Raw genomic sequence first — 56396 nt, 5'->3', positions numbered from 1 at the left:
CTGGCGCGGTCCGTGCGCGAGCGAGCGGCGGCGCTGGGCTCACAGGGCGATGCTTCCGCCATCGCGGCAACGCTGGCCCGCTGGTTCGGCGACCCGCTGCCGGAAAGCCTGGCGGGTGCGGCGGCAACAGCTCGCGCGGCTCTTGAAGGCGTCGACCCAGAAGGCTACGCGCGCACTTATCGCCTTTTTGCCCATGCCGATGCCGAGCATGCCGCTACTCTGGCCGGGCTGGCCGTACCGGCCCTGTTCATGACCGGGTCTGACGACAGCAATTCGACTCCGGCCATGTCGGCGGCGATGGCAAGGCTCGCGCCGCACGGCCAATGCTTGGTGCTCAGCGAAGAAAGGCACATGATGGCGATAGCTTCCCCCGGAAAAGTGACTCAACACATCAGCACCTTTCTCGACGTCGAAGCTGCGGCACCGCTGGCCGATGCCACCTTCGACAGCGGCGAATTCCGGCGCGCGCTCGGCTCCTTCCTGACCGGCGTCACCATCGTCACCACGGTCAGTGCGGAAGGCGAGCCGCGCGGCTTCACCGCCAACTCCTTCACCTCGGTCTCGCTCGAACCGCCGCTGGTGCTTATCTGCATCGCTAAGAAGGCGCTGGGACACAGCGCCTTCTCGACATCGAAAGGCTTCGCGATCAACATCCTGTCGGAAAGTCAGAAAGCGCACTCCGGCATCTTTGCCTCCAAGGCCGCGGACAAGTTCGCGAGCGTGGCCTGGCAACCCGGCCAGACCGGCAATCCGCTGATCGAGGGTTCCGTCGCGGTCTTCGATTGCGCCATGCAGCAACTGGTCGACGCCGGCGATCACTCGATCCTGATCGGCCGCGTTCGCGACTTCAGTCACAACGGCGCACAGCCGCTCGGCTATTGCCGGGGCACCTATGTGACACCAGGCCTCAGCCAGGAAGCGCTGGCCGCGGCGCCGCCCGATACGGAAGTCGGCGCCATTCTCGAGAATGACGGCCGTGTGCTGTTCTTCGAAACATCCGACGGCTTCCACGAATTGCCGGCCGGGCGCGGACTGGGCACGCCGAGCGATGCGCGTAGTCTGAAGGGGCGTCTTGCCTCCAAGGCCATCGACGCGCAGCTCGGCTTCCTGTTCGCCGTCTGGGACGATGTATCAGCTCCATCGCGCACACATGTCTATTATCGCGGAACGGTCGACGGCCCCTGTTCCGACGATCGTCGGATCAGGCTTGTCGAGATGGAGCAGATAACCGATCTCAGGATCGCCGATCCGGCGGTGCGCTCAATGCTTGGCCGCTATGTTCGCGAACGCACGGAGGATGCATTCGGCGTCTATGTCGGCAACGAGGTCGAAGGCGAAGTTCGGCCGCTCGCCAAGCCCTCGCCAGTTCTTCTGTCCGGTCGCGGGTGACGCTGATGAAATTCTCGCTTTTCGTCCATATGGAGCGCTCGGATCTGGCAAAGCCGCATTCCGAGCTCGTCGGCGACCTGGAAGAGCTGGTGCTGCAGGCCGAAGAGGCAGGTTTTGAGACGGCCTGGATCGGCGAGCATCACGGGATGGAATTCACCATCTCGCCCAACCCGTTCATCAACATCGCCTGGCTCGGCGCCAGGACGAAGCGGATCCGGCTGGGCACCGGAACCGTCATCGCGCCGTTCTGGCATCCAATCAAGCTCGCCGGCGAAGCGGCCATGACCGACGTCATCACCGGCGGGCGGCTCGACATCGGCATTGCGCGCGGCGCCTACGCTTACGAATACCAACGCTTGTTCCCGGGGCTCGACGCCTGGGGCGCCGGCCAGCGCATGCGCGAGATCATCCCTGCCATCAAGGGCCTGTGGGAAGGCGATTTCGAAATGTCCGGCGAGTTCTGGTCGTTTCCCTCCACCACATCGTCGCCCAAGCCGGTCCAAAAGCCGCACCCGCCGATCTGGGTGGCCGCGCGCGATCCGAACTCGCACGACTTCGCGGTCTCCAACGGTTGCAACGTCCAGGTAACGCCGCTCGCCTCGGGCGACGGTGAAGTAACCAGCCTGATGGAGCGTTTCAACGCGGCGTGCGCCGCGCATCCCGACATGGCCCGCCCCGACATCATGCTGCTGATGCACACATTCGTTGCCGAGGATGCCGCCGATGCCGGGCAGCTGACGAAGGATCTGTCGCTGTTCTACTGCCAGTTCGGCGCGTGGTTCCAGAACAAGAAGCCGGTGCGCCAGGGCATATTGGAAGCGCTGAGCGAGGACGAAATCGCGGCCATGCCGCAATATGCGCCCGACAAGATCAGGCAGAACCTGGTCATCGGCGAAGCCGACGAGGTGATAGCCAGACTGAAGGCCTACGAGGCGCTCGGCTACGATCAGTATTCGATCTGGATCGACAGCGGCCTTTCCCATACGCGCAAGAAGAAATCGCTGCAGCTCTTCATCGACAGGGTGATGCCGGCATTTTCCGGACCGAAAGCGGGATTGCGATGAGCACCGCTCAATTCAGGAACTACATTGACGGCAGCTTCGAGGAGGCGGCCGCGACCTTCGACAGCATCGACCCGTCGACCGGCACGGCATGGGCAAGAATGCCCGCCGCATCGTCTGATGATGTCGACCGCGCCGTCGATGCCGCTCATCGAGCGCTGCGCTCCGGCGCGTGGGCAGCGATGACGGCGACCACGCGTGGCAAGCTCCTGGTGCGGCTCGGCGATCTCGTCGCCGCTAATGCCGATCGGCTGGCGGAACTCGAGACGCGCGACACCGGCAAGATCATCCGCGAGACCCGCGCCCAGATCGCCTATGTCGGCGACTACTACCGCTATTATGGCGGGCTGGCCGACAAGCACGAAGGCTCGTTCGTCCCGATCGACAAAGCGGATATGGAGGTGACGATCCGGCCCGAGCCGATCGGCGTCGTCGCGGCCGTCGTGCCCTGGAATTCGCAACTCTTCCTGTCCGCCGTCAAGCTCGGACCGGCGCTGGCCGCCGGCTGCACCGTCGTCCTCAAGGCGTCCGAGGACGGCCCCGCCCCGCTGCTGGCCTTTGCCGAACTCGTCCATGAGGCCGGCTTTCCCGCGGGCAGCGTCAACATCCTGACCGGCTTCGGCCATGATTGCGGTCACCGCCTGACCAGCCATCCGCTCGTCGCCCGCGTCGCCTTCACCGGTGGTCCGGCAACGGCCCGGCAGATCGTGAGGAACACGGCGGAAAATCTCGCCTTCACGACGCTTGAGCTTGGCGGCAAAAGCCCGGTCGTGGTGTTCGCCGATGCCGATCTGGACAGCGCCGCCAACGCTGTTGTCGCCGGCATTTTCGCCGCCACCGGCCAGAGCTGCGTCGCCGGCTCGCGCTTGCTGGTCGAGCGTTCGGTGAAGGATGAATTCCTCGCCCGGCTCAGGCACAAGGCAGAAGCGATCCGGATCGGCGATCCGCAGGACCCCGAGACCGAAATGGGGCCGCTGGCCACCTCGCGGCAGCGCGACTGGATCGAGAAGATTGTTGCGGCAAGCCTTGCCGGAGGTGGGCGACTGGTCACCGGCGGCGAACGGCCCGCCGGCCACGACGGTGGCCTCTATTACGCACCGACGATCATCGATGCTAATGATAATACCGGCCTGCCCTGCGTGCGCGAGGAGCTGTTCGGCCCCGTGCTCAGCGTACTCGCCTTCGATACGGAAGTCGAAGCTCTGGCGCTTGCCAACGACACGCCGTTCGGCCTGGCGTCCGGCGTCTTCACCACCAATCTCGCGAAAGCCCACCGCATGGCGCGCGGCATCCATGCCGGCGTGGTCTGGGTCAACACCTACCGCGCCGTCTCGCCGCTGGTCCCGTTCGGCGGCTATGGCCAGTCAGGGCTCGGCCGCGAGGGTGGCATGGACGCGATCCGCGACTACACGCGTTCGAAGTCGGTGTGGATACGCACCTCGGACGACCCGATTCCCGATCCTTTCGTCATGCGGTAGCCGCCGCTGGCCGGGGAAACGCGATCAAGGCGAAAACGCCGGTCGCAAACAGAAAAGAACCAAAACAAACAGAGGAGAACGACATGAAACTGATCATCACCGGCATTCTGGCCGGATTTCTGGCAACGACAGTTCTGGCAACGACGGCCGCACAGGCCGAGGACATGGTGTTCACGTCCTGGGGCGGGACGACCCAGGAAGCGCAGACCAAAACCTGGGCCGAACCGTTCGCGGCCGCATCCGGCATCAAGGTCATGCAGGACGGCCCGACCGACTACGGCAAGCTGAAGGCCATGGTCGACGCCGGCAGCGTCAACTGGGATGTCGTCGACGTCGAAATGGATTTCGCCATCAAGGCGGCCAAGGACGGCCTGCTCGAGCCGATCGATTTCACCGCCGTGCCGAAGGCCGACCTCGATCCGCGCTTCACCACCGAACACGCCGTCGGCAGCTTCTACTATTCCTTCGTGCTCGCCTGGAACAAGGGCGCCGTTTCGGGCGACCCGGCCGGCTGGGCCGACATGTTCGACACCAAGAAATTCCCGGGCAAGCGCACCTTTTACAAATGGTCGGCGCCCGGCGTCATCGAGATCGCGCTGCTCGCTGACGGCGTTCCCGCCGACAAGCTCTATCCGCTCGATCTCGACCGCGCCTTCAAGAAGCTCGACACCATCAAGTCGGACATCGTCTGGTGGGGCGGCGGCGCGGAGTCGCAACAGTTGATCGCCTCCGGCGAAGCGACGTTCGGCCAGCTGTGGAACGGCCGCGTCTTTGCACTGGAGAAGGATGGCGCCAATGTCGGCGTCTCCTGGAACCAGAATCTGACCGCGGCCGATGTCCTGGTGGTGCCGAAGGGCGCCAAGAACAAGGACGCCGCGATGAAGTTTCTAGCTGCGGCAAGCAGTCCCACTGGCCAGGCGAAGTTTGCCGAAGCCAGTGGCTATGCGCCTGTAAACACCAAGGCCAAGGCCGAGATGCCGGCCGATGTGGTGAAGGCGCTGCCGGATGCTCATGTCGACGGGCAGATCAACCTCGACATGGACTATTGGGCGCAGAATCGCGACACCATCGCCGCACGCTGGTATGCCTGGCAAGCGAAGTAAGCCCGCTCCTTGAACAGCAAGGAACGAGACGGTCTGCGCCGTCTCGTTCCGTAGCCCGGGTCCGCTGCAATGTCGGTCGAAACACGCCAGAGCTTACCAACGTTTCGGATGCCGGCAGGCCTCAATGGGCTGCTGCCGGCGCTGGTCCTGATCGTGCTGTTCTTCGTCGTGCCGGTTCTGGCCCTGCTTTTGCGCAGCGTCACGGAACCCGAGCCCGGCTTGCAGAACTACGCGGCCCTGCTTGGCGACAGCACCTATGCGCGGGTATTCTTCAACACCTTCCTGGTCGCTTCGGTGGTCACTATCGTCACCGTCCTCGTCGCCTTTCCGGTCGCCTGGATGCTGGCGATCATGCCCTCGGCGCTGGCCTCGATCGTCTTCGGCGTCATCATCCTGTCGATGTGGACCAATCTGCTCACCCGCACCTATGCCTGGATGGTGCTGCTGCAGCGCACCGGCGTCATCAACCGGACGCTGATCGCCACCGGGATCATCGACCAGCCGCTGCCGCTCATCAACAATCTCACCGGCGTCACCATCGGCATGGTCTACATCATGCTGCCGTTCATGATCCTGCCGTTGGTCGGCACCTTGCGGGCGATCGACCCGATGACGCTGCGTGCCGCAGCATTGTGCGGCGCCAGCCCCTTCCAGGCCTTCCGCCGCATCCTTTTGCCGCTGTCGCTGCCCGGCATCGCCGCCGGCGGGCTGATGGTGTTCGTCATGTCGCTTGGCTATTTCGTCACGCCGGCGCTGCTCGGCGGCACGTCGAACATGATGCTGGCCGAAATGATTGCGCAGATGATCCAGTCGCTGCTCAATTGGGGGCTCGGCAGCGCCGCCGCCTTCATCCTGCTTGTCGTCACCATGGCGCTCTACGCGCTGCAGCTGCGCCTCGTCGGCGCCCGGCGCGTGACGGGAGGCGTCTGAGATGCTGCTCGACTATGACCGCATGGGTTGGCTGAAAATTGCGCTGCTCGGCTTCACGGTACTGGTCGCCGGCTTCCTGCTCCTGCCGGTGGTCTTTATCGTTCTGCTGTCGTTCGGATCGTCGCGCTGGCTGGCGTTTCCGCCACCCGGCTGGACGCTGAAATGGTACCAGGAACTGTTTGCCGATCCGGCCTGGCTGGAGGCGGCGCTGACCAGCGCCCGCATCGCCACCATGACGGCGATCCTCGCCGTGGCAATCGGCCTGCTCGCCTCCTTTGCGCTGGTTCGCGGCCAGTTTCGGGGCCGTGAAATCCTGCGCGGCCTGCTGCTGACGCCGATGGTCCTGCCGGTCGTGGTCTTCGCCATCGCCATCTACGCCTTCTTTTTGCGCCTTGGCCTTGGCGGCACCACGATCGGCTTCGTCATCGCCCACACGGTGCTGGCGCTGCCCTTCGCCATCATCCCGATCGCCACAGCGCTGGAAGGCTTCGACAAGTCGATCGAGGACGCAGCGATCGTCTGCGGCGCCAGCCCGCTCGAGGCAAAGCTCCGGATCACCTTGCCGTCAATCCGGATCGGGATCTTTTCCGCCGCCATCTTTGCCTTCCTCGCCTCCTGGGATGAAGTCGTCGTCGCCATCTTCATGGCCAGCCCGACCTTGCAGACCTTGCCGGTCAAGATCTGGGGCAGTCTGCGGTCGGATTTGAGCCCAGTCGTCGCCGCCGCCTCCAGCCTGCTCGTCGGTCTGACACTTGCCTTGATGGTGGTGACGGCACTGCTGCGCCGAAAGTTCCAGACATGACCCAGCCCTTCCTTTCCATCCGCAAATTGCGCAAGGCGTTCGGCGCGTTCACCGCGGTGCATGACGTCACCCTCGAGATACCCAGGGGCGAATTCCTGACCTTTCTCGGACCGTCGGGCTCGGGAAAATCGACCACGCTCTATGCCATTGCTGGCTTCCAGGACCCGAGCTCCGGCGACGTACAGCTGGAAGGCAAGTCGCTGCTCGCAGTGCCGTCGCACAAGCGCAACATCGGCATGGTGTTCCAGCGCTACACGCTGTTTCCGCATCTGACAGTGGCCGAAAACATCGCCTTCCCGCTGCGGGTTCGCCGCCGGCCTGATGCCGAGGTGAAGAAGAAGGTCGCCGACATGCTGGCGCTGGTGCGGCTGGAGAGCTTCGCCGCGCGATTGCCCGGCGCGCTGTCAGGCGGCCAGCAGCAGCGCGTCGCGCTGGCGCGGGCGCTGGCCTACGATCCGCCGATCCTGTTGATGGATGAGCCGCTTTCGGCGCTCGACAAGAAGCTGCGCGAGGAGATACAGGCCGAGATCCGCCGCATCCACCGCGAGACCGGCGTCACCATCCTCTACGTCACCCATGACCAGGAAGAGGCGCTGCATCTGTCGGACCGTATCGCCCTGTTCAAAGACGGTCGCATCGAGCAGACCGGCACCGGCGAGGACCTCTATCTCAGGCCCGCGACCGACTTCGTCGCCGGCTTCATAGGCAATTCGAACTTTTTGGCCGCCGAACATCTCGAAACCATCGATGGAGCGGCAACGATCCGGCTCGCAGACGGTTCGGTCGTCTCCGGCGTCAGCGTCAACCGCGCTTTCGACAAGGGTCAAAAAACCCGACTGATGATCCGGCCGGAGGCGTTCGGCATGAGGCGAAAGCCGATGAGTGCGGAACTCAATGTCGAGATCGTCGATGTCGCATTCTATGGCGAGCGCCGGCGCATCGTCGCGCGCACCGCCAACGGACAGGAAGTCGACATCAGGCCGACGTCGACCGCCATGCAATCGCACGACGCAACGCAACGTCATCGGCACGTGTTTTTCGATCCGGCCGCCGCGTTCCTGTTTCCGGCCTGAGTTTTCCAAAAGTGGGTCAAGGTAACAATCTGTTCCAGATCGCAGATACGCGACTTTACACGTAGAAGACAGGATGCCAGCTGCCGTCTCGATGGCAGTGTGCGTGTGGCACCTGCGAACCGCGAATGATACACCTCTGACCGTGCGCATCACCGACCTTGCGCGGTTGAATCCTTCTGCTGCTCGGATAGCAATTGAGTTGCGGACTCAGCCTACGCACCCGCTCACTGAACCACGGCGCGCTTGCGCCATCATTGCGGCCCGCTGCTGCGAACGCTGGCATTTGAGTTCGAGGAGGTCTTCCATCCCCCATTTTGATCCCTCGGCGACTTCGATCGAGATAAGTCGGGTGTTGATGCCAACCATCAAGGCGCGTGGCATCGAGTCATGATCGCTCGCCATGTCACGCCGCTCGCATCATTGGCACGACCTGGAGCTTCGCAACAGCGGCGGCCGCCAAGCATCGGCGATTTTCGGATCCCCTAGCCCCGGCAGCGTTCCAGACGGCATATTGCGCGACTTTGAAACGCCTCTGCTCTCGATTCGCTCGCACGGACAGGAGGGCTGCGTCTGATCATTTGCCCGCGAGTTCAATCACTGTCGTTGCGACGCCAAACGATCTAAGCCACCCGCTAACTACTGGATCCGGAGTGCCTGGGCGGTCCCCCTTCAGTCTTTCATGGCTCTTGAGACTGGTATCTATCACGAAGCTCCCACCACTCTCATGTTGTGGAATTTTCGATTTTCGAAGAGACCCGAAGGGGTGCGAGTCCAAAATGCAAAGGCAAGGCAAGTAAAAAAGATAAATAATTCAAACGCTTGTCGTTCTGGGTGGGCCCGGAGGACGTACGAAAACTGTTGATTTCATTGAGTTTTTCGTGGGCCAGAATCAGAAGTCTTCCCGTATCGTTCCGTATGGTTTCGCGACGCTTTCATCGTCCAAACTTGACTAGATATGCGCCACATTGATGCGCGCCTGCCTTGGGTAACTCCGAAGGCTGTGACAATCCGCTTTGGTCTCATGCGTTCGGTCCAGCATAGCTGCAGAAACCGTACTTCTCTTAGCGCCACAAGAGTGCCTGCAAGGGCGTGGACAGCTGCGCCTGGCTGCGTACTGGACTACTACCCGAGAGTCTGACTGGCGAGGGCGTAGGTCATCGGTGTGGCTGCGCCGCCGACGAAAAAATCGGCGAAGCGTTTGCCCATCGACATGGTCAGCACCGTGTCGAAAACCGGCATTCCGCTGTGCGACAGAAAGGCGGCGAACTCGCCATTGTCCATGTGGGTGTCGATCCGCAGGAAAGACCCCGAATGGTCGGCCACGTGTGGCTGGACAACCGCTACCGCCTCGGCGTCGCTTTCCGCCACGACCGGCCCCACGACGTGGCCCCGCCCGAACGGTCGACAGAGCGCGAACGCGTTCAGCTTGTCATCTTTGAAAAGACCATAACCGGCCGAGTGCGTGAAAAGCCTTTCGATGAGTGCCGCCCGCCTCACGCCAAATCCTGCCGCGTCGAGTGCGATAGCTGCTGGAATATCCCCTGCGCCCAAGGTCCTGACATCGCGTATGTCTCCCGGGCTACCCGTCGTCTCCAGGCGGGCGATGCCCTGGCATTGATAGACAGTCTTCTCCGGCTGGAAGTCGAGCGAGAGATAGAGCCGCCTTGCCGCCCTGGTCGCATTGAGGCGCAAGTCGCGGCCGGCTACCCTGTCGAAGACCCGCTTCATCAGCCATTGCCCCGCACCCAGCGTCTGGAGCCGCGGCGAGGTGATGACCATGCCCACGGTTGCGAAATCCGTGCCATGCGCGAACCACATGGCCGAGCCAAGAACCCGGCCGATCTCGTCGAGCGCCACGAACCCCTCTCCCGATTGGCGCAGGAATTGCCAATCCTCGGCGCGATGCGGCCATCCCACGGAGAGTGAGAGTGCGTGCAACCGGTCAAGATCGACGCCTTCGATGTCGTCGATGCGCATCGAGAAAGTATCGATTTTCAAGCTCTCGGAAGGCTTCAAGTCCATGCCCCTGAAAGATTTCCGCACTAAAGCGCCACGCACGGATGGCCACCCTCTGCCCGACAACGCTAATCGAGCAGACCAGTACGAATTGCTCGAATGCCGCCCAGCAACGCAAGATTCAACTGAAACACTTCCGCCTTCGGCACGCAATCGCGAAAGAACGCGCACACTCTCTCTGGAAATCTAGCAGCATATGGTCGACGGCACCGATCCGGCGAACCCGAAATGTTTTGAGGGCTGGAATGGACGTCTTCGACATCCTCGATCGTCTCGTCGCCTTTCCATCGGTCGCCGGCAGACCGAACGGCGATATCGCCGGCTGGATCGAGACCTATCTCGCGGAACACGGAACCCGGGTCACCGTGCTTCCAGGTCCGGAAGGCGATCGTTCCAATCTTTTCGCAACGATCGGCCCTGCCGATGTCCCGGGCTACATACTGTCCGGCCATATGGACGTCGTCCCCGCCAGTGAGCCGCAATGGAGTTCGAGCCCTTTCGCGCTACGCCGGGAGGGCGAACGGCTCTACGGACGCGGCACCACGGACATGAAGGGCTTTCTTGCCGCGGCACTCGCCGCCGTGCCCGCGCTGGTGGGGCTGCGCCTTGCCAGGCCAATTCACCTCGCCTTTTCTTACGACGAGGAGGTGGGATGCCGCGGCGTGCCGCATTTGATCGCCCGCCTTCCTGAGCTTTGCGCAAAGCCGCTCGGCGTCATTGTCGGCGAGCCGAGCGGTATGCGCGCCGTGCGCGGCCACAAGGGCAAGGCGGCCGCCCGCGTGATTGTCAACGGGCGCTCCGGCCATTCCTCCCGACCCGACCTCGGGCTCAACGCCATCCATGCCATGGCCGATGCGCTGAACGCAGCCGTGAACGAGGCCGAACGGCTGACGCACGGTCCGTTCGACCCTGCCTTCGAGCCGCCCTACTCCTCGCTGCAAGCGGGCGTGATGGCTGGCGGACATCAGGTCAACATCGTCCCCGACACCTGCACGCTGGACCTGGAGGCACGCGCCATACCTGGCGTCGACCCGGCAAGCCTGCTGGCGCCTGTAAGGGCGCGCGCAGAGGCCCTTGCGGCCGATGGCTTTCGCATCGAGTGGACACCGATGAGCGCCTATCCGGCGCTGTCGCTGCCGCAGGATGCGCCACTTGCGGGACTGCTGCACGCCTTGACCGGCGAGGTGCCGCTTGCCGCCGTCAGCTACGGTACGGAGGCCGGACTTTACCAGGCCGCTGGGTTCGATGCGATCATCTGCGGCCCCGGCGACATCGACCGCGCCCACAAACCGGATGAGTACATTTTCACCAGCGAACTCGCCGTCTGCCAGCGATTGATCGAGGTGCTGGGCGCCCGTTGCGCGACTTGAAGGGGAAAGCGGAATGACATTCCTGTTCAATTCCGATGCGCGCCGCGGGACGATCTTCGCCGATGCCTTCGCGAGAGAACTGCCGGACGTCCCCTTCACGATGAATGCCGCAACGGTCGATCCCGACGCCGTGCGTTACCTGATCAGCTGGACGGTGCCGGATAACCTCGCCCGTTATAGGAATCTGGAAATCCTGTTTTCGATTGGCGCCGGCGTCGACCAGCTTCGCCTCGATGCGGTGCCTGCGAACGTTAAGATCGTGCGCATGATCGAGGAAGGCATCGTGCGCATGATGCAGGAATATGTGACGCTTGCCGTGCTTGCCCTCCACCGCAACCTGCCGGCCTATCTGGCGCAGCAGCGCGCCGGCGAATGGGCGGATATCGCGCAGCTCCCGGCCGTGTCGCGCCGGGTCGGCGTGCTCGGCCTCGGGCAGCTCGGCCAAGCCGTCCTCGACCGCCTGAAGCCCTTCGGCTTCCCGCTCGCCGGATGGAGCCGCGAGCCGCGGCAGATCGAGGGTGTGGCCTGTCATCATGGAAAGCTTGGACTGAAGGAGATGCTCGCTGCCAGCGACATACTGATCTGCCTGCTGCCGCTGACGGGAGACACGCGCGGTTTGCTCAATGCCGGCCTGTTTGCGAAGCTGCCCAAGGGCGCAGCGCTCGTCCACACCGGCCGGGGGCCGCAGCTCGACCATGAAGCCCTTCTCGCCGCGCTCGACCGCGGCCACCTTTCGGCGGCGATGATCGACGTCACCGATCCCGAACCGCTGCCCCCGAGCCATCCCTTCTGGTCGCATCCGAAGATCATTCTGACCCCGCATGTCGCCAGCGTCACCCAGCCGGCGACCGCTGCGCCCGCCGTTATCGACAACATCAGGCGCCACCGCGCGGGCCTCGATCTCATCGGGCTCGTCGACCGATTGCGCGGTTATTGAAATCCAACCCGAAAGGCCATTCCTTGTCCCTACTCAAGACCGTCGATACCAACCCAGACTTCACCCCGCGCGAATCCAAGGCGCTGCCCGAACGACGAATTGCCGGCGACCCCGCCTTCAAGACCTGGGCACAGGACGCCGCCAAGGGCGACCTTGTCCGTACCGGCGTCTGGGAGGCGACGCCGGGGGAGACGCGCTCGATCAAGGGCGACACGTTCGAGTTCTGCCACATCCTCTCCGGCGTGATCGAAATCACGCCCGATGGCGGCGAGACGATGACCTACCGCGCCGGCGACAGCTTCGTAATGAAGCCCGGCTTCACCGGTATCTGGAAGACCATCCAAACGGTGCGCAAGATCTACGTGACGGTCGGATAACGGAACCCGCGTGAGGTGCCTGCATGCGCGGAAGATTTTGCCGTCTCGCGTGCCTGGCACGCAACATTCGGCGGCGGCGGATCGCCGAACAGCGCATGCTGCGTGCCAGCACGCGCTAGGCTCCAGCCGATGCCGCAGAGTGGTTGTCGATGAGCCTGAGCTTCGATCCCAATACAATCCGCCTCCCCGTCGGCCACTTCATCGGTGGGGAACTGATCCCGGCCGAGGGTGGGATCGAAATGCGCCGCCCGTCGGATGGCAAGTCATACACGGCCTGCCCAGTGGCTGGCGTAGACGTCGTCGACCGTACGGTGGAAAGCGCCAAGGTGGCGCTGAAGACCAGCAACTGGGGCGGCGTCCGGCCACGCGAGCGCACCAGGGCGCTCCAGGCTTGGGCTGACCTGATCGAGGCGGAAGCCGAAACGCTGGCCAGGATCGAGGCGCTGTGCTCGACGCGGCCCGTAGGCCAGCTCGTCGCCGGCGATATCGCCATAACCGCCGAGCAGATACGCTTCTTTGCCGAGTTCGCCGACAAGGAAGGCAGCGAGCTTGTGCCCACCGACGATGCCAATCTCGGCATGATCATGAGCGAGCCCTATGGCGTGGTCGGCGCGATCACGCCCTGGAATTTTCCTGTCTCGATGGCCGGCTGGAAGCTCGGTCCTGCGCTGGCCGCCGGCAATGCGGTTGTGCTGAAGCCTTCGGAAATGACCCCCTTTTCGACAGTCTATATCGCGCAGCTTGCCGTTAAGGCCGGTCTGCCCGTCGGGCTCATCAACGTGGTCTTGGGTGACGGTCCAACGACAGGCACGGCGCTCACCGGTCATCCCGACATCGCCAAGATCTCCTTCACCGGCTCGAGCCGCGCCGGCTCGGCCATCATGGAGAATGTCGCCCGCACCGGCGTCAAGCCGATGACGCTGGAACTCGGCGGCAAGAGCCCGCAGATCGTCTTTGCCGATGCCGATCTCGACAGGGCGGCAATGGCGATCGCCGGCAGCGTCACCTTCAATGCCGGCCAGGCCTGTGTGGCCGGCACACGCCTGATCGTCGAGAAGAGAGTCGCCGACAGGCTGACGGCCTCCATCCTGGAGCGGATGAAAGCTGTGCGGCCCGGCCCGACCTGGAACGAGGCGACACAATATTCCCCGATCATCTCAGAACGGCAGCGCGCGCGTATCGATAGCATCGTCAAGGCCGCGGTCGAGGCCGGCGCCGAATGCCTGACCGGTGGCAACGTCATGGACAGCCCCGGCTATTTCTACGAGCCGACGCTGATCGCCAATGTCGATCAGGCCAATCCTGCAATCATCGAGGAGATCTTCGGCCCGGTCCTGACCGTGCAGACCTTCGAGACCGAGGAAGAGGCGCTGGCGCTGGCCAGCCATCCGACTTACGGGCTGGCTTCCGGTCTGTTCACCACCGACCTCTCCCGCACCATCCGCTTCGCACGCAAGCTCGAAGCGGGCACCGTCTGGGTCAACCGCTACAGCCGCTCGCGCGACCATATCCTGCCGACCGGCGGCTACAAGCGCTCCGGCATCGGCAAGGACCTCGGCCGCGACTCGTATCTTGCCAATCGCAGGACCAAGAGCGTCCTGATCAGCCTGTGAAGAGATGCCGATGAAGTCCTACTCGATCGCCCTGATCCCCGGTGACGGCATCGGCCGCGATGTCACCACCGCCGCCTGGACAGTGCTGGAGACGGCGGCCAGACACGCCGGCTTTGCCCTGACGGGTACGGAGTTCCCCTGGTCCTGTAAATTCTACAAGGAATCCGGCCGCATGATGCCCGAGGATGGCATCGAGACCTTGCGCGGCTTCGACGCCATCCTTCTCGGCGCCGTCGGCTGGCCGGCGGAAGTGCCGGATTCCGTCTCGCTTCACGGTCTCCTGCTGCCGATCCGCAAGGCGTTCGTGCAATATGCCAACATCCGGCCGCACCGTCTGTTGCCGGGCGTGAAGGGCCCTCTGCGGGCCGAGAGCTTCGACATATTGTGCATCCGCGAAAACACCGAAGGCGAATATTCGGGCGCCGGCGGGCGCGTGCATCAAGGCACGCTGGACGAGGTCGCTGTCGAAACCTCGATCTTCACCCGCGCCGGCGTCGAGCGCATCCTGCGCTTCGGCTTCGAGCAGGCGCGGACGCGGACGCGCAAACTGGCCTCCGTCACGAAATCCAACGCGCAGAAATACTCGATGGTGTTCTGGGACGAGATCACGCGAAAGCTGGAGGCGGACTATCCTGATGTCGCAGTGACCAGCTATCATGTCGACGCGCTCGCCGCGCGCATGATCATGGCGCCGGGGAGCCTCGACGTGGTCGTCGCCTCCAATCTGTTCGGCGACATCCTGACCGATATCGGCGCGGCGATCCAGGGCGGGCTCGGCTTCGCCGCCTCCGCCAACATCAATCCCGACCGCTCGGCGCCGTCCATGTTCGAGCCGGTGCATGGCTCCGCGCCCGACATCGCCCATCTCGGCATCGCCGACCCGATCGCCACCATATGGTCCGGCGCCATGATGCTCGATCATCTCGGCGAAAAGGCCGCCGCCGGCCGGGTTATGCAAGCGATCGAAGCGACAACCGCGCGCGGCATTGGAACAACTCCCGGCAAAGACAGCACGAAAGCCATCACAGCCGCCATCGTCGCGGCGCTCACCTGATTGCAAGGTCGTATCCGATGAAAAGCCTGAAAGACAAAAATCTGTTCCGCGAAGCCGGCCTGATTGCCGGTAACTGGATTGCTGCCGGCTCCGGAAAAACGGTCGATGTCCTGGATCCGGCGACACAGTCGCCGATCGGCACAGTGCCCGACATGGCCGGTCCGGAGACCCGCGCGGCGATAGAGGCCGCGGCTTCCGCCTTTGGCGACTGGAGGAAGAAAACCAACGCCGAACGCGCTTCGCTGCTGGAAGCATGGCATGGCCTGATGCTCGCGCATCTGGACGATCTGGCGCTGATCCTGACGACCGAACAGGGCAAGCCACTGGACGAGGCCAAAGGCGAGATCCGTTACGGCGCATCCTTCGTCAAATGGTTCGCCGAGGAAGCGCGCCGCATAAACGGCCACACCATCCCCTCGCCCACGCCAGACCGGCGCATCATCGTGCTTAAGGAACCCGTCGGGGTTTGCGGCATCATCACGCCGTGGAACTTTCCCAACGCGATGATCACCCGCAAGGTCGCGCCGGCGCTGGCCGCCGGCTGCACGGTGGTCATCAAGCCGTCCGAGTTCACGCCCTATTCGGCGCTGGCGCTTGGCGTACTCGCCGAACGCGCGGGCATTCCCGCGGGCGTCATCAACATCGTCACCGGCATGCCGCCCGAGATCGGCAACGAGATCATGGCGAACGAGACCGTTCGCAAGATCTCTTTCACCGGCTCGACGCGGGTCGGTTCGCTGCTGATGCGCGGCGCCGCTGACAGCGTGAAGCGGCTCAGCCTCGAACTCGGCGGCAACGCCCCCTTCATCGTCTTCGACGACGCCGATCTCGATCTCGCCATCGAGGGCGCGCTCGTCTCGAAGTTCCGCAATGGCGGCCAGACCTGCGTCTGCGCCAATCGCATCCTCGTCCAGGCCGGTGTCTACGAAACCTTCGCCAGGAAGCTCACCGCCCGCGTCAACGCCATGACGGTCGGGCCCGGCACACAGCCCGGCGTCGCCATCGGGCCGATGATCAACATGGCGGCGGTCGAGAAAATCAACCGCCACGTCGAGGATGCGCTGGCCAAAGGTGCAAAGATCATCACGGACCGGCCGGCCTTGCCTGGCGGTCCGCAATATGTCGCGCCGCTGGTGCTGACCGGCGCGACACGTGAGATGCAGCTCGCCGGCGAGGAAACGTTTGGCCCGGTTGCGCCGCTTTTCCGCTTCGAGACGGAAGAGGAAGCGATCACGCTGGCCAATGGCACGCCCTACGGGCTTGCCTCCTACTTCTACACCGAGAACCTGAAACGCGCCTGGCGCGTCGGCGAGGCACTGGAATTCGGCATGGTAGGGCTCAACACCGGCTCAGTCTCGATCGAGGTGGCCCCCTTCGGGGGCGTCAAACAGTCCGGTCTCGGGCGCGAGGGGGCTCAGGCCGGCATCGAGGAATATCTCGAGATGAAGAGTTTTCATATGGGCGGGCTCAGCTGAGACAATTTGGCTGAAGCCCGGCCAGGCCGAAAAGGTCACCGAATCCGATCGAGCGCCTTGTAGTAGAGGCCGACCATCGGCAGGAACCACGGCTTGCCGGAATAGCCGGGAATGGCAGGCCACTCGAACCCCTTCATCGGATTGCGATCCGCGCGGCCGAGCATGGCATCGGCCAAGATCATGCCAAGATGCGTGGAAAGCTGCGCGCCGTGGCCGGAATATCCCATCGCGAACCAGACCCCATCATGGTAGCCGGCCCGCGGGAAGCGGTCCTTGGTCATGTCGACCAGCCCGCCCCAGCAATAGTCGATCTCGACCTTGGCGAGTTGCGGGAAGATCGTGGCAAGGCTCGCCTGCAATATCCGTCCGCTCCTGGCGTCGGAGCGCTGGTCCGATGTCGCCGAGAAGCGTGCGCGGCCGCCGAAGATCAGGCGGTTATCAGGCGAAAGCCGGAAGTAGTTGCCGATGTTCATCGAGGTCACGCATGTCCGGTTGCCGGGCATGGTCGCGGCGATCTCGGCGTCGCTGAGCGGCCGCGTGGCGATGATGAAGCTGCCGACGGAGATGATCCTGCGGTGAAAATAACCGAAATTCGGCGTGGTATAGGCGCCGGTCGCCACCAGCACATTGTCGGCGCTGATCCGACCGCGCGAGGTGGTGATCTCATGCTTGCTGCCGACCTGCTTCCGATCCGTCACCGCCGCGTTCTCGTGAATGACGGCACCGTGGCGGGTAGCGGCCGTGGCCAGGCCGGCGACATAGCGGCCCATATGCATCATGGCGCTTTTCTTCGACAGCATCGCGCCATGAAAGGGCGAGCCGATCTCGTATCTGAGATCGTTCGCCGACAGCAGCGTCGTATCCGGGTCCACCTCGGCATAGAGCGCTTCGAAGTTGCGGGCGATTGATTCAAAATGCTGCGGCTTGGAGGCGAGCTTCAGCTTTCCGGCGCGGCGGAAATTGCAGTCGATGCCTTCCTCGGCGACCAGCGTCTCGATGGTGTCGACCGAGTCGTCAAGTGCCCGGTAGAGCGCTATCGCGCGTTCCTTGCCGAGCTCCGCCTTGGCAGAGAGGTAGCTGTGGGCGAGGCCGTTGTTCAGGTGTCCGCCATTGCGTCCGGATGCACCCCACCCCACCCGCTCCGCTTCCAGCACCGCCACCTTGGTGCCGGCCTTCGCCAGTCGGTGCGCCGCGGCAAGGCCGGTGAAGCCGCCGCCGACGATGGCGGCATCGTAGTGCCCCTCGACCGGGCCTGGCGCCCCGCCGGTAAAGACGGGGGCGGTGTCGTGCCAGTAGGAGACCAGTTTCATCGGCAATCCGCCTGTTTCAAAGCCCGACCACGCCCGGGAGGCCGGAAATGTCCGATATCTCGACATAGCCATAGTACGGGTTGGCCGGTTCGTGCCCGCGATTGACCCAGACCTTGTTCTTGATGCCGAGATCATGTGCCGACATCAGGTCGTAGCGGAACGAGGACGAGCAGTGAAGAATGTCTTCCGGGCCGCAGCCCAGCATGTCCAGCATGTATTCGAACCCCTTGAACCGGGGCTTGTAGGCTTGCGCCTGCTCGGCCGTGTAGACGGCATGGAACGGCGCGCCGAGCTTCTCGACATTGGACATGATCTGCGCGTTCATGGCGTTGGACAGGATGACCAGGGGAATTTCCTTGGCGACCTTCGCCAGGCCGGCCGGAACGTCGGCGTGCGGCCCCCAGGTCGGCACGCGCTCATAGATCATCCTGGCGTCGTCGGGGCTGAAGGCGACACCATTGCGCTTGCAGGTGCGCTCGAGCGCGTTGTGGATGACATCGGCATACGGCTTCCAGTCGCCCATGATCTCGTCGAGCCGATAGGCCGAGAAATTCTTGATGAACTCCTGCATGCGGGGCTCGTCGAGCCGGCTGCCATAGAGGTCGCGCGCCGCTTCCGCCATCTGGAAAAAGGTCAACGTGCCGTAGCAGTCGAAGGTGATGTATTTGGGCCTGAAGGAAGCCATGTCCGTCGATCTCCGGTGGAAGCACATCCGTGCAGGGATGTATTCCATCATAGGACGGCAGGTGGCGACCCACCTGACCGAAATCGCCCTCACGAAAGCAGAAAGTTCCGTATCCGCCATCCGGTTTGGCACGCTGTAGCATCTGGCGTGCCGATTGCGGCGCCGCGCGCGGCGTGAGGCGCCTCCGCTGCGGACAGCGCCAGCACAAGATGCGGCACACCCCTCGCGCTACGGCGAAAGATACTGTCGAAGCCAAAGCCTTCAGATGATCTGCGGCGCGCCGATGGTCGAAACTTGTCGTCAGACGGAAGGATGCCTCATGCAGCAGGGCGACATCGAACTCCAGGCCTTCGGGCCGGACCATATTGAGGGAGCGGTGGCGCTTTCTCGCCAGGAGAATTGGCCGCATCGTGCGCAGGACTGGCAGATGGCGCTGCAGCTCTCGAACGGTGCGGTCGCGCTCGACGACCAGGGCCGCGTGACCGGAACCATTCTGGTAACGCCCTACGGCGCGGATTGCGCCATGATCAACATGGTGATCGTCGACAGGAATGTGCGGGGCAAGGGGCTCGGGCGCCGGCTGATGGAACAGGCCTTCGCCCTTGCCGAGGACCGCCCGCTGCGGCTCGTCGCGACAGCGGACGGCATGCCTCTCTATGAAAAACTCGGCTTCGTGCCGTCCGGTACGATCCGGCAACATCAGGGCACCGTTGCCAGGCTTGGTGCACCCGACGGCGTGGAAGCCACAGGCACCGCCGATCTCCCGGAAATCAAGGCGCTGGACCGCGACGCCTACGGCGCCGACCGTGAAGCTCTGATCGATGCGCTGGCAGAGCGTGGCCAATTCGCGGTCATCCGCCGCAACGGCGACATCGAGGCCTATGCCGCGATCCGCCCGTTCGGGCGCGGCGAGGTGATCGGCCCGGTCATCGCGGGAAGCGCTGACGAGGCGAAGGCCCTGATCCGCTTCTTCGCCGCCCCGCGCGCCGGCGTCTTCCTGCGCGTGGATACCGACAGCACGACCGGCATTGCCGGCTGGCTCGAAGAAATCGGCCTCACCCATGTCGGCGGCGGCGTGGCCATGGACCGTCCACCCAAGACGGGCGCGGAACAGGCCAGGCCAAGAGTTTACGCCCTCGCCAACCAGGCGCTAGGCTAGTCGGAGAACAACAATGCTCGCCAATTCCCTGATCGAACTCGATCGCGCTCATCTCATCCACCCGGTCTCTTCATACCGTGGTCATGAGGCGCACGGCGTGCGCGTGTTGAAATCGGCGAAGGGGGCGGCCGTGACCGATGCATCCGGCCGGCAACTCGTCGACGGCTTCGCAGGGCTGTGGTGCGTCAACGCCGGCTACGGCCACGACAGCATCGTCGAGGCCGCAGCCCGGCAGATGCGCGAGCTTCCTTACGCCACCGCCTATTTCGACCTCGGCTCGGAGCCGGCCATCCGGCTCGCTTCGGAGCTGGCCGAGCGCGCGCCGGGCGACCTCAATCATGTCTTCTTCACGCTTGGCGGCTCGGACGCGATCGACAGCACGATCCGTTTCGTCCGCTACTACTGGAATGCCAGGGGCGAGCCAAAACGCGACCAGTTCATTTCCATCGAGCAGGGTTATCACGGGTCGTCGGTGGTTGGCGCGGGCCTGACCGCACTCCCCGCCTTTCACGCCGGTTTTGGCATTCCGTTCGAATGGCAGCACAAGATCCCTTCCCCCTACCCCTATCGCAACCCGGTGGGAGAGGACGGCAACGCGATCATCGCCGCATCGCTCGGCGCGCTGAAGTCCAAGATCGAGGAGATCGGGCCGGAGCGGGTCGCGGCCTTCTATGCCGAGCCGATCCAGGGCTCGGGCGGCGTCATTGTTCCGCCGAAAGGCTGGATCAAGGCGATGCGCGAGTTCTGCCGGGAGTACGGTATCCTGTTCATCGCCGACGAGGTGATTACCGGCTTCGGCCGCACGGGCCCCTTGTTCGCCTGCACCGATGAGGACATCGTTCCCGATTTCATAACGACTGCGAAGGGGCTGACCTCGGGCTATGTTCCAATGGGCGCCGTGTTCATGGCCGATCACGTCTATGACGTCATCGCCGATGGCGCGGGCACGTCGACAGTCGGCCACGGCTACACTTATTCCGCCCATCCCGTCAGCGCCGCAGTCGCGCTCGAGGTGTTGAAGCTCTACGAAAACGGCCTTCTGGAGAACGGCATCAAGGCCGGCGCTCGCCTGATGGCGGGACTGGCTGGCTTGAGCGACCACCCTCTCGTCGGCGATGTGCGCGGCCGCGGCATGCTTGCCGCGATCGAACTGGTGGTCGACAAACAGAAGAAGACACCGCTTCCGGCGTCGGCCATGCCGGCGCGGCGCGTCTTCGACAGGGCGTGGGACAATGGCCTGATCATCCGTGCCTTTGCGCATGGGGTTATCGGCTATGCCCCGCCGCTCTGCTGCACCGACGCAGACATCGACGCGATCATCGAGCGCACGCGCCGGACGCTCGACCAGACGCTGGACGATCCCGATGTCCGCCAGGCCATGGCATGACGGCGGCGAAATATGTCGTGTCTCGAAATATCGCCGGGACAGACGATTTCGCAATTTTGTGCCGCGCCCTCACGCCTTTTCGGCGAATCTAGCGCGGGGGAAGTGCCAGACTGCTCATAAGACAAGGCCAGAAGGCCCGGATTTCCGGGCCTTCGGAAAAGGCCGACGCCCCGGACAGCACGGAATTTTGTTCTGTTCAACACATGCAATTCGGCCGCGCGCAGAGGAGAGCCAGTCTTGGCCAGGGGCTTTAGCGAATTCAAATACATGACCTTCGATGTCGTCGGCACGCTGATCGATTTCGAAGGCGGGATCACGACCTGCCTGGCCGGGATTGCCGCCGAGGCCGGCGTTGCCATCGACAGCGAGGAAGCGCTGAGCCTTTACCGGCAGGCCCGCTACATGCCCGATGCAGCCTTGTTCCCCGACGATCTCGCACGCGTCTACAGGGTCATTGCATCGCGGCTCGGCCTGCCGGCCGAGGAGAAATACGGCGCCCGCCTGCGGGACTCCGCCAGCGCTTGGCAAGGTTTCCCTGACAGCGCGGCGGCATTGGCCGAGCTTGCGAAATCCCACAGACTGATCGCCATGACCAATGCCCGGCGATGGGCGCTCGATCATTTCGAGAAGCAGCTCGGTTCGCCCTTCTTCGCTACCTTCACCGCTGACGACACCGGCACCGAGAAACCGGAGCCGGCCTTCTTCCAGAAGGTCTTCGATTTCGTGGCCTCCCGGGGCGACAGCAAGGATGACATCTTGCACGTCGCGCAAAGCCAGTACCACGACATTGGCATATCCCGAGCGCTTGGCATGACCAACTGCTGGATCGAGCGCCGGCACGCCCAGAAGGGCTATGGCGGCACGATCGAGCCCGTGCGCTTCACCGCGCCGGACTACCACTTCACGTCAATGGCGGCCTTTGCCGCGGCCGTGCGGGAAAGCCTGAAGGAACGAACCTGAGCCCAAGCCCGGAAAGCCGCAGCAAGACGAGCAACCCGGAAAAACAAACAGAAAGGGGAATGACATGACCGACAAGATCACCAACTGGACCGGAGCGGACGATGCGATGGTCGAAAACGCCATTCGGCGGGGCGCCAGCCGCCGCGAACTCCTCAAGATGCTGTTGGCCGGCGGCGCCGCGGTCGCCGCGGGCAGCGTGGTGCTCGGCCGCGCCACCAATGCAGTCGCTGCCACGCCGGTTTCCGGCGGAAGTTTCAAGGCCGCCGGCTGGTCGTCCTCGACCGCCGACACGCTCGATCCGGCAAAGGCGTCGCTGTCGACCGACTATGTCCGCTGCTGCTCGCTCTACAACCGCCTGACTTTCCTCGACAAGGATGGCGTCACGCAAATGGAGCTGGCTGAAAGCTTCGACAGCAAGGAGGCCAAGACCTGGACGGTGAAGCTGCGCAAGGGCGTCACCTTCCACGACGGCAAGGCCCTCACCGCCGACGACGTCGTCTTCTCGCTGAAGCGCCATCTCGATCCGGCGGTCGGTTCCAAAGTCGCCAAGATCGCAGCCCAGATGACTGGCTTCAAGGCAGTCGACAAGTCGACCGTGGAAATCACGCTCGCCGATCCGAATGCCGACCTTCCGACCATCCTGGCGCTGCATCATTTCATGATCGTGGCCGACGGCACGACCGACTTTTCCAAGGGCAACGGCACCGGCGCCTTCGTGCTGCAAACGTTCGAACCGGGCGTGCGTTCGGTGGTCACCAAGAACAAGAACTACTGGAAGTCGGGCAAGCCCTATCTCGACTCTTTCGAATTCATCGCCATCAGCGACGACAGCGCCCGCGTCAACGCCCTGCTTTCCGGCGACATCAATTTCGCCGCCTCGATCAATCCGCGCGCGATGAAGCTCATCGGCGGCCAGCAGGGCTTCGAATTGTCGAAGACGACCTCGGGCAACTACACGGATCTCAACATCCGGCTCGACATGGATCCGGGCAGCAAGGCCGATTTCGTCGCCGGCATGAAAAATCTCGTCAACCGAGAGCAGATCGTCAAATCGGCGTTGCGCGGCCTCGGTGAAATCGGCAACGACCAGCCCGTCTCGCCGGCGAACATCTTCCACAATACCGACCTCAAGCCGAAAGCCTTCGACCCGGACAAGGCCAAGTTCCACTTCCAGAAGTCGGGCTTGCTCGGCCAGTCCATCCCCGTGATCGCCTCCGATGCCGCGACCTCTTCGATCGACATGGCGACGATCGTCCAGGCTGCCGGTGCCGAGATCGGCATGAAGCTCGATGTCCAGCGCGTCCCGTCCGACGGCTACTGGGACAATTACTGGCTCAAGGCGCCGGTCCATTTCGGCAACATCAATCCGCGGCCGACGCCGGACATCTTGTTCTCGCTCCTCTACGCTTCGAACGCGCCGTGGAACGAAAGCCAGTACAAGTCCGAGAAATTCGACAAGCTGCTCGTCGAGGCGCGCGGCTCGCTCGACCAGGCCAAGCGCAAGGAAATCTACGGCCAGATGCAGACTATGGTCTCCGAGGAGGCCGGCACCATCATCCCGGCCTACATTTCCAACGTGGATGCCCTCTCCAGCAAGGTGAAGGGTTTGGAGGCGAACCCGCTCGGTGGCATGATGGGCTACGCAATGGCGGAATACCTCTGGCTCGAAGCCTGAGACGCGGCTGCCGGGGGCCGGACAACCGGTCCCTGGCACCTATTGCGCAACATGGCTTGGCCGAACGCAACCGCAGGAGCGCTTCCATGACGTCTGGGGTTCTCAACCTCGTGCTGAAGCGGCTGGCGATCGCGGTCGTCACGCTTTTGATCGTGCTGTTCGCCGTTTTTTTCGCCACCAGCATGCTGCCCGGCGACACCGCGTCGATCCTGCTCGGCCAGGCGGCGACTCCGGAAGCCGTCGCTGGTCTGCGCGAGGCCATGCATCTCAACGATCCGGCAATCCTGCGCTTCCTGCGCTGGCTTATCGGCCTGCTCCACGGCGATCTCGGCACGTCCTATGCCAACGAGATGCCGGTCGCGGCGCTGATCGGCGGGCGCTTCGTCAACACCATGGAGCTCGCCGGCATCACCACGCTGCTCTCTGTGCCGCTGGCGCTGACGCTGGGCATCACCTCCGCCATGTTGCGCGGTTCCCTCTACGACCGCACCGTCACCATTCTTTCGATCGGCGTCATCTCCGTGCCGGAATTCATGGTCGCGACCCTCGCGGTCCTGCTTTTCGCCGTTTACCTCAAATGGCTGCCGGCGCTGTCCTCGGTCAACGAGGCGCATTCGCTGACCGACCTCGTACGCATCTATGCAATGCCGGTGATCACGCTGACCTTCGTCATCTCCGCCCAGATGATCCGCATGACCCGCGCCGCGGTGATCGAAACGCTCTCCACGCCTTATGTCGAGATGGCGCTTCTCAAAGGCGCCTCACGCAGCCGCATGATGCTCAAACATGCGCTTCCCAATGCGCTCGGGCCGATCGTCAACGCGGTTGCGTTGTCGCTGTCCTATCTGGTTGGCGGCGTCATCATCGTGGAGACGATCTTCAACTATCCCGGCATCGCCAAGCTGATGGTCGATGCGGTCGCGACCCGCGACCTGCCGCTGATCCAGAGCTGCGCGATGATCTTCTGCCTCGGCTACCTTCTCCTCATCACGGTCGCCGACATCATCGCCATCATGTCCAACCCGAGGCTCAGGTGACGATGGCGCGCGTGGCAGCTTCCCGACGGTCCTTCCTGGGCCACAGCTACAATCTCGTGGGCGTCGTGGCCTCGCTGGTCATCGTGGCGTGGACGCTGATCGCCATCTTCGCGCCCACCATTATTCCCCATTCGATCGGCGACATCGTCGACGACGATTATTTCGGCCCGATGCGTCAGGGGCTATGGCTCGGCTCCGACTATCTGGGCCGCGATATGCTCTCACGAGTGCTGATGGGCGCGCGTTACACCGTCGGCATATCGCTCGCCGCCGTTGTTATCGCCTGCTTCTCGGGCGTGGTGCTGGGGATGGTCGCGGCCGTCACCGGTGGCTGGTTCGACACCTGCCTCAGCCGCTTCCTCGACGCCATGAACTCGATACCCAGCAAGCTGTTCGGCCTTGTGGTCGTCGCCGCGGTCGGCTCGTCGATCCCGGCGCTGATCCTGACGCTCGCCGTCATCTATATACCCGGCGCCTATCGCTTCGCGCGGGCGCTCGCCGTCAACATCAACAGCATGGACTTCATGACCGTCGCCCGCGTCCGCGGCGAAAGCACCGCGTACCTCATCGGATCCGAGATCCTGCCCAACATCATACGCCCGGTGCTGGCCGACTTCGGCCTGCGCTTCGTCTTCATCGTGCTCTTGCTCTCCGGCCTGTCCTTCCTCGGCCTCGGCCTGCAGCCGCCGCTCGCCGACTGGGGCGCGCTGGTGCGCGAGAACATCGGCGGCCTGCCCTTCGCGGCACCGGCGGTCATTGTTCCCTCGCTGGCGATCGCCAGCCTCACCATCAGCGTCAACCTGCTGATCGACAACCTGCCGCAGAAGATCAGGGACAGGGACGCATGAGCAATCTCGTCGAGGTCAGGAACCTGAGGATCGAGGCGACGACGGACTCGGGTCGTGTTGTCGAAATCATCAAGGACGTCAGCCTCGACATCGCCGATGGCGAGATCGTCGCCCTGATCGGCGAGAGCGGTTCCGGCAAGACGACGATCGCGCTCTCGCTGATGGGATATGCGCGGCCTGGCTGCCGGATCACCGGCGGCGAGATCAATGTCAACGGCAAGAACATGGCCGCACTTTCCGAAAAGCAGCGCGCCAAGTTGCGCGGCACCGACATTGCCTATGTTCCGCAAAGTGCCGCGGCCTCCTTCAACCCCTCGTCCACCATCATGGAGCAGGTGATCGAGGTTACGCGCATCCACGGGCTGATGCCGCCCGAGCAGGCGCGAAAGCGAGCGGTCGAGCTGTTCCGGGCCTTGTCGCTGCCGGATCCGGAAGGGATCGGCGCGCGCTACCCGCACCAGGTTTCGGGCGGGCAATTGCAGCGGCTGTCGGCGGCCATGGCGCTCATCGGCGATCCCAAGCTGATGATCTTCGACGAGCCGACGACGGCACTCGACGTGACGACGCAGATCGACGTGCTGAAGGCATTCAAGTCGGTCATGCGGGCGGGCGGGATAGCGGGGGTCTACGTCTCCCACGACCTCGCCGTCGTCGCCCAGATCGCCGACCACATCGTTGTGCTGAAGAGCGGCGAAGTGCAGGAGACCGGCACCACGGCTCAGATACTTTCGGCTGCCCAGCACCCCTATACGCGCGAACTGCTGGCTGCCTTCGAGCCGAAACCGCGGCAAGCACATGCGGACGCGGATGCCGGGACGAAAGAGCTGCTGCGTATCGACAATGTGACTGCCGGCTATGGTGCGGTGCGGGCTGACGGACTGCCGCTGATCCGCGCTGTCAATTCCGTCAGCCTGGTCGTCGAGAAGGGGCGTAATCTCGGCGTCATCGGCGAATCCGGCTGCGGAAAATCGACGCTCGCACGCGTCATCGCCGGCATCCATCCGGCAGCGGCCGGCGACATCATCTTCGACGGCAAGCAACTGGAGCGTACCGCAGGGAAACGCAGTCAGGACGAGCTGCGTGAGATGCAGATCGTGTTCCAGTATGCTGATACCGCGCTCAATCCGGCCAAGCCTGTGGAGGACATCATCTCCCGGCCGTTGGCCTTCTATCACGGGCTCGACAGACAGGCGCGCTCGAAGCGCGTCGATGAACTGCTCGACGTGGTTCGCCTGCCTAGGACGCTACGCTACCGTCGCCCGTCGGAGCTCTCGGGCGGCCAGAAGCAGCGGGTGAACTTCGCGCGCGCTCTGGCGGCCGACCCCAAGCTGATCATCTGCGACGAAATCACTTCGGCGCTCGACACGGTGGTGGCGGCCGCCGTGATCGAACTGCTCAAGGAGTTGCAGCGCGAGTTGGGCCTTTCCTACATTTTCATCAGCCACGACCTCTCCGTCGTCGAAGCGATCTGCGACGAAATCATGGTCATGTACAATGGCGAGCGGATGGAGCAGATCACGCCCGACAGACTGCAGGCGCCCACCCACCCCTACTCCAAGCTTCTGTTCTCCTCCGTGCCGAAGCTTGACCCGACCTGGCTCGATGGCCTCGTCCGCGACCCCGAACTGGTCAGCCAGTACGGCCATCGCTAGAGCGGCTCAGCATTTTACGGAAACGGTGAGTCGCTCTGACTACATCGGGAACAGGCTGGGCAACGGCATGTGCGCCTTGACGATGGGAGATTTCAGCACCACGAAGCTGAAATACTTGTCGATGCCGATATCCATGTCGCTCAGCCGCTCCATGATCTCCTGGTACTCGCCGATGCCGGCGGCCACGAATTTCATCAAATAGTCGTAACGGGCGGAAACGCGGTGGCATTCGACCGCCGCATCAACTTTATCGATGGCGGCAAGGAAACGCGCGAAGTCGATCTGGCGATGGTTCTTGAGCGTGATTTCCGTGAAGACGGTGAGCGTCCGCCCCAGCTTTGCGATGTCGATCTGCGCCGAATAGCGCACGATATAGCCTTCGGCATGCAGCTTCTTTACCCGCATCAGACAGGGGCTGGGGGAGAGATTGACCCGTTCCGCCAATTCCACATTTGTGATGCGGCCGTTCTTCTGCAGCTCGTAGAGGATCTTGATATCAATCCGATCGAGTTTCATGATCCCGTCTACAATTGCGAGCAGAGCCGGTAGGCCTCATAGATCGACGAGTAGATGTCCCTGCTGGCAACCGCGTCTCCAATGCGGTGCAAGACGAATGATCCGGCAGCTTGGGGACCATTGTCTCCCTTAGTTTCCGTTCCCGTCATCAGTGCTATGTCGGTGACGCCGTTGTTGGCTGAGCGCGCACGCAAATCCTGGTAGGTGTCCTCCATGGGCACCGTACCGCGCTCGACAATGAGTTGGGCTGCCGTCATTTCCGTTTCCGCACCGGTGAGCTCATGCCGGAACGTGGCGGCGATGCCGTTGCCTTGGCGCGCTGCCTTGACCAGGCGCACATCGCTGACGACCCGGATGCCGCGTTCCGAGGCGCGTTTGCGGAAACTCACCCGGTCCGGATAGGGCGTTTCGATCGCCATCGTGTCGTCCGCTATGGCCAGGCTGACCACCCGCCCATGTTGGGCAAGATGCAGGGCGCAGGAAACTGCGGCCTGGCGTCCGGTCTCATCGTAGATGAGCACATCGTCCTTCGCCGGCACGACCCCGGTCAGGACGTCCCAGACGCTGTCGCAATGTTCGGCGCCCTCCAGCCTTTCCATATCGGGAACGCCGCCGGTGGCGACGATGACCGCGTCGGGTTTCGCGGCAAGGACGATTTCTGCGTCCGCATAGGTGTTGAGACGGACTTCCACGCCCAGGCGAGCGAGTTCGTCGGTACGCCAGTCGACTATGCCGATGAGATCCTTGCGATCGGACGCCGAGGCCGCGACGAGCACCTGCCCACCAAGTCGTGCTCCGGCTTCGAGCAGGCTCACTCTGTGGCCACGCTCGGCGGCGACCCTTGCCGCTTCCATCCCACCCGGACCACCGCCGACCACGACCACCCGTTTCGGCGTCTCGGCCCGCACGATGGTATGGCTGATGATCGTTTCATGGCCGCTGGCCGGGTTGTGAATGCACTGCACCTTCTTGTACAGGCAGTAGGACGCGCCTACACACGGGCGAATGCGTTCTTCTTCGCCGCGCATCACCTTGTTGACGATATGCGGGTCGGCAATATGCGCCCGGGTCATGCCGACCAGATCGACAAGGTTCTCGCGGATGGCATGCCGCGCCGCCGCTATGTCCCGGATGCCTGCGGCGTGGATCACGGGCAGCCTGGTTTCCCGTTTGAACTGTCCAACCAGCGGCAAGAACGGCGCGCTCGGGCTGAACATGCCGGGCATGTTCTGCTCAGCCAGCGACAGGTCGGTGTCCATGCGGCCAAAGATGCAATTGAAGAAGTTGACATGGCCTTCCCGCTCGAACAGCCTGGCGAAGGCAAGGCATTCCTCGAAATCCGACCCGTCGTCGACCGCCTCGTCGATCACGAACCTGATGCCGACAGCGAAATCGTCGCCCACCGCGCGGCGGATCGCCTCGTGAACCATCAGGCCAAAGCGCGCGCGGTTTTCCAGCGAGCCGCCGAAGCCATCCGTGCGCCTGTTGGTTCTGAGCGAGAGGAATTGACCGATCAGATGCCCCCCCGTGACGGTTTCGACGCCATCGAGATCGCCGTCAACGCAGCGCCTGGCGGCACTGGCGTAATCCTTAATGATCCTGTCTATGTCGGCGGCGTCCATCTCCTTCGGAAAATTCCGGTTTCGCGTCTCGCGAACGCGCGATGGCGCCACCGGCGGCAGCCAGTTCCCGGCATAGGCGGTTGCGCGCCGGCCAAGGTGCGAGACCTGGCACATGACGGCAGCGCCGTGACGATGCACTCGCTGCGACAGCGACTGGAGATGAGGCACGATGTCATCGGTCGAAAGGTTCAGCTGACCGCCGCCCCAACTCGAGTCGGGCGACGTCATGGCCGATCCGCCCACCATGGTCATCGCCAGGCCGCCGCGCGCTTTCTCCTCGTGGTAGCGCTGGTAGCGCTCGAGCGGCAGGCCGCCATCGTCCAGCATCGAAGCGTGACTGGTGCTGATCACACGGTTGCGCAGCGTCAGGCCCTTGAGCCGAAACGGCTGAAGCAGAGGATCGCCGGACATGCTGCCTGCTTGAGATGCCGCTATCTTCACGTCCTGCTCCACCCCATTCATGAGGGTTATAGTTCGCCATTTCCAGAACCATAGAAAGCTTGAAAATTGTTTGGGTACCTATACGCTGGGCGTATGGCTGGTTTTGCAAAACTCGTTCCTTCCGCGCGCGGACTGCTTGTCTTCGAAGCTGCCGTCCGGTCGGGTAGCTTCACGGCCGCGGCGCGCGAGTTCAACGTCACGCAACCATCGATCAGCCGTAGCATCGCCCAGCTCGAGGCCGATTTTGGTGTTCCTCTTTTCACGCGGGGTCCAGCGGGGTTGACCCCGACCCCGGACGGACGTGCCCTCTATTCGGCTGTGCGGGAGGGATTTGACGGCATCGCGGAGGTGATCCGGAGAATCAAGCAAAACAGCGCTGCAAAGCCGGTGGTCACCCTTTCCCTTTCGAGTTCTCTGGCAACATATTGGTTCGTTCCCAGGTTAGGGGCGTTCAACACGCGGTTTCCTGACGTCGACCTGAGGTTCGAACTGATCGCGGGCGTTCTACGAGGACCAGCCGAGACTGTCGACCTTGCCACGAGAATCCTGGCTGATGACGACACCCACTATCACCACTGGGCATTCTCGCCGGAAATCATCGTTCCGGTGTGCAGCCCATCCTATTTGTCCGCCCACGGTCGGTTGATCCATGCCGGAACCGGGGAAGGTCATGCCCTGCTTCACCTGACCGACGCCAAGGAGCAGTGGCTGGACGCCTGGGGCAGTGTGGCGGACCGCAAGACCAGCCGGGCAAAGTGGCTCGAATTCTCGGACTACGCGGTCGTGCTTCAAGCCGCGATGAACGGCGAAGGCGTGGCGCTCGGCTGGCTCAGCAACGTTTCAAGGGCGTTGCTTCAGGGAACCCTTGTCCCGGCTTCGGACAGGCAGATCAAGACGGGCCGGATCCATCAGCTGATTGCACCGCGCTCAAGACCGGTACGGCCTGTCGTTTCCGATATCTGCGCCTGGATGATCGCCGAGATGCAAGCCGAATTAAAAGCACTGCACCCGATCTTGCGGCCGGACACCTTGTAGCGGACTGCAGGCGACAAGCGCGGCGCGGCGCGGTCGCCGGTGACTACCTCGGAAACAGGCTGGGCAGCGGCATGTGCGCCTTGACGATGGGTGACTTCAGCACGACGAAGCTGAAATACTTGTCGATGCCGATATCCATGTCGGTCAGCCGTTCCATGATCGTCTGGTACTCGCCGATGCCGGCAGTCACGAATTTCATCAAATAATCGTAGCCGCCCGACACGAGGTGGCATTCGATGACCTGATCGATCTTCTCCACGACGGCGAGAAAGCGGGCGAAGTCCACCTGGCGGTGGTTCCTCAAGGTGATTTCGGTGAATACGGTCAGCATCTGGCCGAGCTTGCCGATATTGATCTGCGCGGAATAGCCTTCGATGTAGCCTTCCGACTGGAGTTTCTTCACCCGCATCAGGCAAGGGCTCGGCGACAGATGCACCAGATCGGCCAGTTCCACATTGGTGATGCGGCCGTTCTTCTGCAATTCGTGCAGAATTTTGATGTCGATCCGATCCAGTTTCATGGCCGTCTCCGAAGAAGCACGCCACAGCACGATCTGCTGTCCTGGCAATAAGCTTTGACACTACCACAGCCCGGTGGCCTGTCCATCCGAGCGGATACGCGCTGAATGGCAGGGACTCCCGATTCCGCTGGAGCTGCCAGAATAAAATTCTGCCTCGGCCTCAACTGCAGCAGCGGCTGCCTGCGCAAAGCGCTAGATTGGAGCGTCGAAGCAGAGAAGACCATGCCCGCGCCGCTGCAGCAAATCGAGACATCTGGCGAACTGCCTCAGTCCGCGGACGCGGTGGTGATCGGCGGTGGCATCGTCGGTGTCTTCGCCGCCTACTATCTGGCAAGGCGCGGCATGCAGGTTGCGCTTGTCGAAAAGGGACGCATCGGCGCCGAGCAATCCAGCAGGAACTGGGGATGGTGCCGCCAGCAGAACCGCGATGCCCGCGAGCTGCCGATGGCGACGCGAAGCCTCGATCTTTGGGAGCGCTTTGCAGAGGAAACCAGCGAGGACACCGGCTTCCGCCGCTGCGGGCTGCTCTATCTCAGCAATGACGAGGCGGAACTGGCCGGCTGGGCGCGCTGGCGTGACTTCGCCAAAACGGCCGGCGTCACCACGCATATGCTTGACAGCGCCGAGGCCAGCGAGCGGGGCCGCGCCACGGGCCGGACCTGGACGGGCGGCGTCTTCTCGCCGACAGATGGCACCGCCGATCCGTCGCGAGCCGCGCCCGCGGTCGCCCGCGCCATCCTCAAGCTCGGGGGCGCCGTGCACCAGAATTGCGCCGCGCGCGGTATTGAGACCGAGGGCGGCCGCCTGAGCGGCGTGGTCACGGAAAACGGAACGATCCGCACCAAGCTGGCGGTTCTTGCCGGCGGCGCCTGGGCTTCCTCCTTCTGCCATCAGTTCGGTTTCCGCTTCCCACAGGCATCGATCCGATCCTCCATCCTGTCCGTCTCCCCCGGCGCGGAGGGCCTGCCGGATGCGCTGCACACGGCAAGAATTTCGGCCACGCGTCGCAGCGATGGTGGCTATACGCTCGCCATAAGCGGACGTGGCCGTCTGGACGTCACGCCCCAGCAACTGCGTTTCTCCTCGCAGTTCCTGCCCATGTTCCTGAAGCGCTGGCGAAGCCTCGGGCCCGGCGGGTTGCAAGGCATGCGTTCGGGCCACGAAGCGCTGCGGCGCTGGCGGCTCGACCGGCCAACGCCGATGGAGCGGATGCGCATCCTCGATCCGGTTCCGGATCAGGCGACCATTCGCCTGACGCATGCCCGCGCGCTCGAGCTGCTGCCGGCACTGCGCCAGACCAAGATCAGTGCGGCGTGGGCCGGCTACATCGACAGCACGCCGGACGGCGTGCCCGCCATCGGTGAGATCCATAGCGTTCCGGGTTTCTTCCTGGCTGCCGGGTTTTCGGGGCACGGCTTCGGCATCGGGCCAGGCGCCGGGCACCTCGTCGCCGATCTGGTGACCGGTTCGGAGCCGATCGTCGATGCGACATCCTACGATCCCCGGCGCTTCGACGCTTCGTCCTGGGGCAAGGTCGCCGATTTCTAGCAGCTGATCCTCATCCATGCGCGGCCTCCGCAATTGCATCAGCCGTTGCGCAGAAAGGCGCCGATAGGCGCTGGCCGGACGGGCGCCTGGCCGCGAAACCGGCCGACAGCGTCAGGCGCGCAGCCGGCCTGCGCCGCGACGAGTTCGACAGCGGCCAAGTGACAATAGCGTCCCTGGCATCGCCCCATACCGGCGCGAGACAGCGATTTCACCTTGTTGGCCTCGCCGCCGCCGAAACCCGCGCGCTCGCGTATGGCTGAGGCATTCACGTTTTCGCAGCGGCAGACGACCGCGTCGTCAGAGAGTGCCCGCACCATGGCGGCCGGCCAGGGAAAGCTGCAAGCCAGACCGCCGGCAAAGCGCTCGAGCCGCGCGAGCTTGCGCAGATCGGTGCTGGCGGCGGGCGCTGGATGTCCGAGATCGGCAAGGCATGCTGCAGCTGCAAGACGCCCAGCGATCTCCGCGCCGTCCGCTCCCAGAAGACGAACCCCATCACCCGCCAGATAGACGCCGTTGCCGGCGCGACCCATCCGGTCGGTCTTTGGCAGCCATTGCCGCCACTGCTCGTCATAGGTGAAGTCGCATCCCACGAGATCGGCCAGATGGGTCTCCGCCCGCAGGTGCCAGCCCATGCCGATCATGTCGCATGAAGTGAGGCGTTGCCTTCCGCCGGCGTCGCGCCAGCGCATCGCTGTGACACCCGTCCCGTCTGCCTCGATCCGCTCGAGCGTAACGCCCGCATGATAGCGGCCGCCGAGCCTCGCCCGCAGAGCCAGGCCGCGCAGCGCGACAACCGGCCGGGCGGCCAGTCCCCAAAACCCCCGCATCTGCCGTCGCCAGGAGGAGGTATCCAGAACCGCCGCCACGTCCGCCCCAGCCTTTTCAAGTTGGGCGCCGACCAGCGTCAGCAGTGGCCCCGATCCAATCAACACGATCCGCCGCCCCAGCGCCACGCCTTGCGCCTTGAGCGCGATCTGCGCCGCGCCAAGGCTGTAGACGCCGGCGCTCTGCCAGCCGGGGACCGGCGCGACACGGTCGGACGCGCCGGTGGCAAGGATCAGGCGGTCATAGAAGATCACCTGAACGCCGCTCTCCCCCAGCACGTGCAGCCGGCCTCCATGCGTGGCGATGAGCGAGCTGCCCGCGCAATGGGTGAGCCGCCCCTCTTCGGCCAACCGGTCGAAGAGCACATGCAGCGCGCGCGCCTTCGCAGCCTCGGACCCGTAGAGCTGCTCGGGCGTGCGGGTGAACCCGTCAGGCGGACGGCGATAGATTTGCCCGCCAGCGCGCTGGCCTTCGTCGATCACCAGCGGGTTGAACCCGGCTTCGACCACGACTGCGGCGGCCCTTATCCCGGCAGGACCGGCGCCCACGATCACGATCCGTGGCGATGACTCGTTCACAGCCAGCTCTCCGGCTCCGTTGTGCGCAACCGCATGCCTTCGGTGACAAGTGTCGAGCACGCCCGCACGCGCGGCCCCTCGTCCTGCCATACCCAGCAATCCTGGCAGGCCCCCATCAGGCAGAACCCGGCCCGCGGCTCGGGTCCGAACTCGGACTTTCGCAAGGCGTGCCCTGATGCCAGCATCGCGGTCAGCACGTTGTCGCCCGCCAGTGCACTACGTATCTGGCCGTCGAGGAAGAAATGCAGCTGCCCCCGGTCGCGCTCGGCCAGCCGGACGATGCGGCCGGCGGTGATCATTCCGCGGCCTCTTGCACGGGGCGAGGACGGGGCAGTTCGGGGAACCGTTCACAGACCGCATCGAACGCCGCCTGGACGCCTTCCGACCCCGAGCTCCCCTTCATGCGACGGAATATCTCGGTCTTGGCGAAGAACCGCCAATGGATCGGCAAGTCCCTCAATATGGCGGTGAGCCTGTCGTAAGCAACTGGCGTCCACTGCGCTTCGTAGCTTTCCCGCTCCGGACCGAAATGAAAATGGCCGGCGGACGGCTTATGCCCCGCGCGCAGCCTCGCGGTCGCCTGTTCGTCGACCTCGCCATCGCGAATGACGACGCCGTAATCGCGCTCGGCAACAATCGGTGACACATAGCCGCGCCGCACATCCTGCGCGACCCGCCAGAGCTCGCGTTGATGCGGATCGCCGCGCCCGCCACCTCCGGCTGAGCGGATATCGAGCACGTCGCCAGGCTGCAGCACCGCCGTGTCGATGTTGCCCAGCCGCCGCTCGTGCGCGGTCCCCGGATTGACAACCATGTCCGACAAGCCCGCCGCCTTGCCGCCCAGCACGCCCCAGGGACGAAAGAAGCTGCGGTCGCGGTTGCGCGCCGTGATCCTGGAATCGGGGGCAAAGACGCGGAAGGCCATCTCGGTCGCCAGCCCACCGCGCCAGCGACCCGCCCCGCCGCTGTCCCTGGCGAGTCCGTATTTCACGAATTCGACCGGGATCTCGGTCTCGGTGATCTCGATCGGCGTGTTCTTGAGATAGGCGGCATCGGCGCCCGATCCGTTGGTCCCGTCGCGATGCGGCATCGCGCCGCCGCCGCCCACCACGGGGTTCACCGCCGCGATGACGGTGCGGCTGGTGCGCTCGTCCGTGGTCATGACGTTGACGATGCAATTGTTGCCGGCAGGAGCCGCGGGCAGGCATTCCGGCACTGCTAGCGAAAAGGCGCCGAAGATGACCGACCGCAACCGGGCGCAGGTGAGCGAGCGCATGCCCACGGCAGCGGGGAATATCGGATTCAGAACCGAACCCTTGGGGGCGATGCAGGTAAACGGCCGGGTGAGGCCCGTGTTGAGCAGGATCTTCGGATTGAGCGTGTAGAGCACGTAATAGACGCCCACCAGCAGCATGGTGTGTCGCGGGTCGCCGCCCGAGGGCACGTTGAGCGAAGAGCCGAGCTGCGGATCGGAGCCGGTGAAATCGAGCACCGCCTCGTCGCCGTTGATCGTCAGCGTCAACTTCAGCCGGCAGGGATTGGCCTCCACCGAATCCTCGTCGGCATAGTCCGCGAATTCCCATCTGCCGTCGGGCATGGAGCGCAGCACGTCGCGCGCCTGCACTTCCGCCTGGTCGAGAAGAGCTGAAACGCCTTCGATGAAGCCGGCCTTGCCGAACTTCCTCACCATTGCCTGGATCTTGCGCTCGCCGGTGTTGAGCGCGCCGACCAGCGCCTTGATGTCGCCGATGTTGAGGTCGGGCTTGCGCACATTGGTGCTCATGATCCGCAGGATCATCTCGTCGAAGACGCCCTCGTTCACCAGCTTCATGGGCGGAAAGCGGATGCCTTCCTGATGGATTTCGGTCAGCGCCCGGCTGAGAGAAGCCGGCACGGCTCCGCCCATGTCGGTGTTGTGGATGTGGCCTCCGGTCCAGGCGACGATCTCGCCATCGACGAAGACCGGCTTCCACAGATGCGTGTCCGGCGCGTGGGTGGCGACATAGCCGGAATAGGGATCGTTGGTGAAGGCAACATCCCCCGGCCGGTAGTCGTCCACCATTGCAATGGCGCGGCGATACGAAAGCCCAGGGTACCAGGTGGCGCCGAGTTCCATCGGGACGGCGAAGGTTGCCCCCGAACGGTCCATCAGCATCACGGTGAAGTCCTGCGTTTCCTTGACGAAGGCGGAGTGCGCGGTGCGGTGCAGCGTGTGGGCCATGTTCTCGGCGGCCGCGCGGGCATGGTTCGCCAGAACCTGAAGGTTTGTGCGGTCAAACAAAGGCATCACTCCGGGAAGGTGAGCAGAAGGTTGAGATGGCGGTCGACGCTTGCCTGCGCGCCCGCGGGAATAGCGAAGGTTGTGTCTTCCTGAACGACCACGGCAGGCCCTTGGAACGTGCTGCCCGGGGCGAGGCTCTGCCGGTAGTGGAGATCGATGGTCTCGACACTCACGCCCGTATAGACCGGGAGGCGACGCGCCGGAATGGCCGTGGCGGCGATCACGTCGATCTCCGGGAAGGAGAGTTTCGGCCCCGCGCCTACGGCGGAGAGCCGGACATTCACAAGTTCGATCTCGCCATCCGGATCGTGAAAATCGTAGAGCCGTTGATGGGTGCGGTGGAAGGCGTCCGCGATGGCAGCGGCGTTAGCGTCCGCCAGCCATTCCGGCGACAACACAACCTCGATTTCATAGCTCTGCCCGATGTAGCGCATGTCGCAGGACAGAGTGAGTTGCGCGGCCGCGTTGTGCCCCTGCGCCACCAGCCAATCGCGGCCCTCTTGCGCCAGGGTCTCGAACGCCTCGCGGATTGTGGGGAGCGATGTGCCCGATAACTGGCTGAAGATGGTGCGAATGAAATCTCCGCGCAGATCAGCCACCAGCCCGCCAAGCGCCGACACCACGCCGGGGCGGCGGGGCGCCATGACGCGCTTCATGCCGAGTTCGCGGGCAAGGAAGGCGCCAAGCATGGGGCCGCCGCCGCCGAAGGGCATCAGCGTGAAATCGCGCAAATCGACGCCGGCGCGCGAGGCGAGTTTCTCGACCTCGACGAACATTTCCGACACCGCGATGTCGAGGATCGCCTGCGCGGTCTGCTCGACTGGGCGGCCGAGCCCGGCGGCAAGCTCGCCGACCGCGCGCTGCGCCAGTCCGGTATCGATGCTGAGCTGGCCATAGGCCATCTCGCTGTGGCCGAGCCATCCGCACACCACCATGGCGTCCGTCACCGTCGCGCGCTCGCCGCCACGGCCGTAGCATGCTGGTCCTGGCGTCGAGCCGGCCGACTCCGGCCCCACCCGCAGCACACCTTGCGCATCGACACTTGCGATCGAACCGCCGCCGACGCCGATCGAGCTCACCGAGACGGAGGGGATATGGAGCGGAAATTCGCCGATCAGTTCGCCGGTGCCGAACTGCGGCTCACCGTCGATGATGAGCGCGAAGTCGGCCGAGGTGCCGCCGATGTCGAGGGTAAGGATCCTGTCTTCGCCTGCCTGACGCGCCAACCACGAGGCGCCGATGACGCCGGAAGCCGTTCCCGAAAGCAGCATGTTGACGCAGGCGTGCTTGCCTTCGGCAGCGTTCATCAGCCCGCCGTTCGATTTCGTCAGCATGGGGCGGGCCGGCACGCCTCGGTCCTTCAGCCGCTCTTCCAGCGCCGTCAGATAGCCACAGACACGCGGATGGACATAGCCGTTGAGAATGGCGGTGGAGCTGCGCTCGTATTCGCGAATGACCGGCCACACCTCGGCCGAGCAAAAGACGAAGAGCTCGGGCGCAAGATGCGCTATCGCCGCCTTCACGGAGGCTTCCTGCGCGGCGTTGCGCCAGGAATGGAGGAAGGACACGATGATCCCTTGCGCCCCGTTCGCCTTCGCCATTGCCAGCGCCCTCTCCACAGCCGCCATGTCCGGCGCCCGGGATTCACTGCCATCGGCACGCATGCGGACCGGAATGCCGAACACCATGTCGCGCGAGATCAACGGGTCCGGCCGCGAGCAGAACAGCGAATACATGTCCGGCATGCGAAGCCTTGCGAGTTCGATAACGTCCTCGAAGCCGGCATTGGTGAACAGGGCCAGCGGCGCGCCCTTGCGCTGGATGATCGTGTTGATGCCGACGGTCGTGCCATGCACGAAGCGCGTCATATGGGCAGGGTCAAAACCTTCGCGCTCGGCCAGCAAGGTGAGACCGGTCATCAGTTCGGCGCCAGGATCTTCCGGCGTCGTCAGCACCTTTAGCGATGCGAGGCGTCCGGAATTTGCTTCGAGCGCACAGAAATCGATGAATGTTCCGCCGATATCGACGCCAACCTTCCAGTCGGCTCTGTTCGGCACCTCATCTGCCATGATGACACCATCCATGATGCGTCCCTTCCTGTCTGCCAGGCAAAACTGGCACGACCGGATGGTGCGGGTCCAAGACGTATGACAGGCAAGGATATAAGTCTTGCTTATGGCTTCGCGAGATGCTCATCCAGGACGACAGCACAGGCCGCGCGGATCTCCTCGCGCATCATCTCATCGGCGCGTGAAAGGGCCCGTGTCCGCGAGGTGAGAAGCGCGATTGGAAATTCCGGCCCTGCCTTCAGCGGCCTGACCGCAAGCCCGGCAAACTGATGCCAAGGCAGCAGCGCGTCGACCAGGGCGATGCCCATACCGGCCTGGACAAAACCAAACGCGGAGATGGATACGTCGATCTCGAGCGACAGCGAAAGCGTCACACCTTGCGCGCGGGCAGCTTGGGCCAGTTCGTCGGCGGGGCGGGTGTTGCCGCGATACGATATCAACTCCTCCCCGACGAGGTCGGCGAGCATCAGCTCGGCTTTCTTTTGCAGCACGTGCCCGGCGGGTAGCAGGCATGCGAAGCCGACGCTGCCGATCATCTCCGCCTCGATATCCGGCGGGAGCCGGTCGTCCATGGCCACGCCGAGGCTGGCGTCGCCGGCTCGCAGCATGTCGACGATGGCAGCGATCGGCGCGCTATGAGCACGCAACATGATGTTGGGATGCTGGGCCCGGAATCTGGTGAACGCACGCGGCAAGATAGCCATGGCCGGCGGTGGTGAGGCGGCGACCCGCACCAGCCCTGCCCGACCCAGGCGTAGATCGGTGGTCTTGCGGCGCAAGCCTTCAAGCCCGGCCGACAACCTCTCGGCATCAGGAAAGATCTCGAGCGCCTCCGGGGTCGGTCGCAACCGGCCCTTCACCCGCTCGAACAGGGTGAAGCCGAGGTCATCCTCGGCGTGGAGCAGGATCTGGCTCAAAGCAGGCTGGGAGATGTTCAGCATCCGCGCCGCGGCGGTCACGGTGCCCGCGCGCATGATGGCGATGAACACTTCGAGCTGCCGGGCCCGCATTGCCACTCCATAGGGTAAGCTTATGGCTTCTGTCCAAACGCATCTTTGACGCAATGCCGCCGCCCGGACAAGATCGGCAAGAAATTCGGTTGCTTTTAGCAGGAGGCCGCTATGGATGTGATCGTGCTGGGCGGCGGGCTTATGGGGACGGCTTCGGCCTATTTCCTGGCCCGGCGCGGCGCGCGCGTGACGTTGATCGAGCGCAACCGGATCGGCACTGGAGCAACGGTTGCTTCCTTCGGCAACATCCGGCGTACGGGGCGTCATCTGTCCCAGCTTCCGCTGGCCCATCGCTCGCTCAGGCTGTGGGGCGAGGCCGAAAAAATGCTTGGCCGCGACGTGGAATTCCGCGCAACCGGCCATATCCGGCTGATCTTCGATGAAGATAGCCTCGCCGACATGCGGGCCTACGCCAAGGCGGCGCTGCCCTGGGGGCTTGAGCTGGAAGAGCTCAGCCCGTGCGAGATTCGCGCCCGTTTTCCCGCTCTCGGTCCTGATGCTGTTGCGGCGTCGTTCTCGCCGCAGGATGGCAGCGGCAATCCGCGGCTGATCGCACCGGCCTTTGCCGAGGCGGCCCGCAAGCTCGGCGCGGAAATCATTGAGGGAGCTGAGGTCGAGAAGATCACCCACGCGAGCTCCAGCTTCCTTGTCGTAAGTTCAAAAGGTGCATTCGCCGCCGACTGTCTGCTCAACACCGCCGGCGCCTGGGGCGCGCGCATCGCCGCGCAGTTCGGCGAAGCGGTCCCGCTCGACGCCCGCGGCCCGCAGATGGGTGTGACCGAGCCGCTGCCGCATCGGATCCTGCCGGTGGTCGGCATCTGGACGCGCAACAAGGACCATGGCGCCTATCTGCGTCAGGTCGAGCGAGGCAACATCGTCTTCGGCGGAGCGGCCGAAAGGGTAGCGGTGGACCTCGATCCAGGCCACGCGGCCGCCGACCCCATGCGCCTGCCGACGCAGCTGCGCGCCGTCGCGCGGCTGCTGCCGGCGATCGCGCAGGCTACGGCCATCCGTACCTGGTCCGGTTGCGAGGGCTATGTCAGGGACATGCTGCCGGTCATGGGACGCTCGGCGACGACGCCAGGCCTGTTCCACGCTTTCGGCTTCAGCGGACACGGCTTCCAGCTCGGTCCGGGCGTGGGCGACGCCATGGCCGAACTCATCACGACCGACCGTTGCGAAACGCCGCTCGATGATTTCAGGATCGATCGCTTCAGCCGCGCTGCTGCCTGAAGAAGCAACTGACGACATCCACGCAACGATGGCTCCTTTGGCCGCGAAAGGCGGGGGATCACTCTCGCATGCGCCTTCGGTCTCAAGCGAGCGGGCCGATCTAGGCACGAAGATTTCTCTATGATCTTGGCCACCAGCGGCCAGTCCTCGCACCGGAGGGCGTGCACGACCGAAGTCAGAACCCGCCTAATTGCACTTCGTTGCCGCCGATTACCGCATCCATTGCAGATAGATCTTTCGACGCCTGGAATGTTGAGCCACCTGTGACGGGGTGCCATCAACGAGACGGAGAAAATTGACAAACGGGCCCAAAACCATTTCACCCGAAAGGCAGAGACTTACTCGACAACACTCAATTCAAGCTCAAAGAATTAAGCGTAAGCCTCAGATTTATAATAAGTTGGTGGGCCCGGAGGGACTCGAACCCCCAACCAAGCGGTTATGAGCCGCCGGCTCTAACCATTGAGCTACGGGCCCCACGCCGGCTGGATTAATGTTTTTCCCGTCGCGGCACAAGGCTTTCCCGACGGGCTTCCGCAGATCGCCCAAATCAACCCATAATCGCGATCTACGCGACCTTTGCGACTTGATCGCGGACCAAGGAGATTTTCATGACCAGACATCTTTTGCCTCTCGCGCTCGCCGCTGCAATCGCTTTTCCGGCGATGGCTGGAGCCACCGATTTGACGCCGCCGCCCCGCATCATCGTGTCAGGCGAAGGCGAAGCAACCGTAGCCCCCGATCTGGCGGTCCTGACGCTGAGCGTCATGCGCGAGGCCAAGACCGCGCGCGCCGCGCTCGACGCCAACAATGACGCCATGGCCGCCGTAATCGCGGCGATGAAGTCGGCCGGCATCAACGACCGCGACCTGCAGACCGCGGGCATCCAGATCAACCCGCGCTACAACTACACCAACAAGCCGGATGGCAGTCAGGAAGCCGAACTCGTCGCCTATCAGGTGACCAACACGCTTTCGGTGCGGGTGCGCGATGTCGACAAGACCGGCGAGATCCTCGACAAGGCGGTGTCGCTCGGCGTCAACCAGGGCGGCGGCATCGCCTTTACCAATGACAACCCGGCGGCAACGGTCACCGAAGCGCGCAGGAAGGCGGTCGCCAACGCCATGGCCAAGGCCAAGACGCTGGCCGCGGCCGCCGGGGTCAGCCTTGGCCGGGTGATCGAGATCACCGACCAGAACATCGCGCCGGCGCCGATGCCGATCAACGCCAAGGCCTTCGACGCCGCGGCGGGTGCCGCGGCTCCCGTGCAGGCCGGCGAGAATTCCTACAATGTGCAGGTCACCGTCACCTTCGAGCTGAAGTAGCGGCCTTGACGATCCGTGACTGAGGATCCGACCAGCCAACAGCGTGCATGAAAAACCCCGCGGGATCGCTCCCGCGGGGTTTTTTCGAGCCACACCCTTAAATGGCAAGGGGCTCGGCTAGTCCGGACCGACCTTCGCAGAAGGTCGTGTCTCCCGGCTGATCCTCGCAGAGGATCATGCTGCCCGGCTGATCTTCGCAAAAGATCATGCTGCCTGGCTGATCTTCGTAGATCATGCCTCTAAGCTCCCGGGCTGATCTTTTCCGAACCGCAGGTTCGGGAAGATCATGCCCCTGCAATCAAGCCGAACCCGGCCTCAGCGATAGATAACCGGGCAGCCGCGCTCATTGGCGAATACGACCACGACACGGTCGCCGTCCTGGCGGCCCATCACCTTCACCGTACGACGGCTTACGTCGACGATGCGGGCACGGTAGAGGCCCATGCGTTCGGCCTTGTCGAGGGCGCGGTCCGGCGAACAGCCACGACGCCAGCCGCCGCGGCGTTCATCACGCCAGTCGCTACGGCGTTCATCACGGCGATGGCGATAGCCATCGTCGCCGGTATAGACGCCAAAACGCGGGTCGTTGTTGTTGCCGAAGCCGAGGTAGAGGCTGTCGGCCTGAGCGGGGATGGCCGTCAGCGCGCCGAGACCGACCAGAGCCGAAAGGGCTGCCGTCCTGATGGTGTTGAACATCGTTTTTTCTCCTTTTTTGCGGGCTTTCACCCGTCCTCGTGAACCGATGGTGGGAGAATGCACTTGCCTGTCTGAACTCTTTACGAACCTGATGTTCATCTCCGGTTCATGTGGCGGGAAAAAGGAAATTGCCCGCCATTCATCCCGTCACGCACCCCGGTGAACGCCAGGAACGCCGCCGGTTTCCGATCCGGCCGATTGGCTGAGGAGCAGGCGTCACCGGCGCGATCCCTGCGGTTGGCCGTTCCCAGCGCGAGCCCCTGGCTCGTCGTCGCGCCGCGGGCCCTACGGCTCCTCGTCGAGCATGTAATCAAAATAGTCTTCCGGCTCGGCAAGATCGGTTTCGCTCGCCTTGACCCGGCCGCGCATCGAGATGCCGGCTTCATGCACGGTCTCGGCGCTGCCCGACACCAGCCGGTGCCACCAGTAGAGGTCGCGGCCCTCGGCCACCAACCGGTAGGCGCAGGTGCTGGGCAGCCAGCTGATGGTGCGCACATTTTGCGGCGTCAGCCCGACGCAATCGGGAACGCGCGCCAGCCGGTTGGCGTAGTCCGAACAGCGGCAGGTCTGCGCGTCGAACAGCCGGCAGCCGACGCTGGTCCAGTAGATTTCGCCGGTGTCCTCGTCCTCGAGCTTCGACAGGCAGCATTTGCCGCAGCCGTCGCAGAGCGATTCCCACTCGCTCTGGCTCATCGCCTCCAGCGTCTTGGTTTTCCAGAATGGCGTTTCCATTGCCGGCATGTGGCCCCAGCCGCCGGCAACGTCAAGCGTGGCAACGGGCGGAATGCGGCGTTCGCCAGTCGAAAGACACGAAGTTGCCTTCAAAAGGCCGGCCAATAGCCCTGCACGGTCTCTATTCACGCCAAACCGGAACCAATTGATGCAAGATCGGTTTCGGCAAGGATGGGACCCCACAAGGAGAGTTTTCGATGAAACGCCAACCACGGATTCTGGCCGGCACCGCACTTGGCCTGCTGATGGCATCCACGCCTTTGGGCGCGTTCCCGCTTCCGGAAAGTGCCGCGTTCGGCCCTACCCAGCGCACGTCAGTCCCATTTAATTTGGCGCAAGCAGCATGCGCCGAGGGCGAATCGGCCGAAGCCTGCGCGCAGAAGCAGCAGGCGGAACCGGAACAAAAGCCCGAGCGCAAGAAGGCCGAGCGCAAGAAGGCCGAGCCTGAACAGCAGGCGGCGCCGGCCCAGAGCGAGCAGCCCGCCGAGGAGCAGCAGCCACGCAGGAAGAAGCGTGATCAGCAGCAACAGACCGAGCAGGCGCCGGCCGAACAGGCCGCACCCGCCGAGGAACAACTGCCGCGCAGGAAGAAGCGCGATCAGCAGCAGCAAACCGAGCAGGCGCCGGCCGAACAGGCCGCACCGGCCGAGGAACAGCAGCCGCGCAGGAAGAAGCGCGATCAGCAGCAGCAAACCGAGCAGGCACCGGCCGAGCAGGCCGCGCCCGCCGAGGAACAGCAGCCGCGCAGGAAGAAGCGCAATCAGCAGCAGCAGACCGAGCAGGCACCGGCCGAGCAGGCCGCACCCGCCGAGGAACAGCAGCCGCGCAGGAAGAAGCGCGATCAGCGGCAGCAGACCGAGCAGGCGCCGGCCGAACAGCCTGCCGAGCAGGCGGCCCCGGCAAACGACAACAACCCACAGCCCCTGCGCAAGAAGCACAAGCAGGACCAGCAGATTGAAGCCGCGCCCGCAGAACAGGCGCCGGCCAGGAAGCAAGCGCCCGCCGGCGAGCCGGTTCCGCAGGCCGAACCGCTTCAACCCGAGCAGCAGGCGGCGCCCGCCGAGGGCGAACAGCCTAGGGAAAAGAAGAAGCGCGGCAAGAAGCCTGTCGGCGAGCAGCCGGTGACGGGAGAGCAGCCGGCCACCGGAGAACAACCATCGACGGCCGAACAACCCGCCAATGGCCGGCAACCCGTGACCGGCGAACAGCCGGCCCAGGGCGAAAGTGCGGCCCAGGGTGAAGCCCCGGCCGACAAGAATGCAGCCCCCATCCTCGACAGCCAGAAGGATGTCCTGCGCAAGCGCAAGGGCAAGAACGGCCCGCACGGAGGCGAGAATGCGAATGGCGAGCAGGCCACCCAGCCCGCCCAGCCGACTGGCGAGCAGGCGCAGGCTCCAAAGCCTGCCCCGGTCGACCAGGGACCACCACCCACCGACGACAAGTCGGCCCAGCAGGCAATCCAGCCTGAAAAGATCGCCCCTGTGACGGAGGAAAAGGGCAAACGCGTCGAGCGTGCACCCGACGAGAACATCCGCGACCGCCGGCGTCCGAAAGGCGTCGACGTCGTCAGGGAGTTCGGTGACCGCGTCATCCTCCAGTTCAACAACCAGACGATCGTGGAAAGCAATGACGCTCCGCGCATGCACCGCGGCGCCAGGAACGTGTACTATGAGGATCTGTCGGGCGATCGCACCCGGGAAATTGTCGAGCGTGACAACGGTGTCCGGATCGTCACCATCCGCAACCGCTATGGCGACGTCATCCAGCGTTCGCGGATCGCGCCGGATGGACGCGAGTATGTGCTGAGCTATGTCGACGAGCGGCACTATGAGGATGACGGCGACTGGCGCGATCCGGGCGACGACCTGCCTCCGATGCGGCTCACCATTTCGCGCGAGGAATACATCCTGGACTCCGAGGATGTAGAGGATCCGGACGACTATTACACCTTCCTCGAACAGCCGCCGGTGGAACGGGTCCAGCGCCTCTACTCGATCGACGAGGTCAAGCGTTCGGCCCGCGTGCGCGACATCGCACGCCGCGTCGATCTCGACACACTCAACTTCGAATTCGGGTCGGCCTCTATCTCCGATACCGAAGTGCAAAAGCTTGAGGGCGTCGCCAACGCCATGGAAAAGCTGTTGAAGAAGAACCCGGCCGAGACCTTTCTGATCGAGGGCCACACCGACGCCGTCGGCACGCCGGAGGCAAACCTGGCTCTGTCCGATCGCCGCGCGGAAGCGGTGGCGGAGGCGCTGACCAACGCGTTCGGCATCCCGCCGGAAAACCTGACGACACAGGGCTATGGCGAGGAGTATCTGAAGGTCAACACGGCGGGGCCCAACCGCGAGAACCGACGCGTTGCGATCCGCCGGATCACCCCACTGGTGGCGCCTGTGGCCAGCAACAATTAGGTCATGATTTCAAAACCATGACCTGGTTTGTGGAATCGGTACGAGAAGCCATCCCCGGCCCTGCCGGGGATGGCTCGACGTGCCGGGATTCAACAAGAATTGTACTGGTACGCCGCCGGGCTCATTGAATCGAAGACGTACCTACCCCAGATTCAGAAGTGGGCGTTCCCTGCCCCGTCCCGACTCCAGCGGGACGCATTGAGCCCCGTCGGACCCTCTCCGGCGGGGCTTTTGTCTTGCCGACTGCAAACCGGAGCGACCCGACCGAAATACGGCTCTGCTGGCCGTATCACGCGGAGCTTGCTGAGTTCCAAGCCACGCCATCGCAGATCAGCTGATAGCTCCGCGCTTCCGAGTTCTCCGGCCTAGTAGATCCCTCTTATCTCCGTGCTCGAATTAGCGAACACCTCGTCCGGCACAAAAAAGTCGCCGGCCAGAGGCCCGGTCGCATCAGGTGAATAGACCGAGAAATCGCTGACGCCCTCGGCGCGCAGCACCTCTTCGTCGATGTAGAAATTGCCCGTGGTCTCGCGCGCCGGCCGCATGAAAATGGCATGCGCGGCATCGGCCATGATGTCGGGCAAACGGCTCATCGCCGCCACCGTCGCGCCGCCGAGCAGATTGCGCACCGCCGCCGTGTCGATGGTCGAGATCGGCCACAGTGAATTTATCGCAATGCCGTCCCTGGCGAATTCGGCGCTCATCCCCAGCGTGCACATCGACATGCCGAACTTGGCCATCGTGTAGGCGACGTGGTTCTTGAACCATTTGGCCTTCATGTCGAGCGGCGGTGCCAGATTCAGGATATGAGGATTGCTGGCTAACTTCAGGTGTGGAATGCACATTTTGGACACCAGGAAGGTGCCCCGCGTGTTGATCTGGTGCATCAGGTCGTAGCGTTTCATGTCGGTCTCCAGCGTGCCGGTGAGCTGGATGGCGCTGGCATTGTTGACACAGATATCGATACCGCCGAACTTTTCCACGGTTCTGGCGACCGCCTCGGCCACCTGCGCCTCTTCACGGATATCGCACAGCACAGGCAGCGCCTTGCCTCCGGCCTGCTCGATCTCTTCGGCCGCCGTATGGATCGTGCCCGGCAGCTTGGGATGCGGCTCAGCGGTCTTGGCCGCGATCGTCACATTGGCGCCGTCGCGTGCCGCACGCAGCGCGATCGCCAGCCCGATGCCGCGCGACCCGCCGGAGATGAACAGCGTCTTTCCCTTGAGCGACATCTTTCCTCCGCCTGCATTTGTGGTTCGCTGCGCGATCCTTGCCCGTGGCGATCCCGGACACAAGGGGCTGTAACGGCAAGCGATGATGACGCAGCGGAGCCCTCTCAGAACGTCGGATCCTCGCCCCCGCAAGGCGGGACGAGGAATTCGAGCCTTCCTAAACCAGCACCAGCCCCTGCCGCATCGCGATGGCAATGGCGTCGGTGCGGTTGGCCGCACCCAGCTTGATCAGGATCGCTGCGACATGGAACTTCGCCGTGTGCACGGAAATGTTCAGCCGCCGTGCGATAACCTTGTTGGGTGCTCCCTCGGCCAGCAGCGCCAGGACTTCCGCCTCGCGCGGCGACAGTGTTGGGCGGATCGCATGCTCGTCGGAGGCTTCGTCCTCGAACGGCTCGCCGTCGCCGGCATGGAAGTCCTCAAGGCGCCCGCTTCTACCGCCGCCCGATACGCGATAGCCCGCCGCGGCCAGCCGTGCCGCCGCAGCGATCAACAAATCATCCGCGTCCGCAGGCATGACGGCCAATACCTCGCCAGCGGGTCGCCCGCCATTGGCGCGTCCCGACAGCAGCACCCGAGGCGTGGACGCCGGCACGGCGTCGCCGCTCCTGTCGTCGACGATGGCGACATCGGGTTTGCCATCACCGGCCACGACCGGCAGCAGGTCATCGCTCGCGGCAAGCGCGGCCGCCAGGCGCTCGGCGCGCGACGCGTCGCCAAGCGCAATCAGCACCACCAGCCGCCGCGAGACGGCACCGTCAGTCATGATCCGGTCGCTGGTGAGCGTATCCATCACTCCTCTCAGGAGAGCGGCTTTTCGCCGATCGTCAGCGCGACATCGCGCTGTTCGCCGCCGCGCACGACGCCAAGCGTCACCGAAGCGCCGGCACTGTCGGGTCCGAGCCTGCGGATCAGGTCGCGCGGACCATGCACGGCTTCGCCGTTCCACGCCACGATGATATCGCCGAGAGAGAGACCGGCGGCCTTGGCCGGGCCATCCTCGTCGAGGCTCATCACCATCGCGCCATGCGCGTCACGGTCGCGCACCGGATGCAGGCCGGCGCCGAGATAGCCGCGCGCGACATGACCCTTTTCGCGCAGGGTCGCGACCGCCCGCTCGATCGTCTCGTAAGGCATCACCAGCGCCCGGTGTCGCGGCCCGAACAAGAGCATGCCGATCAGAGCGCCCTTGGCGTCGAGCACCGGGCCGCCCTCGAAACGGCCGCCGGCGCCGACGGCAAGATTGATGCGCCGGTCGATGGTGCCTCCGCGCATCGAGCGCCAGGCCGGACCGACCTCGCCGACCGAGCCCGACACGGCCAGAACGGAACCGTCGCTATTGCCGATGGCGATGGCGACGTTGCCCGGCCGCACCGCATCGGCCTTGGCCAACGACGCGGCGCTGACGGCGGTAACCGGCTTCAGCAGGGCGACTCCGGTCGAAGGATCACGGCCGACGAGTTCGGTCTTCACCGTCTCGCCGGAGGCCAGCGTCAGTTCGATCTCCTCGCCGGCCTCGACAGCCTCTTCGGCGGTGACGAAATAGCCGTCACGCCAGTGGAAGGCGCTTGCCGTGCGGTGGTGATGCGTGGCGAAACTCGCCGTAGCCGGCGCCGCCTTGGCGGCGAGATCGGCGATGGCTTCCGAAAACGCACTCAGATTGAAATCGCTCATATTGGTCTCCTGGGTTCATTCATGCCCCAGATATCGCTCGATAGCGCGCCTAGAGGTACTCGCCTGACGGCTAGTTGCCGGTTGACTGGCCATCTGGTCAGGTCGCGGCCGGTCGGACTGCTCCGCACATATAGTCATCCTTGCGCCCGACAACACGGAACCCCGCCGATGGCCTTCCTCGCCCCGAAATTCCAAACTGACGATAGATTAGCCGACGACACGCTGCTCGACGCCTATTCGACGACCGTTGCCGACGCGGTCGACCGCATTGGCCCTGCCGTCTGCCGCATCGAGCGCGTCAGCGGTCAGGGCGGCCATGGCTCGGGCTTCGTCATCGCGCAGGACGGGCTGGTCGTCACCAATTTTCACGTCGTGGGTGATGCAAGAACGGTGCGCGTCTCGATGCCGGACGGCGCCTCGCGAGAAGGCCACGTGCTCGGCCGCGACCCGGACACCGACATCGCGCTGGTGCGCGCCGACGGCAGCTTTGCCGATGTCGCGCCGCTGGGCGATTCCAAGCGGCTGCGGCGCGGCCAGATCGCCATTGCCATCGGCAACCCTCTGGGCTTCGAATGGACCGTCACCTCCGGCGTTGTGTCGGCGCTGGGGCGCTCGATGCGCGCCTCCACCGGCCGGCTGATCGACGATGTCATCCAGACCGATGCGGCGCTCAACCCGGGCAATTCCGGCGGTCCGCTGGTTTCGTTGGCCGGCGAGGTCATCGGCGTCAACACCGCCATGATCCATGGCGCGCAAGGCATCGCCTTCGCGGTCGCTTCCAACACCGCCAATTTCGTCATTTCGGAGATCATCCGCTTCGGCCGCGTGCGCCGCGCCTTCATTGGTGTCTCGGCCGACACTGTCAATTTGCCGCGCCGCGCCGCCCTTTTGTCGCAAGTCTCGACCAGTACGGCGGTGCGGCTGCGCGGCGTCGAAAAGGACGGTCCGGCAGCCAAGGCGGGCTTCAAGGAAGGCGACATCATCGCCGCCATCGATGGCCGCCCGGTCACCGGCGTCGACGACCTCGTGCGTATGCTCGACGCCGAGCGCATCGGCCGCGAGACGCTGTGCACCGTCGTGCGCCGCACCGGCGTCAGCCAGGTGACGGTGACGCCGGTGGCGAGGGCGAGTTGAGCCGACGTTCAGGCTCCCGCCGCACCGTCCGCATATTGCGCCAGAAACTCCCCACTCGGCGGGATCGGCTTTATGACGTCGATCAGCACGCCATTGGGATCCTTGGTGATGAAGTGGCGCTGGCCGAAGGGTTCGTCGCGCAGAGAGCGCAGGATCGGCAGGCCGGCGGCAAGGATCCGCTCATAGACCGCGTCCGGGTCGCGGACCTCGAAATTGATCAACAGGCCCGATGTGCGGCCCCGCCCCTCCTCAGGGATCGTCTCGTGATCGCCCTGGACAATGCCGAGGTTGACACGTTTGGTGTCCACCGATTGCAGGTGCACGTACCAGTCGCTCTCGAACAGCGGCCGGAAGCCGAAATGCCTGACATAGAAAGCCGCCGTACCGGCAACGTCGCCGGTCATCAGCACCGGATAATAGCTCCTGGTCTTCATCTTTTCTTCTCCAGTCAACTAACATACAGTCTGCATGTAGGTGAATTAACATACAGGCTGCATGTATGCAACAGGACTCCGCGCGCCGCTCCAACCGCGACCGCACCGAGGCGACGCGCGCCGATCTGATCGCCGCGGCGCGAAAGCTGTTCACGGAAAAATCCTATGCCGAGACCGGCACGCCCGAGATTGTCGCCGCCGCCGGCGTCACGCGCGGTGCGCTCTATCACCATTTCGCCGACAAGCAGGCGCTCTTTGCCGCCGTGGTCGAGCAGGAGGCGGCGGCGGTGGCCGACGAGATCGAGCGTGCCTCGCCACCCTCGCTCGATGCCCGCGACGCGCTGATTGCCGGTTCGGATGCCTATCTCGCCGCCATGCGCGCACCCGGCCGCACGCGGCTGCTGCTGCTCGATGGTCCCGCCGTACTTGGCCGCGCCGCCATGGATGCGATCGACAACCGCCACGGCAACCGCTCGCTGCGCGAGGGGCTGGTCGCGGCAATGCGGGCGCAGACGATGACGAGATTGCCGGCGGAGACGCTGACCGCGCTGCTCGGCGCAGCCTTCGACCGCGCCGCCCTGGCCATCGAGGGCGGCGCCTCGGCCGAGGATTACCGGGCCGTTCTCATGGCGCTGATCGAGGGACTGTCTCCGGCTCTTCCTCGGGCACCTCGCCAGGCTCGAACTCGTTGAAGCAGCCGAGCTGGCGCTTGAATTGGTCGATCAGCCAGGCCGCCGCCGGCTTCGGGCTGCGATCCTTGCGATGCATGGCAAACAGGGGCGAACTGACCTCCCTGAAGGACTCGAGGTCGAGTTCCACCAGCCGGCCGCTCGCCAGATCGTCGGCGATCAGCCAGCGCGGCAGCCCGCCCCAGCCCAACCCCTCGCGCATCAGCGTATGCTTCGTACGCACGTCCGTCAGCCGCCAGGTGCGGTAGGCGTAGACGCCAAAGTCGCGCCCCTTGGTGCGCTCCGACTGGTCGGTGACGACAAGCTGGGTGTGTTCGCGGGCATCCTCGATCGCCACTGGTTTTGGCAGCAACGCCAGCGGGTGGGTGGGCGCGGCAGCGAGCACGATCGACATGAAGCCGATACGCACAAGATGCACGTCGACCTCGCCCAGCAGGCCGCCAATGCCAAGGTCGGCCTGCCCGCTGACGACATGATCGGGGATCAGCCCAAGCGTGCCGATGTGCAGGCGTAACATCACGGTCGGAAACTGTGCCTCGAACGCCTTCAGCACCCGAACCAGCACCGGTGACGGCAGCGTCGCATCGACCGACAGCGCAACTTCGGCCTCAAGCCCCTGATGATGGCTGTCGACGCGCGAGCGCATGCGCTGCAGCACGCCGATCATACGACGCGCATCTTCCAGCATCGCCCGGCCGATCTCGGTCAGCTGCGGCTCGCGCGTGCCCTCGCGCTCGAACAGTTTCAGCCCGAGCTGCGCCTCGAGATTGGCGATCCCGTAGCTGATCACGGACTGCGCCCGGTTGAGCTTGCGCCCGGCAGCCGAGAAACTGCCGGTTTCGGCGACCGTCACCAGGATCTGAAGTTGGTCGAGCGTCGGATTGGGTTGCATCGCTGTATCTATTTTATTGATGGATCGTATAGGAATTATACTGGTTTATCCAATGGATCGATAGCCCCATATGTGGTGGGACAAATCATTCCAATCACTGGAGAGCCCAAAATGTCCATTCTTCTTGTCACCTCAAGCCCGCGTGGCGCCGCTTCGCACTCGACCCGTATCGCCACCGAATTCGCCGAGAAGCTGCTCGCCGCCGATCCGTCCAACACGCTCGTGGTGCGTGATCTGGTCGCCAACCCGCTGCCGCACATCGATGCCGACTATGCGACCGGCATCTATACGCCGGTCGAGGCCCGCACCCCGCGCCAGGCGGAAGTCGTCGGTGTCTCCGATGTCGTGCTCGACGAACTGTTCGCCGCCGACACGGTGATCCTCGCCACCGGCTTCATCAATTTCAACATCTCCTCGACGCTGAAGTCGTGGGTCGATCACATCGCCCGCTCCGGCAAGAGCTTTGCCTATGGCGAAAACGGCCCCAAGGGCCTCGTCACCGGCAAGAAGGTCTATATCGTGCTCGCTTCCGGCGGCATCTATTCGGAAGGCGCCGCGGTGCAGTTCGATCACGCCATTCCCTACCTGCGCGGCGTGCTCGGCTTCCTCGGCATGACCGATGTCGACGTCATCCGTATCGAAGGCGTCGGCATGGGCCCCGACGCGGTGACCGCAGCGCTCGCCAAGGCGACCGCCAAGGTCGACGCCGTGGTGGCAGCCAGCCGCGATGTCGCGGCTGCCGCGTAAAAGCAAGGACTTCAAATTAAAAGGCAGACGCCTCGGCGCCTGCCCTTTTTCGTTTTAGCCAGTCAGATGCCGCAACAGCCCCGCCGAAGAGATCCCGATCAACACAGTTGGCAGCATGGACAGCCGCGTTGCGGCGGCGAGAGTGATCCCCAGCGCCAGAAGGTCGGCCGGATTCCTCGACACGAAGGCCGGCGCGATCACCGAGATCAGCACGCAACCAGGTGCCGCCTCCATCACCGCCGTGGCGCGGGCACCGAGCGTGCGATTACGCAGCACGACATAGCCGCCGATCCGGGTCAGGTAGGTAACGCAGGCCATCAGCACGATGGTAAGAAGGGTCGTTGCGTCGATCATGCATCACCTGCCATCAGCCAGGCCGCGACCAGCCCTGACACCGCGCCGGCGGCGACATACCAGGCGCCCGGGACGAAGAGATAGAACAGCGCCGCGACGACGAGGCTGATCAGCCAGGGCCGCGCCGCCGCCATGTCCGTCCACATGCCGCGCATCAGCACCAGGAAGACGGCCGGGAACGCCATGTCGAAACCGTAGGTCTCGACATGGCCCAGCATCGGGCCGAGCAAGGCACCCAGCGTGGTGAAAGCCACCCAGGTGAGATAAATCGCGAGTGCGGCGCCCATATAATAGTGCGGGCTGAAGGCCGGCGTGATGCCTGCCGCTCCTCGCTGCCTGGCGTCGGCCAAGCCCAGCGCCCAGCTTTCGTCACACATGAAGAACAGCGCCGGAAAGACCTTGCGCTTCGGCAGATCGCGCAGGAACGGCGCCAGTGCCGCTCCCATCAGCAGATGACGGCTGTTGACCAGGAAGGTGATGGCGACGATGAGCACGATATGCGGCGGCGACGTCCACAACTGGATCGCCGCGAATTCCGAGCCGCCGGCAAAGTTCAGCCCTGTCATGGCAGACAGTTCGACCGTGCTTAAGCCTTTCTGCGTGGCCTGCGCGCCAAGCACCAGCGCATAGGGGATTGTGCCGAACAGCACAGGCGCGCAGGACGTCACGCCACGGCGGAACTCGGACCCCGAGCCATCGCCCGCCGCCTCGACTGCCTGTGAAATGCTCATGGTTCTCCATCGGCTGACCTCACGGCCGCCGCTTCCCTGCATTTGAAATCAACTGATGTCGGGGGCAAACATACCGATATCGGTCCGCAATTTGGTTGCAAAGATTGTTGTATTTCACCGAATTTCGCATTGAGTGTCACAAATTGCCGAATAGATGGAATCCAAAACCATGAAGCTGGACGAGATCGACAAGCGGATCCTGCGAGCGCTGCAACGCGACGGCCGCGTGGCCAACACCGATCTGGCCAATGAAGTCGGGCTGTCGCCCTCGCCTTGCCTGCGGCGCGTGAAGCTGCTGGAGGAAGCCGGTATCATCGACCGCTATGTCGCCGTGCTCAACCCGGCCAGCATCGGCAAGGGCCTGACCTTCTTCACCCGCATCTGGCTGAAGGCACAGGACGAGGACACGATCGAGCATTTCGCCACCGAAGTGGCAAAGCTGCCGCAGGTGATGGAGTGCTACCTGATGCTCGGCGACTGCGATGCCATGGTGCGCGTGGTGGCGGCCGGCATCGACGACTACCGCCGCTTCCAGTCGGAGCATCTGAGTCGCATCAAGGGCGTGCAGAACGTCAAGACGGACGTTCCCAGCCAGACGATCAAATACACGTCGGAACTGCCGATCTGACGCATGTCGCCCAAAAGTGCGAAGCGGTTCTGGGATAACGACATGCGTCCAAAAAAGACCATGCCAACGAAAAACCCCGTCATTTCAGACTGGATAAAAAATGCAACCGGATTGTAGGATCGGCCTCGGTGCCAGCGTCCTTCGGAGGCAAGCAGCGCGCAGCGCTGCCCTCTGGCATGGGAGATTTGAATGAGCCTTTCCTATCGTTGGGTCATCGTCGCCGCTGGCGCGCTGATGTCCTGTGTCGCCATCGGAACGATGTTTTCGCTGGCGATCTTCCTTGAGCCGATGGCGATCGACACCAACTGGTCGCGCGCCGGCATTTCGAGCGCCATGACCCTTAACTTCCTGGTGATGGGCCTTGGCGGCTTCGCCTGGGGCGCCATTTCGGACCGTTTTGGAGCCCGCATCGTCGTCACGATCGGCGCGGTGCTGCTCGGGTCGGCGCTGGTGCTGGCCAGCCGCGCCGGTTCGCTGCTCAGCTTCCAGATCACCTATGGCGTGCTGGTCGGCCTCGCCGCCAGCGCCTTCTTCGCGCCGATGATCGCGCTGACATCAGGCTGGTTCGACACCAACCGCGGCCTTGCGGTCTCGCTGGTCTCGGCCGGCATGGGCGTGGCGCCGATGACGATCTCACCCTTCGCCCGCTGGCTGATCTCAGCCTACGACTGGCGCACCGCCATGTTCGACATCGGCATCACCGCCTGGGTGCTGCTGTTGCCGGCCGTGCTGCTGGTGCGTCAGCCGCCAAAGCCAGCAACGGCGGCTGCGAGTCCAGCGCCGGCTACCGAGGGTGCCGGCCTGACGGTCGGCCAGGCGCTGCGCTCGCCGCAATTCATCGTACTGGGCCTCACCTTCTTTGCCTGCTGCGCGGCGCATTCCGGGCCGATCTTCCATATGGTCAGCTATGCCATGCTGTGCGGCGTCGCGCCCATGGCGGCCGTCTCGATCTACAGCGTCGAGGGCCTTGCCGGCCTCGGCGGCCGACTTTTCTACGGCGTGCTGGCCGACAGGCTTGGCGTCAAGCCGGTGCTGATCGCGGGCCTGGCGATCCAGGCGATCGTCATTGCCGCCTATCTCTCGATCAGCCGGCTCGATCAGTTCTACATGCTGGCCGTCATCTTCGGCGCCACCTATGGCGGCGTCATGCCGCTCTATGCGGTGCTGGCGCGCGAATATTTCGGCCAGCGCATCCTCGGCACCGTATTCGGCGCCGCCACCATGCTGTCCAGCCTCGGCATGGCGCTCGGACCGCTCGCCGGCGGCATGGTGTTCGATGCCTACGCCAACTATTCCTGGCTGTTCATCGGCTCGGCCCTCATCGGGCTCGGCGCGGTCGGCATCGCCATCGCCTTCCCGCCGCTGCCACGCCGGGAGTTGCAGGCGGCTTAGCCCTCGGCCGGATCGGGTTCCGAAACCGCGCGGGCCTGGCATGCCATGAGCCTGGCCCGTTCGGCGGACGACGGGTTCCGTTCGGGACCTTGCCGCAGTGCGGTGGTCCACGGCTAGCCCGAATATCTCACAGAGTTGAGGTGCATCGGGGCTCCGAATCAGGGAAAATGCTTCTGCGACAAAGACTTACCCTAGGCAGAGGTGTTCCCCGATGCAAACAGAGTGTAGCGCAGAACGGTTTGATTTTGGAGCT

General features: G+C 64.1%; 53 protein-coding genes and 1 tRNA gene (1 of these 54 running past the window's edge). 32 read left to right on the top strand and 22 right to left on the bottom strand.

The genetic code is table 11. The annotated features are described in order from the left end of the window. From NKH03_RS10905 to NKH03_RS10875, 7 genes are all read left to right on the top strand, one after another. On the top strand, window positions 1-1389 hold the 3' portion of the coding sequence (locus tag NKH03_RS10905; protein ID WP_352968375.1) for an alpha/beta fold hydrolase. 396 nt of this gene lie to the left of the window's left edge; 1389 of the gene's 1785 nt are visible here — the last part of the coding sequence; the start codon falls outside the window, past its left edge; it ends in the stop codon at window positions 1387-1389. 5 nt (window positions 1390-1394) lie between these two features. Then, window positions 1395-2453: an LLM class flavin-dependent oxidoreductase gene (locus tag NKH03_RS10900; protein WP_352968374.1), complete on the top strand. Its 1059-nt coding sequence runs from the start codon at window positions 1395-1397 to the stop codon at window positions 2451-2453. After that, window positions 2450-3928, top strand: coding sequence for an aldehyde dehydrogenase (locus NKH03_RS10895; RefSeq protein ID WP_352968373.1), 1479 nt, complete (start codon window positions 2450-2452; stop codon window positions 3926-3928). Before NKH03_RS10900 ends, NKH03_RS10895 begins: the two co-directional genes overlap by 4 nt. Window positions 3929-4011: 83 nt before the next feature. Further along, window positions 4012-5031 (top strand): ABC transporter substrate-binding protein, encoded by a 1020-nt coding sequence (locus NKH03_RS10890; protein WP_352968372.1) that lies wholly within the window; start codon window positions 4012-4014, stop codon window positions 5029-5031. Between the two features lie 108 nt (window positions 5032-5139). Further along, the gene (locus NKH03_RS10885) at window positions 5140-5961 is read left to right on the top strand and encodes an ABC transporter permease (protein WP_352968371.1); all 822 of its coding nucleotides are present in this window, start codon (window positions 5140-5142) and stop codon (window positions 5959-5961) included. A gap of 1 nt (window position 5962) precedes the next feature. Beyond that, window positions 5963-6763, top strand: a complete 801-nt coding sequence (locus NKH03_RS10880) for an ABC transporter permease (RefSeq protein ID WP_352863589.1) — start codon at window positions 5963-5965, stop codon at window positions 6761-6763. After that, window positions 6760-7836 carry an ABC transporter ATP-binding protein gene (locus NKH03_RS10875; RefSeq protein ID WP_352863590.1) on the top strand — a complete coding sequence of 359 codons (1077 nt, stop codon included), beginning with the start codon at window positions 6760-6762 and terminating at the stop codon, window positions 7834-7836. Before NKH03_RS10880 ends, NKH03_RS10875 begins: the two co-directional genes overlap by 4 nt. A gap of 1122 nt (window positions 7837-8958) precedes the next feature. On the opposite strand, the gene NKH03_RS10870 is transcribed toward NKH03_RS10875, so the two are convergent. Then, the gene (locus tag NKH03_RS10870; RefSeq protein WP_352968370.1) at window positions 8959-9858 is read right to left on the bottom strand and encodes a GNAT family N-acetyltransferase; all 900 of its coding nucleotides are present in this window, start codon (window positions 9856-9858) and stop codon (window positions 8959-8961) included. Between NKH03_RS10870 and NKH03_RS10865 the strand changes: the two genes are divergently transcribed. The 7 genes from NKH03_RS10865 to NKH03_RS10835 all read left to right on the top strand — a co-directional run bounded on the left by NKH03_RS10865 (window position 9806) and on the right by NKH03_RS10835 (window position 16678). Beyond that, a complete protein-coding gene (locus NKH03_RS10865) occupies window positions 9806-10042 on the top strand; it encodes a hypothetical protein (RefSeq protein WP_352968449.1) in 237 nt (78 codons plus the stop codon). The two genes, NKH03_RS10870 and NKH03_RS10865, sit on opposite strands and share 53 nt — an antisense overlap. 55 nt (window positions 10043-10097) lie before the next feature. After that, on the top strand, window positions 10098-11222 hold the full coding sequence (argE, locus tag NKH03_RS10860; protein ID WP_352968369.1) for an acetylornithine deacetylase: 1125 nt from the start codon (window positions 10098-10100) through the stop codon (window positions 11220-11222). 13 nt (window positions 11223-11235) lie between these two features. Beyond that, window positions 11236-12159, top strand: a complete 924-nt coding sequence (locus NKH03_RS10855) for a 2-hydroxyacid dehydrogenase (RefSeq protein WP_352968368.1) — start codon at window positions 11236-11238, stop codon at window positions 12157-12159. 23 nt (window positions 12160-12182) lie between these two features. Then, complete coding sequence (locus NKH03_RS10850; protein ID WP_352863599.1) at window positions 12183-12536, top strand: cupin domain-containing protein; 354 nt, start codon at window positions 12183-12185, stop codon at window positions 12534-12536. A 149-nt stretch (window positions 12537-12685) separates the two neighbouring features. Beyond that, window positions 12686-14149: an aldehyde dehydrogenase family protein gene (locus NKH03_RS10845; RefSeq protein WP_352968367.1), complete on the top strand. Its 1464-nt coding sequence runs from the start codon at window positions 12686-12688 to the stop codon at window positions 14147-14149. Window positions 14150-14159: 10 nt separating this feature from the next. Beyond that, the gene (locus NKH03_RS10840) at window positions 14160-15203 is read left to right on the top strand and encodes a tartrate dehydrogenase (protein ID WP_352968366.1); all 1044 of its coding nucleotides are present in this window, start codon (window positions 14160-14162) and stop codon (window positions 15201-15203) included. Between the two features lie 17 nt (window positions 15204-15220). Beyond that, window positions 15221-16678, top strand: coding sequence for an NAD-dependent succinate-semialdehyde dehydrogenase (locus NKH03_RS10835; protein ID WP_352968365.1), 1458 nt, complete (start codon window positions 15221-15223; stop codon window positions 16676-16678). Between the two features lie 35 nt (window positions 16679-16713). Here the strand turns inward: NKH03_RS10835 and NKH03_RS10830 are convergent, their stop codons facing one another. Then, window positions 16714-17988 carry an NAD(P)/FAD-dependent oxidoreductase gene (locus tag NKH03_RS10830; protein ID WP_352968364.1) on the bottom strand — a complete coding sequence of 425 codons (1275 nt, stop codon included), beginning with the start codon at window positions 17986-17988 and terminating at the stop codon, window positions 16714-16716. A gap of 16 nt (window positions 17989-18004) precedes the next feature. Further along, on the bottom strand, window positions 18005-18673 hold the full coding sequence (locus tag NKH03_RS10825; protein ID WP_352968363.1) for a haloacid dehalogenase type II: 669 nt from the start codon (window positions 18671-18673) through the stop codon (window positions 18005-18007). Between NKH03_RS10825 and NKH03_RS10820 the strand changes: the two genes are divergently transcribed. From NKH03_RS10820 to NKH03_RS10785, 8 genes are all read left to right on the top strand, one after another. Then, on the top strand, window positions 18672-18812 hold the full coding sequence (locus NKH03_RS10820; protein ID WP_352968362.1) for a hypothetical protein: 141 nt from the start codon (window positions 18672-18674) through the stop codon (window positions 18810-18812). The two genes, NKH03_RS10825 and NKH03_RS10820, sit on opposite strands and share 2 nt — an antisense overlap. Before the next feature lie 180 nt (window positions 18813-18992). Further along, window positions 18993-19832 carry a GNAT family N-acetyltransferase gene (locus NKH03_RS10815; RefSeq protein WP_352968361.1) on the top strand — a complete coding sequence of 280 codons (840 nt, stop codon included), beginning with the start codon at window positions 18993-18995 and terminating at the stop codon, window positions 19830-19832. A 13-nt stretch (window positions 19833-19845) separates the two neighbouring features. After that, on the top strand, window positions 19846-21219 hold the full coding sequence (locus tag NKH03_RS10810; RefSeq protein ID WP_352968360.1) for an aspartate aminotransferase family protein: 1374 nt from the start codon (window positions 19846-19848) through the stop codon (window positions 21217-21219). Window positions 21220-21486: 267 nt separating this feature from the next. After that, window positions 21487-22179, top strand: a complete 693-nt coding sequence (locus tag NKH03_RS10805) for an HAD-IA family hydrolase (RefSeq protein WP_502913508.1) — start codon at window positions 21487-21489, stop codon at window positions 22177-22179. 64 nt (window positions 22180-22243) lie between these two features. Next, a complete protein-coding gene (locus NKH03_RS10800) occupies window positions 22244-23854 on the top strand; it encodes an ABC transporter substrate-binding protein (protein ID WP_352968358.1) in 1611 nt (536 codons plus the stop codon). Between the two features lie 86 nt (window positions 23855-23940). Further along, entirely contained in the window at window positions 23941-24891 is a 951-nt protein-coding gene (locus NKH03_RS10795; RefSeq protein WP_352968356.1) for an ABC transporter permease, read from the top strand. 2 nt (window positions 24892-24893) lie between these two features. Then, complete coding sequence (locus tag NKH03_RS10790; RefSeq protein WP_352968355.1) at window positions 24894-25739, top strand: ABC transporter permease; 846 nt, start codon at window positions 24894-24896, stop codon at window positions 25737-25739. Next, window positions 25736-27391, top strand: coding sequence for an ABC transporter ATP-binding protein (locus tag NKH03_RS10785; protein ID WP_352968354.1), 1656 nt, complete (start codon window positions 25736-25738; stop codon window positions 27389-27391). Before NKH03_RS10790 ends, NKH03_RS10785 begins: the two co-directional genes overlap by 4 nt. A gap of 39 nt (window positions 27392-27430) precedes the next feature. Here NKH03_RS10785 and NKH03_RS10780 read toward each other — a convergent pair whose 3' ends face one another. Both NKH03_RS10780 and NKH03_RS10775 read right to left on the bottom strand, forming a co-directional pair. Then, complete coding sequence (locus NKH03_RS10780; RefSeq protein ID WP_352863623.1) at window positions 27431-27907, bottom strand: Lrp/AsnC family transcriptional regulator; 477 nt, start codon at window positions 27905-27907, stop codon at window positions 27431-27433. An 8-nt stretch (window positions 27908-27915) separates the two neighbouring features. Beyond that, window positions 27916-29940, bottom strand: a complete 2025-nt coding sequence (locus NKH03_RS10775; protein ID WP_352968353.1) for an oxidoreductase — start codon at window positions 29938-29940, stop codon at window positions 27916-27918. Between the two features lie 123 nt (window positions 29941-30063). Here NKH03_RS10775 and NKH03_RS10770 point away from each other — a divergent pair, with 123 nt between their 5' ends. Continuing rightward, a complete protein-coding gene (locus tag NKH03_RS10770; RefSeq protein ID WP_352968352.1) occupies window positions 30064-31005 on the top strand; it encodes a LysR substrate-binding domain-containing protein in 942 nt (313 codons plus the stop codon). Between the two features lie 43 nt (window positions 31006-31048). Here NKH03_RS10770 and NKH03_RS10765 read toward each other — a convergent pair whose 3' ends face one another. After that, window positions 31049-31525 carry an Lrp/AsnC family transcriptional regulator gene (locus NKH03_RS10765; protein WP_352863628.1) on the bottom strand — a complete coding sequence of 159 codons (477 nt, stop codon included), beginning with the start codon at window positions 31523-31525 and terminating at the stop codon, window positions 31049-31051. A gap of 222 nt (window positions 31526-31747) precedes the next feature. On the opposite strand from NKH03_RS10765, the gene NKH03_RS10760 reads away from it, so the two are divergent. Continuing rightward, entirely contained in the window at window positions 31748-33073 is a 1326-nt protein-coding gene (locus NKH03_RS10760; protein WP_352968351.1) for an NAD(P)/FAD-dependent oxidoreductase, read from the top strand. 38 nt (window positions 33074-33111) lie between these two features. On the opposite strand, the gene NKH03_RS10755 is transcribed toward NKH03_RS10760, so the two are convergent. From NKH03_RS10755 to NKH03_RS10735, 5 genes are all read right to left on the bottom strand, one after another. Further along, window positions 33112-34482 (bottom strand): FAD-dependent oxidoreductase, encoded by a 1371-nt coding sequence (locus NKH03_RS10755; protein ID WP_502913507.1) that lies wholly within the window; start codon window positions 34480-34482, stop codon window positions 33112-33114. Continuing rightward, window positions 34473-34775 carry a (2Fe-2S)-binding protein gene (locus NKH03_RS10750; RefSeq protein ID WP_352968348.1) on the bottom strand — a complete coding sequence of 101 codons (303 nt, stop codon included), beginning with the start codon at window positions 34773-34775 and terminating at the stop codon, window positions 34473-34475. Before NKH03_RS10750 ends, NKH03_RS10755 begins: the two co-directional genes overlap by 10 nt. Next, the gene (locus tag NKH03_RS10745; RefSeq protein ID WP_352968347.1) at window positions 34772-36757 is read right to left on the bottom strand and encodes a hydantoinase B/oxoprolinase family protein; all 1986 of its coding nucleotides are present in this window, start codon (window positions 36755-36757) and stop codon (window positions 34772-34774) included. Before NKH03_RS10745 ends, NKH03_RS10750 begins: the two co-directional genes overlap by 4 nt. A gap of 5 nt (window positions 36758-36762) precedes the next feature. Then, window positions 36763-38841: a hydantoinase/oxoprolinase family protein gene (locus NKH03_RS10740; RefSeq protein ID WP_352968346.1), complete on the bottom strand. Its 2079-nt coding sequence runs from the start codon at window positions 38839-38841 to the stop codon at window positions 36763-36765. Window positions 38842-38930: 89 nt separating this feature from the next. Then, complete coding sequence (locus NKH03_RS10735) at window positions 38931-39836, bottom strand: LysR family transcriptional regulator (RefSeq protein WP_352968345.1); 906 nt, start codon at window positions 39834-39836, stop codon at window positions 38931-38933. A gap of 111 nt (window positions 39837-39947) precedes the next feature. Here NKH03_RS10735 and NKH03_RS10730 point away from each other — a divergent pair, with 111 nt between their 5' ends. Further along, complete coding sequence (locus tag NKH03_RS10730) at window positions 39948-41069, top strand: NAD(P)/FAD-dependent oxidoreductase (RefSeq protein WP_352968344.1); 1122 nt, start codon at window positions 39948-39950, stop codon at window positions 41067-41069. A 401-nt stretch (window positions 41070-41470) separates the two neighbouring features. On the opposite strand, the gene NKH03_RS10725 is transcribed toward NKH03_RS10730, so the two are convergent. Then, window positions 41471-41546 (bottom strand) — tRNA-Ile (locus tag NKH03_RS10725). A gap of 134 nt (window positions 41547-41680) precedes the next feature. Here NKH03_RS10725 and NKH03_RS10720 point away from each other — a divergent pair. After that, window positions 41681-42394, top strand: coding sequence for an SIMPL domain-containing protein (locus tag NKH03_RS10720; RefSeq protein ID WP_352863639.1), 714 nt, complete (start codon window positions 41681-41683; stop codon window positions 42392-42394). Window positions 42395-42491: 97 nt separating this feature from the next. On the opposite strand, the gene NKH03_RS10715 is transcribed toward NKH03_RS10720, so the two are convergent. The 3 genes from NKH03_RS10715 to NKH03_RS10705 form a co-directional block, all read right to left on the bottom strand. Continuing rightward, entirely contained in the window at window positions 42492-42629 is a 138-nt protein-coding gene (locus NKH03_RS10715) for a hypothetical protein (RefSeq protein WP_352863641.1), read from the bottom strand. An 80-nt stretch (window positions 42630-42709) separates the two neighbouring features. Then, complete coding sequence (locus NKH03_RS10710; protein ID WP_352863643.1) at window positions 42710-43090, bottom strand: hypothetical protein; 381 nt, start codon at window positions 43088-43090, stop codon at window positions 42710-42712. 285 nt (window positions 43091-43375) lie between these two features. Continuing rightward, the gene (locus NKH03_RS10705; RefSeq protein WP_352880296.1) at window positions 43376-43822 is read right to left on the bottom strand and encodes a YcgN family cysteine cluster protein; all 447 of its coding nucleotides are present in this window, start codon (window positions 43820-43822) and stop codon (window positions 43376-43378) included. 197 nt (window positions 43823-44019) lie between these two features. Between NKH03_RS10705 and NKH03_RS10700 the strand changes: the two genes are divergently transcribed. Next, the gene (locus tag NKH03_RS10700; RefSeq protein WP_352968343.1) at window positions 44020-46236 is read left to right on the top strand and encodes an OmpA family protein; all 2217 of its coding nucleotides are present in this window, start codon (window positions 44020-44022) and stop codon (window positions 46234-46236) included. A gap of 365 nt (window positions 46237-46601) precedes the next feature. Here NKH03_RS10700 and NKH03_RS10695 read toward each other — a convergent pair whose 3' ends face one another. The 3 genes from NKH03_RS10695 to NKH03_RS10685 form a co-directional block, all read right to left on the bottom strand. Further along, the gene (locus tag NKH03_RS10695; RefSeq protein ID WP_352863645.1) at window positions 46602-47468 is read right to left on the bottom strand and encodes an SDR family oxidoreductase; all 867 of its coding nucleotides are present in this window, start codon (window positions 47466-47468) and stop codon (window positions 46602-46604) included. A 157-nt stretch (window positions 47469-47625) separates the two neighbouring features. After that, complete coding sequence (locus NKH03_RS10690) at window positions 47626-48261, bottom strand: helix-turn-helix transcriptional regulator (RefSeq protein ID WP_352863648.1); 636 nt, start codon at window positions 48259-48261, stop codon at window positions 47626-47628. A gap of 8 nt (window positions 48262-48269) precedes the next feature. After that, a complete protein-coding gene (locus NKH03_RS10685; protein WP_352968342.1) occupies window positions 48270-49142 on the bottom strand; it encodes a S1C family serine protease in 873 nt (290 codons plus the stop codon). A gap of 168 nt (window positions 49143-49310) precedes the next feature. Here NKH03_RS10685 and NKH03_RS10680 point away from each other — a divergent pair, with 168 nt between their 5' ends. After that, complete coding sequence (locus NKH03_RS10680; RefSeq protein WP_352968341.1) at window positions 49311-50276, top strand: S1C family serine protease; 966 nt, start codon at window positions 49311-49313, stop codon at window positions 50274-50276. Between the two features lie 8 nt (window positions 50277-50284). On the opposite strand, the gene NKH03_RS10675 is transcribed toward NKH03_RS10680, so the two are convergent. Beyond that, entirely contained in the window at window positions 50285-50710 is a 426-nt protein-coding gene (locus tag NKH03_RS10675) for a VOC family protein (protein WP_352968340.1), read from the bottom strand. 65 nt (window positions 50711-50775) lie between these two features. Between NKH03_RS10675 and NKH03_RS10670 the strand changes: the two genes are divergently transcribed. Beyond that, the gene (locus tag NKH03_RS10670; protein ID WP_352968339.1) at window positions 50776-51402 is read left to right on the top strand and encodes a TetR/AcrR family transcriptional regulator; all 627 of its coding nucleotides are present in this window, start codon (window positions 50776-50778) and stop codon (window positions 51400-51402) included. Here NKH03_RS10670 and NKH03_RS10665 read toward each other — a convergent pair. Next, window positions 51335-52291: a LysR family transcriptional regulator gene (locus NKH03_RS10665; protein WP_352863654.1), complete on the bottom strand. Its 957-nt coding sequence runs from the start codon at window positions 52289-52291 to the stop codon at window positions 51335-51337. The genes NKH03_RS10670 and NKH03_RS10665 overlap by 68 nt on opposite strands. A 111-nt stretch (window positions 52292-52402) precedes the next feature. Between NKH03_RS10665 and NKH03_RS10660 the strand changes: the two genes are divergently transcribed. Continuing rightward, complete coding sequence (locus NKH03_RS10660; protein ID WP_352968338.1) at window positions 52403-53038, top strand: FMN-dependent NADH-azoreductase; 636 nt, start codon at window positions 52403-52405, stop codon at window positions 53036-53038. Between the two features lie 54 nt (window positions 53039-53092). Here NKH03_RS10660 and NKH03_RS10655 read toward each other — a convergent pair whose 3' ends face one another. After that, window positions 53093-53392 (bottom strand): AzlD family protein, encoded by a 300-nt coding sequence (locus tag NKH03_RS10655; protein WP_352968337.1) that lies wholly within the window; start codon window positions 53390-53392, stop codon window positions 53093-53095. Next, entirely contained in the window at window positions 53389-54123 is a 735-nt protein-coding gene (locus NKH03_RS10650; RefSeq protein WP_352968336.1) for an AzlC family ABC transporter permease, read from the bottom strand. Before NKH03_RS10650 ends, NKH03_RS10655 begins: the two co-directional genes overlap by 4 nt. A 169-nt stretch (window positions 54124-54292) precedes the next feature. Here NKH03_RS10650 and NKH03_RS10645 point away from each other — a divergent pair, with 169 nt between their 5' ends. After that, window positions 54293-54751 carry an Lrp/AsnC family transcriptional regulator gene (locus tag NKH03_RS10645; RefSeq protein ID WP_352968335.1) on the top strand — a complete coding sequence of 153 codons (459 nt, stop codon included), beginning with the start codon at window positions 54293-54295 and terminating at the stop codon, window positions 54749-54751. Window positions 54752-54940: 189 nt separating this feature from the next. Next, entirely contained in the window at window positions 54941-56143 is a 1203-nt protein-coding gene (locus NKH03_RS10640; protein ID WP_352968334.1) for an MFS transporter, read from the top strand. The last annotated feature ends 253 nt before the right edge of the window (window positions 56144-56396 follow it).

This window comes from Mesorhizobium sp. M1406 (genome assembly GCF_040317555.1).
In the GTDB taxonomy this organism is placed as follows: domain Bacteria; phylum Pseudomonadota; class Alphaproteobacteria; order Rhizobiales; family Rhizobiaceae; genus Mesorhizobium.
Note: the sequence above shows the minus strand (reverse complement) of the source record. Positions and strands in the feature narration are given on the sequence as shown.

Coding starts and splice junctions, on each gene's coding strand:
- NKH03_RS10760 (WP_352968351.1), top strand. CDS start 31,748: ATGCCCGCGCCGCTGCAGCAAATCGAGACATCTGGCGAACTGCCTCAG.
- NKH03_RS10700 (WP_352968343.1), top strand. CDS start 44,020: ATGAAACGCCAACCACGGATTCTGGCCGGCACCGCACTTGGCCTGCTG.
- NKH03_RS10900 (WP_352968374.1), top strand. CDS start 1,395: ATGAAATTCTCGCTTTTCGTCCATATGGAGCGCTCGGATCTGGCAAAG.
- NKH03_RS10805 (WP_502913508.1), top strand. CDS start 21,487: ATGACCTTCGATGTCGTCGGCACGCTGATCGATTTCGAAGGCGGGATC.
- NKH03_RS10670 (WP_352968339.1), top strand. CDS start 50,776: ATGCAACAGGACTCCGCGCGCCGCTCCAACCGCGACCGCACCGAGGCG.
- NKH03_RS10840 (WP_352968366.1), top strand. CDS start 14,160: ATGAAGTCCTACTCGATCGCCCTGATCCCCGGTGACGGCATCGGCCGC.
- NKH03_RS10695 (WP_352863645.1), bottom strand. CDS start 47,468: ATGTCGCTCAAGGGAAAGACGCTGTTCATCTCCGGCGGGTCGCGCGGC.
- NKH03_RS10690 (WP_352863648.1), bottom strand. CDS start 48,261: ATGGATACGCTCACCAGCGACCGGATCATGACTGACGGTGCCGTCTCG.
- NKH03_RS10780 (WP_352863623.1), bottom strand. CDS start 27,907: ATGAAACTCGATCGGATTGATATCAAGATCCTCTACGAGCTGCAGAAG.
- NKH03_RS10870 (WP_352968370.1), bottom strand. CDS start 9,858: ATGGACTTGAAGCCTTCCGAGAGCTTGAAAATCGATACTTTCTCGATG.
- NKH03_RS10685 (WP_352968342.1), bottom strand. CDS start 49,142: ATGAGCGATTTCAATCTGAGTGCGTTTTCGGAAGCCATCGCCGATCTC.
- NKH03_RS10800 (WP_352968358.1), top strand. CDS start 22,244: ATGACCGACAAGATCACCAACTGGACCGGAGCGGACGATGCGATGGTC.
- NKH03_RS10835 (WP_352968365.1), top strand. CDS start 15,221: ATGAAAAGCCTGAAAGACAAAAATCTGTTCCGCGAAGCCGGCCTGATT.
- NKH03_RS10855 (WP_352968368.1), top strand. CDS start 11,236: ATGACATTCCTGTTCAATTCCGATGCGCGCCGCGGGACGATCTTCGCC.
- argE (WP_352968369.1), top strand. CDS start 10,098: ATGGACGTCTTCGACATCCTCGATCGTCTCGTCGCCTTTCCATCGGTC.
- NKH03_RS10825 (WP_352968363.1), bottom strand. CDS start 18,673: ATGGCTTCCTTCAGGCCCAAATACATCACCTTCGACTGCTACGGCACG.
- NKH03_RS10720 (WP_352863639.1), top strand. CDS start 41,681: ATGACCAGACATCTTTTGCCTCTCGCGCTCGCCGCTGCAATCGCTTTT.
- NKH03_RS10680 (WP_352968341.1), top strand. CDS start 49,311: ATGGCCTTCCTCGCCCCGAAATTCCAAACTGACGATAGATTAGCCGAC.
- NKH03_RS10775 (WP_352968353.1), bottom strand. CDS start 29,940: ATGTCCGGCGATCCTCTGCTTCAGCCGTTTCGGCTCAAGGGCCTGACG.
- NKH03_RS10895 (WP_352968373.1), top strand. CDS start 2,450: ATGAGCACCGCTCAATTCAGGAACTACATTGACGGCAGCTTCGAGGAG.
- NKH03_RS10890 (WP_352968372.1), top strand. CDS start 4,012: ATGAAACTGATCATCACCGGCATTCTGGCCGGATTTCTGGCAACGACA.
- NKH03_RS10640 (WP_352968334.1), top strand. CDS start 54,941: ATGAGCCTTTCCTATCGTTGGGTCATCGTCGCCGCTGGCGCGCTGATG.
- NKH03_RS10790 (WP_352968355.1), top strand. CDS start 24,894: ATGGCGCGCGTGGCAGCTTCCCGACGGTCCTTCCTGGGCCACAGCTAC.
- NKH03_RS10655 (WP_352968337.1), bottom strand. CDS start 53,392: ATGATCGACGCAACGACCCTTCTTACCATCGTGCTGATGGCCTGCGTT.
- NKH03_RS10660 (WP_352968338.1), top strand. CDS start 52,403: ATGTCCATTCTTCTTGTCACCTCAAGCCCGCGTGGCGCCGCTTCGCAC.
- NKH03_RS10885 (WP_352968371.1), top strand. CDS start 5,140: ATGCCGGCAGGCCTCAATGGGCTGCTGCCGGCGCTGGTCCTGATCGTG.
- NKH03_RS10820 (WP_352968362.1), top strand. CDS start 18,672: ATGTCCGTCGATCTCCGGTGGAAGCACATCCGTGCAGGGATGTATTCC.
- NKH03_RS10675 (WP_352968340.1), bottom strand. CDS start 50,710: ATGAAGACCAGGAGCTATTATCCGGTGCTGATGACCGGCGACGTTGCC.
- NKH03_RS10880 (WP_352863589.1), top strand. CDS start 5,963: ATGCTGCTCGACTATGACCGCATGGGTTGGCTGAAAATTGCGCTGCTC.
- NKH03_RS10650 (WP_352968336.1), bottom strand. CDS start 54,123: ATGAGCATTTCACAGGCAGTCGAGGCGGCGGGCGATGGCTCGGGGTCC.
- NKH03_RS10815 (WP_352968361.1), top strand. CDS start 18,993: ATGCAGCAGGGCGACATCGAACTCCAGGCCTTCGGGCCGGACCATATT.
- NKH03_RS10740 (WP_352968346.1), bottom strand. CDS start 38,841: ATGGATGGTGTCATCATGGCAGATGAGGTGCCGAACAGAGCCGACTGG.
- NKH03_RS10705 (WP_352880296.1), bottom strand. CDS start 43,822: ATGGAAACGCCATTCTGGAAAACCAAGACGCTGGAGGCGATGAGCCAG.
- NKH03_RS10830 (WP_352968364.1), bottom strand. CDS start 17,988: ATGAAACTGGTCTCCTACTGGCACGACACCGCCCCCGTCTTTACCGGC.
- NKH03_RS10845 (WP_352968367.1), top strand. CDS start 12,686: ATGAGCCTGAGCTTCGATCCCAATACAATCCGCCTCCCCGTCGGCCAC.
- NKH03_RS10750 (WP_352968348.1), bottom strand. CDS start 34,775: ATGATCACCGCCGGCCGCATCGTCCGGCTGGCCGAGCGCGACCGGGGG.
- NKH03_RS10665 (WP_352863654.1), bottom strand. CDS start 52,291: ATGCAACCCAATCCGACGCTCGACCAACTTCAGATCCTGGTGACGGTC.
- NKH03_RS10810 (WP_352968360.1), top strand. CDS start 19,846: ATGCTCGCCAATTCCCTGATCGAACTCGATCGCGCTCATCTCATCCAC.
- NKH03_RS10710 (WP_352863643.1), bottom strand. CDS start 43,090: ATGTTCAACACCATCAGGACGGCAGCCCTTTCGGCTCTGGTCGGTCTC.
- NKH03_RS10715 (WP_352863641.1), bottom strand. CDS start 42,629: ATGATCTACGAAGATCAGCCAGGCAGCATGATCTTTTGCGAAGATCAG.
- NKH03_RS10795 (WP_352968356.1), top strand. CDS start 23,941: ATGACGTCTGGGGTTCTCAACCTCGTGCTGAAGCGGCTGGCGATCGCG.
- NKH03_RS10730 (WP_352968344.1), top strand. CDS start 39,948: ATGGATGTGATCGTGCTGGGCGGCGGGCTTATGGGGACGGCTTCGGCC.
- NKH03_RS10645 (WP_352968335.1), top strand. CDS start 54,293: ATGAAGCTGGACGAGATCGACAAGCGGATCCTGCGAGCGCTGCAACGC.
- NKH03_RS10865 (WP_352968449.1), top strand. CDS start 9,806: ATGCGCATCGAGAAAGTATCGATTTTCAAGCTCTCGGAAGGCTTCAAG.
- NKH03_RS10875 (WP_352863590.1), top strand. CDS start 6,760: ATGACCCAGCCCTTCCTTTCCATCCGCAAATTGCGCAAGGCGTTCGGC.
- NKH03_RS10770 (WP_352968352.1), top strand. CDS start 30,064: ATGGCTGGTTTTGCAAAACTCGTTCCTTCCGCGCGCGGACTGCTTGTC.
- NKH03_RS10765 (WP_352863628.1), bottom strand. CDS start 31,525: ATGAAACTGGATCGGATCGACATCAAAATTCTGCACGAATTGCAGAAG.
- NKH03_RS10735 (WP_352968345.1), bottom strand. CDS start 39,836: ATGCGGGCCCGGCAGCTCGAAGTGTTCATCGCCATCATGCGCGCGGGC.
- NKH03_RS10785 (WP_352968354.1), top strand. CDS start 25,736: ATGAGCAATCTCGTCGAGGTCAGGAACCTGAGGATCGAGGCGACGACG.